This window comes from Algoriphagus resistens, assembly GCF_001442615.1.
GTDB lineage: Bacteria > Bacteroidota > Bacteroidia > Cytophagales > Cyclobacteriaceae > Algoriphagus > Algoriphagus resistens.
In genome coordinates, this window is the sequence record NZ_LMXN01000009.1 from 173,014 (window position 1) to 228,153 (window position 55,140).

General features: G+C 40.9%; 54 protein-coding genes and 1 pseudogene (1 of these 55 only partly in view). 40 read left to right on the forward strand and 15 right to left on the reverse strand.

Annotated elements, in window-relative coordinates:
* From AS141_RS16415 to AS141_RS16430, 4 genes are all read left to right on the forward strand, one after another.
* Positions 1–784: the 3' portion of an aldose epimerase family protein gene (locus AS141_RS16415; protein WP_157243505.1), read on the forward strand. Its footprint begins 278 nt before the window's first position; only the last 784 of its 1,062 coding nucleotides appear in the window; the start codon falls outside the window, past its left edge; the stop codon is at positions 782–784.
* A 227-nt stretch (positions 785–1,011) separates the two neighbouring features.
* On the forward strand, positions 1,012–1,290 hold the full coding sequence (locus tag AS141_RS16420; RefSeq protein WP_057938769.1) for a hypothetical protein: 279 nt from the start codon (positions 1,012–1,014) through the stop codon (positions 1,288–1,290).
* Positions 1,287–1,511, forward strand: a complete 225-nt coding sequence (locus AS141_RS16425) for a hypothetical protein (protein ID WP_057938770.1) — start codon at positions 1,287–1,289, stop codon at positions 1,509–1,511. The genes AS141_RS16420 and AS141_RS16425 overlap by 4 nt, the downstream gene beginning before the upstream one ends.
* 355 nt (positions 1,512–1,866) lie before the next feature.
* Complete coding sequence (locus tag AS141_RS16430) at positions 1,867–2,451, forward strand: DUF4142 domain-containing protein (protein ID WP_198293563.1); 585 nt, start codon at positions 1,867–1,869, stop codon at positions 2,449–2,451.
* 176 nt (positions 2,452–2,627) lie between these two features.
* Here AS141_RS16430 and AS141_RS16435 read toward each other — a convergent pair whose 3' ends face one another.
* From AS141_RS16435 to AS141_RS16455, 5 genes are all read right to left on the reverse strand, one after another.
* Complete coding sequence (locus AS141_RS16435; RefSeq protein ID WP_057938772.1) at positions 2,628–4,139, reverse strand: glycoside hydrolase family 3 protein; 1,512 nt, start codon at positions 4,137–4,139, stop codon at positions 2,628–2,630.
* 124 nt (positions 4,140–4,263) lie between these two features.
* Complete coding sequence (locus tag AS141_RS16440; RefSeq protein WP_057938773.1) at positions 4,264–5,529, reverse strand: MFS transporter; 1,266 nt, start codon at positions 5,527–5,529, stop codon at positions 4,264–4,266.
* A complete protein-coding gene (locus tag AS141_RS16445; RefSeq protein ID WP_057938774.1) occupies positions 5,526–6,005 on the reverse strand; it encodes a GNAT family N-acetyltransferase in 480 nt (159 codons plus the stop codon). Before AS141_RS16445 ends, AS141_RS16440 begins: the two co-directional genes overlap by 4 nt.
* A 111-nt stretch (positions 6,006–6,116) precedes the next feature.
* Positions 6,117–7,748 carry a glycoside hydrolase family 10 protein gene (locus AS141_RS16450; RefSeq protein WP_057938775.1) on the reverse strand — a complete coding sequence of 544 codons (1,632 nt, stop codon included), beginning with the start codon at positions 7,746–7,748 and terminating at the stop codon, positions 6,117–6,119.
* A gap of 10 nt (positions 7,749–7,758) precedes the next feature.
* On the reverse strand, positions 7,759–8,442 hold the full coding sequence (locus AS141_RS16455) for an N-acetylmuramoyl-L-alanine amidase (protein WP_057938776.1): 684 nt from the start codon (positions 8,440–8,442) through the stop codon (positions 7,759–7,761).
* Positions 8,443–8,627: 185 nt separating this feature from the next.
* On the opposite strand from AS141_RS16455, the gene AS141_RS16460 reads away from it, so the two are divergent.
* Entirely contained in the window at positions 8,628–9,377 is a 750-nt protein-coding gene (locus AS141_RS16460; protein ID WP_057938777.1) for a DeoR/GlpR family DNA-binding transcription regulator, read from the forward strand.
* Between the two features lie 148 nt (positions 9,378–9,525).
* Here AS141_RS16460 and AS141_RS16465 read toward each other — a convergent pair whose 3' ends face one another.
* The 5 genes from AS141_RS16465 to AS141_RS16490 form a co-directional block, all read right to left on the reverse strand.
* Positions 9,526–11,928 carry an ABC transporter permease gene (locus AS141_RS16465; RefSeq protein WP_057938830.1) on the reverse strand — a complete coding sequence of 801 codons (2,403 nt, stop codon included), beginning with the start codon at positions 11,926–11,928 and terminating at the stop codon, positions 9,526–9,528.
* 548 nt (positions 11,929–12,476) lie between these two features.
* Positions 12,477–12,833: a heavy-metal-associated domain-containing protein gene (locus AS141_RS16475; RefSeq protein ID WP_082632335.1), complete on the reverse strand. Its 357-nt coding sequence runs from the start codon at positions 12,831–12,833 to the stop codon at positions 12,477–12,479.
* Positions 12,834–12,841: 8 nt separating this feature from the next.
* Positions 12,842–15,055 carry a TonB-dependent receptor plug domain-containing protein gene (locus tag AS141_RS16480; protein WP_057938779.1) on the reverse strand — a complete coding sequence of 738 codons (2,214 nt, stop codon included), beginning with the start codon at positions 15,053–15,055 and terminating at the stop codon, positions 12,842–12,844.
* Between the two features lie 64 nt (positions 15,056–15,119).
* Entirely contained in the window at positions 15,120–15,503 is a 384-nt protein-coding gene (locus AS141_RS16485) for an HYC_CC_PP family protein (RefSeq protein WP_198293564.1), read from the reverse strand.
* A gap of 106 nt (positions 15,504–15,609) precedes the next feature.
* Entirely contained in the window at positions 15,610–16,593 is a 984-nt protein-coding gene (locus AS141_RS16490; protein WP_057938781.1) for a c-type cytochrome, read from the reverse strand.
* A gap of 316 nt (positions 16,594–16,909) precedes the next feature.
* Between AS141_RS16490 and AS141_RS16495 the strand changes: the two genes are divergently transcribed.
* A complete protein-coding gene (locus AS141_RS16495; RefSeq protein ID WP_057938832.1) occupies positions 16,910–19,258 on the forward strand; it encodes a patatin-like phospholipase family protein in 2,349 nt (782 codons plus the stop codon).
* 366 nt (positions 19,259–19,624) lie between these two features.
* Here AS141_RS16495 and AS141_RS16500 read toward each other — a convergent pair whose 3' ends face one another.
* Positions 19,625–20,734: a glycoside hydrolase family 43 protein gene (locus AS141_RS16500; protein ID WP_057938782.1), complete on the reverse strand. Its 1,110-nt coding sequence runs from the start codon at positions 20,732–20,734 to the stop codon at positions 19,625–19,627.
* Between the two features lie 202 nt (positions 20,735–20,936).
* Between AS141_RS16500 and AS141_RS16505 the strand changes: the two genes are divergently transcribed.
* The 9 genes from AS141_RS16505 to AS141_RS16545 all read left to right on the forward strand — a co-directional run bounded on the left by AS141_RS16505 (position 20,937) and on the right by AS141_RS16545 (position 28,770).
* The gene (locus AS141_RS16505) at positions 20,937–21,494 is read left to right on the forward strand and encodes a gluconate 2-dehydrogenase subunit 3 family protein (RefSeq protein ID WP_057938783.1); all 558 of its coding nucleotides are present in this window, start codon (positions 20,937–20,939) and stop codon (positions 21,492–21,494) included.
* A 6-nt stretch (positions 21,495–21,500) separates the two neighbouring features.
* Positions 21,501–23,195, forward strand: coding sequence for a GMC oxidoreductase (locus AS141_RS16510; protein ID WP_057938784.1), 1,695 nt, complete (start codon positions 21,501–21,503; stop codon positions 23,193–23,195).
* A 75-nt stretch (positions 23,196–23,270) separates the two neighbouring features.
* On the forward strand, positions 23,271–24,134 hold the full coding sequence (locus AS141_RS16515; protein WP_057938785.1) for a sugar phosphate isomerase/epimerase family protein: 864 nt from the start codon (positions 23,271–23,273) through the stop codon (positions 24,132–24,134).
* 282 nt (positions 24,135–24,416) lie between these two features.
* On the forward strand, positions 24,417–25,367 hold the full coding sequence (locus tag AS141_RS16520; RefSeq protein ID WP_057938786.1) for an NAD(P)-dependent alcohol dehydrogenase: 951 nt from the start codon (positions 24,417–24,419) through the stop codon (positions 25,365–25,367).
* Between the two features lie 104 nt (positions 25,368–25,471).
* Positions 25,472–25,876 (forward strand): phage integrase SAM-like domain-containing protein, encoded by a 405-nt coding sequence (locus AS141_RS27430; RefSeq protein WP_057938787.1) that lies wholly within the window; start codon positions 25,472–25,474, stop codon positions 25,874–25,876.
* Positions 25,801–26,160, forward strand: a complete 360-nt coding sequence (locus AS141_RS26885; RefSeq protein ID WP_198293566.1) for a site-specific integrase — start codon at positions 25,801–25,803, stop codon at positions 26,158–26,160. Before AS141_RS27430 ends, AS141_RS26885 begins: the two co-directional genes overlap by 76 nt.
* Positions 26,161–26,249: 89 nt before the next feature.
* Positions 26,250–27,773 (forward strand): IS66 family transposase, encoded by a 1,524-nt coding sequence (tnpC, locus tag AS141_RS26055; protein ID WP_082632336.1) that lies wholly within the window; start codon positions 26,250–26,252, stop codon positions 27,771–27,773.
* 19 nt (positions 27,774–27,792) lie between these two features.
* Positions 27,793–28,017 (forward strand): hypothetical protein, encoded by a 225-nt coding sequence (locus AS141_RS16540; RefSeq protein WP_057938789.1) that lies wholly within the window; start codon positions 27,793–27,795, stop codon positions 28,015–28,017.
* A gap of 246 nt (positions 28,018–28,263) precedes the next feature.
* Positions 28,264–28,770, forward strand: coding sequence for a tetratricopeptide repeat protein (locus AS141_RS16545; RefSeq protein ID WP_057938790.1), 507 nt, complete (start codon positions 28,264–28,266; stop codon positions 28,768–28,770).
* A 63-nt stretch (positions 28,771–28,833) separates the two neighbouring features.
* On the opposite strand, the gene AS141_RS26635 is transcribed toward AS141_RS16545, so the two are convergent.
* Complete coding sequence (locus AS141_RS26635; RefSeq protein ID WP_157243506.1) at positions 28,834–28,986, reverse strand: hypothetical protein; 153 nt, start codon at positions 28,984–28,986, stop codon at positions 28,834–28,836.
* Between the two features lie 270 nt (positions 28,987–29,256).
* Here AS141_RS26635 and AS141_RS16550 point away from each other — a divergent pair, with 270 nt between their 5' ends.
* The 4 genes from AS141_RS16550 to AS141_RS16565 all read left to right on the forward strand — a co-directional run bounded on the left by AS141_RS16550 (position 29,257) and on the right by AS141_RS16565 (position 33,131).
* Positions 29,257–29,652: a hypothetical protein gene (locus tag AS141_RS16550; RefSeq protein ID WP_057938791.1), complete on the forward strand. Its 396-nt coding sequence runs from the start codon at positions 29,257–29,259 to the stop codon at positions 29,650–29,652.
* Positions 29,653–29,784: 132 nt separating this feature from the next.
* Positions 29,785–31,353 (forward strand): IS21 family transposase, encoded by a 1,569-nt coding sequence (istA, locus tag AS141_RS16555; protein ID WP_057938792.1) that lies wholly within the window; start codon positions 29,785–29,787, stop codon positions 31,351–31,353.
* A gap of 55 nt (positions 31,354–31,408) precedes the next feature.
* On the forward strand, positions 31,409–32,164 hold the full coding sequence (gene istB, locus AS141_RS16560) for an IS21-like element helper ATPase IstB (RefSeq protein ID WP_057938793.1): 756 nt from the start codon (positions 31,409–31,411) through the stop codon (positions 32,162–32,164).
* 430 nt (positions 32,165–32,594) lie between these two features.
* On the forward strand, positions 32,595–33,131 hold the full coding sequence (locus AS141_RS16565) for a hypothetical protein (protein WP_057938794.1): 537 nt from the start codon (positions 32,595–32,597) through the stop codon (positions 33,129–33,131).
* Here the strand turns inward: AS141_RS16565 and AS141_RS27435 are convergent.
* The gene (locus AS141_RS27435; RefSeq protein WP_082632337.1) at positions 33,128–33,310 is read right to left on the reverse strand and encodes an AAA family ATPase; all 183 of its coding nucleotides are present in this window, start codon (positions 33,308–33,310) and stop codon (positions 33,128–33,130) included. The two genes, AS141_RS16565 and AS141_RS27435, sit on opposite strands and share 4 nt — an antisense overlap.
* 106 nt (positions 33,311–33,416) lie before the next feature.
* On the opposite strand from AS141_RS27435, the gene AS141_RS16570 reads away from it, so the two are divergent.
* From AS141_RS16570 to AS141_RS16610, 9 genes are all read left to right on the forward strand, one after another.
* Entirely contained in the window at positions 33,417–33,632 is a 216-nt protein-coding gene (locus tag AS141_RS16570) for a hypothetical protein (protein WP_057938795.1), read from the forward strand.
* Between the two features lie 190 nt (positions 33,633–33,822).
* Entirely contained in the window at positions 33,823–34,209 is a 387-nt protein-coding gene (locus tag AS141_RS16575) for a plasmid mobilization protein (protein WP_057938796.1), read from the forward strand.
* The gene (locus AS141_RS16580) at positions 34,210–35,439 is read left to right on the forward strand and encodes a relaxase/mobilization nuclease domain-containing protein (protein WP_057938797.1); all 1,230 of its coding nucleotides are present in this window, start codon (positions 34,210–34,212) and stop codon (positions 35,437–35,439) included.
* Between the two features lie 9 nt (positions 35,440–35,448).
* Positions 35,449–37,428: a conjugal transfer protein MobC gene (gene mobC / locus AS141_RS16585; RefSeq protein WP_057938798.1), complete on the forward strand. Its 1,980-nt coding sequence runs from the start codon at positions 35,449–35,451 to the stop codon at positions 37,426–37,428.
* Positions 37,429–37,526: 98 nt separating this feature from the next.
* The gene (locus AS141_RS16590; RefSeq protein WP_057938799.1) at positions 37,527–37,853 is read left to right on the forward strand and encodes a hypothetical protein; all 327 of its coding nucleotides are present in this window, start codon (positions 37,527–37,529) and stop codon (positions 37,851–37,853) included.
* Positions 37,828–38,799: an MvdC/MvdD family ATP grasp protein gene (locus AS141_RS16595; RefSeq protein WP_057938800.1), complete on the forward strand. Its 972-nt coding sequence runs from the start codon at positions 37,828–37,830 to the stop codon at positions 38,797–38,799. Before AS141_RS16590 ends, AS141_RS16595 begins: the two co-directional genes overlap by 26 nt.
* Positions 38,783–39,520, forward strand: coding sequence for a hypothetical protein (locus AS141_RS16600; protein WP_057938801.1), 738 nt, complete (start codon positions 38,783–38,785; stop codon positions 39,518–39,520). Before AS141_RS16595 ends, AS141_RS16600 begins: the two co-directional genes overlap by 17 nt.
* Before the next feature lie 415 nt (positions 39,521–39,935).
* Entirely contained in the window at positions 39,936–40,562 is a 627-nt protein-coding gene (locus tag AS141_RS16605; protein WP_262481003.1) for an SOS response-associated peptidase, read from the forward strand.
* A gap of 160 nt (positions 40,563–40,722) precedes the next feature.
* Positions 40,723–41,061: a JAB domain-containing protein gene (locus AS141_RS16610; protein ID WP_057938803.1), complete on the forward strand. Its 339-nt coding sequence runs from the start codon at positions 40,723–40,725 to the stop codon at positions 41,059–41,061.
* 59 nt (positions 41,062–41,120) lie between these two features.
* Here the strand turns inward: AS141_RS16610 and AS141_RS26640 are convergent, their stop codons facing one another.
* Positions 41,121–41,288, reverse strand: a complete 168-nt coding sequence (locus AS141_RS26640) for a hypothetical protein (RefSeq protein WP_157243509.1) — start codon at positions 41,286–41,288, stop codon at positions 41,121–41,123.
* A 153-nt stretch (positions 41,289–41,441) separates the two neighbouring features.
* Between AS141_RS26640 and AS141_RS26065 the strand changes: the two are divergent.
* The 6 genes and pseudogenes from AS141_RS26065 to AS141_RS16635 all read left to right on the forward strand — a co-directional run.
* Positions 41,442–41,603 (forward strand): annotated as a pseudogene (locus AS141_RS26065) (JAB domain-containing protein); the annotation flags it as partial.
* Positions 41,604–41,775: 172 nt separating this feature from the next.
* Positions 41,776–44,502 carry a TonB-dependent receptor gene (locus AS141_RS16615; protein ID WP_057938804.1) on the forward strand — a complete coding sequence of 909 codons (2,727 nt, stop codon included), beginning with the start codon at positions 41,776–41,778 and terminating at the stop codon, positions 44,500–44,502.
* A 1-nt stretch (position 44,503) separates the two neighbouring features.
* Positions 44,504–45,829: a DUF4876 domain-containing protein gene (locus tag AS141_RS16620; protein WP_057938805.1), complete on the forward strand. Its 1,326-nt coding sequence runs from the start codon at positions 44,504–44,506 to the stop codon at positions 45,827–45,829.
* A 14-nt stretch (positions 45,830–45,843) separates the two neighbouring features.
* Entirely contained in the window at positions 45,844–47,352 is a 1,509-nt protein-coding gene (locus AS141_RS16625; RefSeq protein WP_157243510.1) for a DUF6850 family outer membrane beta-barrel protein, read from the forward strand.
* 15 nt (positions 47,353–47,367) lie between these two features.
* Positions 47,368–48,501 carry a cytochrome-c peroxidase gene (locus AS141_RS16630; RefSeq protein ID WP_057938807.1) on the forward strand — a complete coding sequence of 378 codons (1,134 nt, stop codon included), beginning with the start codon at positions 47,368–47,370 and terminating at the stop codon, positions 48,499–48,501.
* Between the two features lie 282 nt (positions 48,502–48,783).
* The gene (locus tag AS141_RS16635) at positions 48,784–49,026 is read left to right on the forward strand and encodes a hypothetical protein (protein ID WP_057938808.1); all 243 of its coding nucleotides are present in this window, start codon (positions 48,784–48,786) and stop codon (positions 49,024–49,026) included.
* A gap of 549 nt (positions 49,027–49,575) precedes the next feature.
* Here the strand turns inward: AS141_RS16635 and AS141_RS16640 are convergent.
* On the reverse strand, positions 49,576–49,824 hold the full coding sequence (locus AS141_RS16640) for a hypothetical protein (RefSeq protein ID WP_057938809.1): 249 nt from the start codon (positions 49,822–49,824) through the stop codon (positions 49,576–49,578).
* Between AS141_RS16640 and AS141_RS16645 the strand changes: the two genes are divergently transcribed.
* The 6 genes from AS141_RS16645 to AS141_RS16680 all read left to right on the forward strand — a co-directional run bounded on the left by AS141_RS16645 (position 49,823) and on the right by AS141_RS16680 (position 54,938).
* Positions 49,823–50,056: a hypothetical protein gene (locus tag AS141_RS16645; protein WP_057938810.1), complete on the forward strand. Its 234-nt coding sequence runs from the start codon at positions 49,823–49,825 to the stop codon at positions 50,054–50,056. The genes AS141_RS16640 and AS141_RS16645 overlap by 2 nt on opposite strands.
* Before the next feature lie 291 nt (positions 50,057–50,347).
* Positions 50,348–50,740 carry a hypothetical protein gene (locus AS141_RS16655; RefSeq protein WP_157243511.1) on the forward strand — a complete coding sequence of 131 codons (393 nt, stop codon included), beginning with the start codon at positions 50,348–50,350 and terminating at the stop codon, positions 50,738–50,740.
* A gap of 8 nt (positions 50,741–50,748) precedes the next feature.
* Positions 50,749–51,792 carry a hypothetical protein gene (locus tag AS141_RS16660; RefSeq protein WP_057938813.1) on the forward strand — a complete coding sequence of 348 codons (1,044 nt, stop codon included), beginning with the start codon at positions 50,749–50,751 and terminating at the stop codon, positions 51,790–51,792.
* 603 nt (positions 51,793–52,395) lie between these two features.
* Positions 52,396–52,941 carry a hypothetical protein gene (locus AS141_RS16670; protein WP_057938815.1) on the forward strand — a complete coding sequence of 182 codons (546 nt, stop codon included), beginning with the start codon at positions 52,396–52,398 and terminating at the stop codon, positions 52,939–52,941.
* Between the two features lie 90 nt (positions 52,942–53,031).
* Positions 53,032–53,475 carry a hypothetical protein gene (locus AS141_RS16675; protein ID WP_057938816.1) on the forward strand — a complete coding sequence of 148 codons (444 nt, stop codon included), beginning with the start codon at positions 53,032–53,034 and terminating at the stop codon, positions 53,473–53,475.
* 710 nt (positions 53,476–54,185) lie between these two features.
* Positions 54,186–54,938 (forward strand): hypothetical protein, encoded by a 753-nt coding sequence (locus tag AS141_RS16680; protein WP_057938817.1) that lies wholly within the window; start codon positions 54,186–54,188, stop codon positions 54,936–54,938.
* Positions 54,939–55,140 lie beyond the last annotated feature (202 nt).

Below are 55,140 nucleotides of genomic sequence, written 5' to 3' on the forward strand. Positions count from 1 at the left end.
ATTTACGCTAGATGGAGAGACTTTTCATACCACTAAAAACAATGGAGAAAATACGCTACACGGAGGAGCTAAAGGATTTGGGGCGAAAGTTTGGAAACCCGAAATCTATAAAAATGAAAATGCCGTCGGAGTCAAGATGACGTACCTAAGTGTGGATGGTGAAGAAGGCTTTCCAGGGAATCTGGAGACCACACTTTGGATGGAGCTGACTGCCGATAATAAACTAAAACTCCGCTTTGAATCCACTACAGATAAACCTACAGTGGTGAATCTGACGAATCATTCCTATTTCAATCTGAGCGGAATCTCCGGAGATGTGCGGGATCACCAGCTGCAGATTTTTGCAGATGCGATCACTCCGACTGGTCCAGGCCAGATTCCTACCGGTGAAGTGAAGCGTGTTGCGGGAACGCCTTTTGATTTTCAGACTCCAAAAAACTTAGGAGCTCAATTGGATGCGTTAGGAGAAGGGTTTGACCATAATTATGTTACAAAGAGAGCAAACTCTTCAGAGCTAATAAAGATCGCCATCGTAAAGCATCCTGAAAGTGGTCGCGTGATGGAAGTTTTTTCTACAGCCCCCGGAGTGCAGTTATATACATCAAACCATATGAGGGATTTTGAGGGAGCTGAAGGGAAAGTTTATCATCCACATTGGGCACTTTGTTTGGAGCCAGAAGCTTGGCCAGACAGCCCAAATAAGCCAAATTTCCCTTCGACTAATCTTTTTCCAGGAGAGAAATATGACCACGAGATTGTGTATGAGTTTGGTGTAGAGAAATAGAAGTAGGATCAGGTATTAGTTTTGAGATGATTTTAGATATTTGTTTTTTTAATTGATAGACCCATGAGAAACAAACCAGCTGAAACTTTACTGGCGTTAAGTACTACTTTTTTTATCCTTCACTCTTTCTGCTAAAGGAATATAGGTTCAAAAAAGTAAGCGAATTCCATATTGAAAGTCTTGCAGAAGTAGCAATTAGGGATTATGACCTGAAAAGAAATGTTTTTTTGGGCTTTATCGATAAACGGTCTGAAGGCATAGAGCTAGCAGTTTTTGATGCAGAGGGCAAGATAGTCAGCAGTCAAAAAAGACAGGGAGAGGGGCCGGAAGATTACCAGTCATCTGCATTGGCTATGGGGTTTTCTCCAGCGGGTGATGTGTTTGTTCAGACCTCATTAGAGCTTGTGAAATACGACCTTAAATTCAATAGGATAAGTAAGTCAAGTTTGGGCCGAAGACAACTACGGTTGTTTAATCTGGGCCATGGTCTAAGTTTGTTCCTTTGACAAGAGGGCATGATGTTTCATTTATAGTAAATGGATCCAATATTACTACTATTGTTTTTAGCGATGTTCCTCCAAACAAAATGGAAATGATTGATTACTATGATGCTGATAGGCAGATAATCCAATCGGTAATTCCATTATCTAGTAGAAAAGTATTTGAAGGAATAGAAGATAAGGTATTTCCTGTGAGCTACATTAGAACTGTTGAAAAGTCAAGTTAAGCCCTACCGGATGTTTAATCCCGAATTTCAGCGAATAATTCTTTTTAAGAATGGAGTTCAATTGCCTGGAGAGTTGACAATACTTCAGGACTGATTGAAATGATCTTGACAAATAATAAGATACTAGTTAAAGTAGTAAATCAGGAAGAAGAACTGGATTATATTCCATTTGAGATTTGGGAATTGGTGGAAAACTAAGAAAAATCACATCAGAAAGGAGAATTTTTTTCTGCATACTGAGTAAGTATTACCCAGGGAGAAATCAGAAATATAGCTTTAAAATGCTATCTAGGGCATAGGTATGGCCTTTGTAAGAATAAGATGGAATACTAAACCAACTTAATTTCTTATGAAAATGATTGATCAACCCAAAATCGCAAAAGCATCTAAGTTTAGAAAGATCCGCACCTCCGCGGCAGTGATGCTTTCGGCGCTTTGTCTTGTGGGAATGACTTCCTGTGAAGATGAAGATGATGACCCGATTGTAGATAGCTACAATCAGCAAGACAGAAATTTCGCAGTTTCTTCGTCTGAGAATATTAATGCACAGATCAGTTTCGGCCAACTTGCACTAGACAATGGCGAGGATGATTCTGTTATAGAATATGCGACTATGCTGGTGTCGGAAAATACAGACAGTAAAACTGAACTGGAAGGAATTGTAGATGGCACAGATGTAGAAATTTCCGATGGAATCACTGAAGCCATGCAGGCAAAATATGATGAATTAGCACTACTTAGCGGTGAGGATTTTGATATGGCTTTTATCGATTTTCAGATCGAAGCACTGGATAACTCCATGTCTATCTATGAAAACGAGGAGGATAACGGTGAAAACTTTACGTTGAAGGGATTTGCCGAAAAAACCTTGGGTAAAGTAAAGGATCAGAAAAAAGAAGCAGTATTAGTAAAGGCTGAAATCGAATTAGAGGGAGTTTAATACAAGAAGTCAGAATGTAATTGTAGCTGATTAACCCAGCGGCAAATGCGTAATGATTTCTTTGGAGCCGGTTTTCCGAAAGGATGCCGGCTTTTTTTATGGTGATTTTTTAACCGCATAGGAGGACACTGAGAGATACGCAGGGGCCAGGTATTGAGAAGGAAGAATGAAATGTTTTAGAGTAAAGTGAGAGCCACTTCCTGAGCTTCCTCAAAACTCTGGTAGCCGCAGATCACAGCTTCAAAATCTCCCAAATTCCCAAGATGCTTTAAAGCTAAGGGATTTCCGAAATGAACCAAAATACAAGATTTAGATAGAACTAGCTCATTGATTTCTTTCAGCACTTTCTCATCCATTCCAAATTGATTAAGCGGTTTGTGTGATGGGACAAAAACCGAAACAATTACTTTTTCAGCTTGTTCAATTGAAATTGCTCTTAAATCTGAAGCGAATAATTCATTAAGTTTTTTCGAGAAGGTTGTCTCATTTTTGAAAAAGCTTCTAAGTGCAAGTTTCTCTTCCTTAGCCAATCTCTTCAATTCTAAAGAATCAATCTTCCCGGAAGTCACGGACACATATTCCATGGCAAGCAGACTTTGAAACTTTGAATGGTTTTCCCAATCGAATTGCGGAAATTCCAATTGGTTGAAATCAAAAACTCCAAGCTTTTCTTTCAGTTTCCAGATTTTTTCAAAGACCGTATCAACGTCCTCATCTGAGGCATTTTCAGAAATTTTTTCAATTCCTTCCTTTACATAATCTGAAAAGCACAAAATATCGTTCCCTGCATGGAAAGCTTCCCATTCGAGTTGGCCAGGAATGGGGAATTGGTTTGCCACAGCCTTCATATTGAGCGCATCAGAAATCACGATTCCCTCAAATCCCATCTCAGTTTTCAATAGATCAGTAATAATCTCCCGTGAGATGCTGGCAGCGATTTCCTTTCCTCCAGTCAGAGCGGGAGCGGCCAGATGACCCACCATAATTATTTCTACACCTTTATCAATTCCAATTCGGAAAGGTAAAAGCTCTTCGTTTTCCAATTCCTTTTTAGTCTTTTGAATCACTGGTAGTCCCAAATGAGAATCCGTCTGCGTGTCTCCGTGTCCGGGAAAATGCTTTAGGCAAGCGCTGATTCCTGCTTTTTTCATTCCTTGATACATTGCTAAAGAATTCTTGGCTACTTTTTCAGGGTCAGTTCCAAAAGATCTGTAGCCAATTACCGGATTGTTTGGATTGGTGTTTACATCTGAGCATGGGGCAAGGTTCAGATGGATTCCAGCCTGCTTCATATCCAGCCCCATTCTATAGCCTACCTCTTCGATCAATTCCGGTGCGTTTTTCTTAATAGCCCCAAGCGTGATCGCAAATGGGTATTGAGGTGTTTTTTCGATCCGCATTGCCAAGCCATATTCCCCGTCGATGCTGATCAGCAAAGGAGTTTTTGAAATAGCCTGATAGCGATTGATTAATGTGACCATTTTCTCCAAGGTTCCGCTTACTTCCAGTACTTCAGCGCGTTTTTCGAAGTTGGCGGCAGCAGAATGACGGCTATGGAAAAATGTTAATCCGCCGATTTCCTCCTCTTGGATCAGTTTCTCCATGGCTTGATAATTTTCCTCCGAGTCATGAATGAATGCTGCCGGAGAAAAGCATTGGGCTATTTTTTGGATTTTGGATAAACTCATAGGGAAATTGAAAGATTGTAAAATCGTAATATTTCTTGTGAATTGAAATTTGGTAAGGATGGAATTAGAAGATGAAGTTCGAGGTACAACAAAAATCCAAAGATCGTAATTCTGACTTCCTAAATCATTCCATTTTCTTCCCAAACTCCTTCGGGTACTTCACACTTGCGGCTATTGCCAGTGCAGGAATCATCGCGATCCCTACCCAGATAAAGAATCCGGTGTATCCGAGCCATTCTTGGATATAGCCCGAAATCATTCCTGGAAACATCATGCCCATAGCCATAAAGCCTGTTGCCAAAGCGTAGTGTGAGGTTTTGAAAAGCCCTTCGGCCAAATAAATAAGAAAGATCATGTAAGCTGCAAAGCCGAATCCATAGCCGAATTGCTCGATAACAACTACAGTGCCCGCGAAGAAGATATTTTCCGGCTGGAAGTGTGCTAGCCCTATGTAAAGCAAATTTGGAAGGTTGAGCGAGAGTGCCATAGGGATCATCCACTTGCCCAGTCCATGGCGAGAAATTGCAATCCCTCCGAGAATCCCTCCGAGCAGCAAGGCAATTACACCTATGGTTCCATACAGGAAACCAACTTCAGAGGTACTTAGTCCCAATCCGCCTGTTTGTCTTCCTTCCAGTAAAAAAGGGGATGCCATTTTTACCAACTGAGATTCTCCTAATCGGTAGAGAAGGACAAAAGCAAGTGAAATCCCAATGTTTTTCTTGGTAAAGAAGGTAGTGAAAATTTTACCGAAATTTGCTTCCCTGGATTTAACTCCGGCTGTTCCCTCTTCGATTTTCGGTGTGGCCAAAGAATTGATCAATGTCAATAAAAGCATCAAAAGAGCGACAATAGTCATTGTGTATGACCATGCTTTGGTATTGTCTCCCAAAGTAGTTTCCAGATAACCAGCCACCATCACAATAAGTCCTTGCCCGGTGATCATTCCGATTCGATAGAAGGTTCCGCGCAAACCTACGAAAAAGGATTGCTGCTCCGGCTTCAGTGCGATCAGATACATGCCATCAGAAGCAATGTCATTGGTAGCAGAAGCAAAAGCTCCCATCCAGAAAAATGCGAGAGTTATAAAGAAAAAGTTATTCCCCGCAGTGGTCAGCCCCACTGCTAAAAAAACTAGAGATAGAATGAACTGCATTGTCAAAAACCATTTTCTCTTTGTTCCAAAAAGATCTACAACCGGGCTCCATATGGGTTTGATGACCCAAGGCAAGTATAACAAACTCGTGTATAAACCAATATCAGAATTAGAAACACCGAGCTTTTTGTACATGATTACTGACACTACGATGATGACGATGTAAGGAATCCCTTCGGTCAGGTAAAGCGAAGGGATCCAGAGCCATGGGTTTCTTTGGGGAGTTTTGCTCATGATTCGCGGATCAGATTTTCGTAAATATTCTGTTCTGAACCTTCGATTGTTTTGGCATTTACAGCTTTTTCATAAAATCCTACCGGACCCACACCACCGATGATCGCATAGGCGTAACCCATTTCCCGCATGGATTCCAGTGCTTTGATAAGCAATACCTTGCCTATTCCTTTTCCCCGTTCTGATTCAATTGTACCTGTCGGACCAAAGAAGTTTCTCGCTGTACTTTCATAGCAGGCAAAGCCAAGAATGTCATTTTCCCTTTGTGCTAGCCAGCAAGACACCGGTTGCCTGCTAAAAGCAACTTCAGTTTCCGATTTCCAATATTTCCCAAAATGCTCCAACACCCAATTACTTACTAAGTGTTTCTCAGGAGCTATAGCTCTCCGAAAGACAATTTTCTCCTTTTTCATCAGACGCGCCTCTTCTATAGATACATCCGGTAAACCTATTAATCGGACAAGCATGTCTTTCATGTGTTTATAATTTGTTTTTTAAGGCCACATGGAATCTTTGACGATTAAAATATTCATTGCCCTGTGTGGTTTAATGATGATTTTAATCGTGTCGATTTCATAAGCGGAAATTTAGGGAATTTGGTAAACTTGAGTTTGCACGATTCGGCCATAATGGTCAATCCAACGTATAGCAAGATATTCGGTATTCAAACTTTTTACTTCCAAAGTTCTTGCTCTCAATCCACCAACCCAGACAGGGTGGATTTCAGAATCAGCCAGTTGGTTTAGTTCATTTGCGCCCTGTATCAAAGCGTATCGAATAGCCGGGTCAAGCGGATTTGCCATGCGGATGGAAGTCAGTTCGGAGTTGGCTTCTACGCTGAATACCACTGGTGTATCTATGATCGAAGGGCTTTTGGGCTGAAATGACGGTGGCAATGTCGGTTCATTATACAGCTCACGCTTAAGCAACTGAGCAACATCCTGATTTTTGATTTTCATGGATTTTGCCGAGAAAAAGGCATTTCCCTGGATAGTAGGCAATGTACGTGTGTAGGAAATCTGCGTGTTTATTTCGCGTGGATTGTCCCAGGCAGCGTCCGAATCATCACGGATTTTGTACGGGCCATTTCCTATGTAGATGTTGGTGTTAAAATGGTTTTTTGCCCACCAATCGTTCAGAATCCGATGCGAAGCCAGCTGATGATCCATGCTCCAGTAAAGTTGGGGAATCATATAGTCCACCCAACCGTTTTTCATCCAAAGCAACACATCAGCATAGAGATCATCATAATTTGTTTGCCCAGCACGGGTAGGAGAGCCTTTTGGATCCTTGTCCTGATTTCTCCATACACCAAAAGGAGAAATCCCAAATTGTACCCATGGCTTACTTTGCTTGATCGTCTGGTTTAGCGCAAGGATCAACTCGTTTACATTGTCTCTTCTCCAATCGTCATGGGATTGTCCAGGCTTTTTATACTTGTCGTAAGTTGCCTTGTCAGGAAATGCTAATTTTGGGACTTTATAAGGATAAAAGTAGTCGTCGAAGTGAATTGCATCGATGTCGTAGTTATCGACTATTTCCTTGATCACTGCCAATAAATGAGCCTTCACTTCCGGCAGCCCTGGATTGTAATAATATTTGGTGTCGTATTTCAGCATCCAGTCCCGATGCAAATTATAATCGTGGTCAGGGCTGAGTTCGGAGGTATTCAGATTCATGGTAGCCCGATACGGATTCAGCCAGGCATGAAATTCCAACCCTCTGGCATGGGATTCATTGATCATCCAGGTAAGTGGATTCTCGGTTGTATTTGGAGCTTTGCCTTGTTTTCCGGTCAGGTATTTTGACCATGGGGCGAGGTTACTTGGATAAAATGCATCTCCGGCAGTTCTAACCTGAACAATAACTGCGTTGAAATTGAGGGCTTTGTAGTAATCCAGAAGATTAAGGAAGTCACGTTTTTGTTTTTCATACGGATCATCTGGAGAAATAGGCCAATCGATATTAGCTACTGTCGCTATCCAGACTCCACGGAATTCTCTGGGCATCTCTGGCATTTGATAAGTAAGTGGCCGCAAAGCAACGGAAGCCATCGGCAGCTTTTTTGCCGGGAGGTTAGCCCCTGGACTTTGGGTTGGTGGAGTGGCAATTGTACCAGAAGGTCTGCTTCCCGGTGAAGCATTTTTTTGAGATTTACAGGCAGTGAATAGGAGGGCAAAAGCCAGAATAATAAAGAGATGCCTAGAATGGAATTTCATAAATGGGTAATCAGAGCGTAGGTACAGGTTTTAGATTTAGGTCTGACAGATTTTTTCGGAGTTTCTTCATAAAGGTATCTCCTGGGTCGGTTTTTACCGTACGGTAGTCTGGATCAGCTTCTTTCCAAAGGTCAGTTGTTTGGAAGTTTTGATATTCATGATGACCAATTACATAGTCGATTGCATATTTTCTCTCCAAGTATCTAATCAGTTCTTCATTAGCTTTCAGTTGCTCTTTGGTCAATGGCATATCATCGCTGCCGATATTTTCGACCCCAATAGCCAAATAATTTAATCCGATTGTATGTCTTGCAAACGTAGTATCCGGCAATAGTCTAAAAATCGTGCCGTCCCGGTCGATCAAAAACTGACTTGAAACATTTAGATTACTAGCTCCCGTCAAATCATCTCTACCAGTCAAAGTAGCAGGGTCAAAAACATCAAAAGTCACTTCTATGTTTTCAATTGCTGTCCAGTGAACAACAACCATTTTGGGGTCAATAGTTGCAGTTCTCTGCTCTAGGTCATGATGGTCTTTGAGATATTTCACTGAAAGTTCCTCCCTCTCCTGATTCCAGGTGATGGGTTTCTCGATTATTCTAAAAGTAGATTTAGAACTACAGGAACTAATAAAAAGTGAAAAAACACAGATTCCGAATAGAAAGAGGATACAATTTGAGAAATAAAGCTTCATGGTTTTTTGCTAAAAAGGGTCTTTTAATTCGATGAGAATAATTGCTTTTCACAGCTAAACTACCCAGAAAATTGCAGGATAGGCAATGATGGCCCGCAATTTTTTGCCAGAAATTCCAATCAAGAAATATTTTTGCAAGTTTTTGCTGTTTTTGTTAGCTTCCCAAACTCAACCATTCTTATCCCATGCTGAAAGAAGAAAGACAGAAGTATATTTTGGACCAGGTTCATTTGCACCATCGGGTGCTGCTGAATGATTTGTCAGATTCATTGAACGTGTCCATCGATACCGTGAGACGGGATGTAAAAGAGTTGGACAAGGAAAAGAAGCTCAAAAAGGTACACGGTGGAGCGACTTCCTTCGGTTTTATGACTTTCACTAAAGATGATGGGAATATTTATCTGAAGTCAAAGAAAATTTCCATTGCTGAAAAGACAGTTTCGCTGCTTACAGATGGCCAGGTCATTTTGATGAGCGGAGGCACTACCAACATGGAAGTGGCAAAACTTATTCCTGAGAAATTGGTTTTAACAGTATTCACTCCAAGTCTTCATGTGGCGATGGCCTTACTGGATCATGAAAATGTAGAAGTGATTTTTCTAGGGGGAAAACTCCTTCATGATGCGAAGTTTGCAGTGGGTGGAACTGTTGTGAATGCGCTTTCGCAGTTACGTGTGGATTTGTGTATTCTTGGAACGGGCTATTTGGATGCAGAATTTGGCCTTACCGAATTTGATTGGGAAGTTATTCAGGTAAAGCAGGCGATGATCAGAGCTGCAAAAAAGACAATTATTTTGACCGTTTCAGATAAGCTTCATTCAGTCCAAAAATACAAGACCTGTGATATGACCGCAGTCCACACACTCGTCACTGAACTTGATCCAGCCGATCCAATGCTGGATGCTTTTCGGTCGTTTGAGTTGGTGTTGGTTTAAAATGATAATAGGGTGGTGTGGTAGTGTTATATTAATTACATTGGCCAGTGTCTTTTTTATTTAGTATGTCATCGCCGTTTTACTTTTTTGAATCTTCGAAAATCCTTTTTATGGACAAATGAGAATAGTCTTAATTCTGGTATTTGGCTCATTCATAGGTCAGTGATTTGACCGGATTGATCATTGCAACCTTGATAGTATGGACACTGACAGTTACCAAAGTGATGATCACAACAGCAAAACTCGGAAGGGCAAAAATCCACCACGATAAGGGAATCCGGGTGGCAAAATCCTGAAGCCAGGAATTCATAATCCAAATGGAAAGTGGAACTGAAAACAGAATAGCTATGAAGATCAGAATGATAAAATCTTTGGTGATCAATCGCAACAAACCAACTAATGAGGCGCCCATTACCTTACGGATTCCAATTTCTTTCGTACGCTGTATGGCTGTAAGCGAAGACAGGCCAAATAAGCCTAAGCTGGCAATAAAAATGGCTAGTGCTGTGAAAATACTGAAGATAGTTCCAAATTGTTGATCTGACTTATATTGCTGATCAAAGTGCTCATCCAAAAAGAAGTATTGAAAAGGGTTGCCTGGAAAAACTTCTTGCCAATCTGCTTCAAGAGTTGACATCAATTCTTGGATTTCCCCGGTATTTACTTTGACTGAGTAAAACCCATTTGGTGCTTCATTGTAGCGAAAGACCAAGGCATCAAATGATTTCTTGAGAGATTCCTGATGATAATCTTTCATAACGCCAACAATGTTGAATGTGTCTCCCCAAAAGAAAATCTGGTCATTGATAGCTTCTTCGGGTAAGGAAAAACCCATTAATCGGGTGGCAGTTTCGTTTAGTATAACATTCTTGTGTTCATTGGCGATGTCATCCGAAAATTCACGCCCGAAAAGCATCTTCAGACCAAAACTTTTATTGAAGGAGCCATCGGTCATGATGACCCGATATTGGTTTTGTTCATCCTCTCCCTGACTCAATCTTCGGATCCCTCCGGCATTCCAGCCAGGTTGGCTTCCTGGAACTGAAGTAGAGGCTGTCACAGAAATCACACCTGTGTTACTTGAGATATTCTGCTTGAAAACCTGATACTTTTGCCTATAAGTCGAGTCAGTTACACTTGGGGCATGAAGAACCACTGTTTGATCAATAGTAACACCTAAATCTTGATTCTGCATAAAACCAAGTTGCTGATAGACTGTAAAAGTCCCCACCATTAGGGTAATGGATGCAATGAATTGAGTGACCACCATGCCTTTTCTCAATAAAACACCTGAGTCCGAATTTTTGAATTTTCCTTTCAAAACTTCTACCGGCCGAAAAGAAGAAAGGACAAATGCCGGATATAAACCTGACATCACTGCGCCCAAAACAATCAAACCAAACAAAATCAACCAAAAAGCGGGTTGCAAAAATAACTGATATCCTAGCTCCCTTCCGGTGAGGCTGCTAAACCAAGGTGTCAGTAAAATCGCTAAGCCTGCAGCAAGAATCACTGCCATGAAATTCAAAAACAATGATTCTGTTAAAAACTGCTGAATAAGTTGGGCTCGATATCCTCCCATTACCTTGCGAATGCCCACTTCGCGCGCGCGCTCAATAGATTTTGCCGTAGAAAGATTGATGTAATTGATCCAGGCAATAATCATAATCAAAAGAGCCACGACAGACAAAAAATTAACCGACTGCCTGTTCCCATTTGGTTTAAATTCCATAATGTAATCTGAATCCAAATGAATGTCAGCTACTGGTTGAAGGTGAAATTCAATCCCGGCATTATATTTTTTCAATTCGTCACCATGGGTAGCCTGCACAAAATCCGGGAATTTGGCTTCCAGTGATTTTGCATCAGTGTTTTCCTCCAGAAGAATATAAGTCAAAAAGCCATCCCAATTCCAAGTCAAAAAAGGGTCATTCGACATTTTCTCCAACGTGATAAATGAACCCAAAGCATCAATTTTCATATGGGTATTTACTGGGAGGTCTTCAAAAACTCCAGAAATTTCAAATTCCAAGTTTCCGTTTGCCTTCAATGTTTTGCCTATAGGAATCTCATTTCCAAAATACTTTTTGGCCATAGATTGAGATAAAACCATCTTATTAGGTTCATTTAAAACTAGGGAATCAATTCCTTCGACAAGTTTTATTGAAAAAATAGTAAAGAAATCTTCTGACGCATAATATAGATTCTCTTCTTTGAAGAAAGTATCGCCAGTAGAAAGCGTAGCAGCCCTGTTGGTCAGGCGGGTATAAGCTTTAACCTCTGGGAAATGTGCTTTTAGGTCAGGTCCGATACCTGCAGCTCCTGCTGCCCATTGAGTAGAAAGTTCTCCTTTGTCATATCGGTCTTGCTGTATCCTGAAAATCCTGTCCTTTTTATCGAGGAAATTATCGTAGCTCAGCTCATGCAATACAAATTGTGAAATTAGAAGGCAAGCTAACATCCCAATAGCAAGCCCTGAGATATTGATAAAAGTAAAAGCCCTATTTTTGGAAACATGTCTCCAGAGGGAGGTGAGGTAGTTTTGAAACATAGGTATCAAAGAGTTTTCGGAATAAGAACCAAACGTTTTTATACCCCCAGATCTATACCGAAAAGAAAAATAACACCAGTTTGCTGGAAAGGGGAGTTTATAAAATTTAAGGCTGGGGTTTTCGGACAGTATTGACCGAAGACGGTCAAAAAAAATCATTTCAAGTATAATAATTTTTTGTCTAAAGCCACATGGGTGTGTCCCAAACTCATTTCGGAAGAATCTCATATGCATTATAATCATCCCTGTGTGTGATCCCGTATGCATGTGACACGCTCGATTCTAAGTGTTTAAATCCGCTCCGTCCATTCATTTTTGTCTTTACAGAAAAGAACAGAGCAAACGCTAGGAAGTTAAATTTTCATATCCATATTAGTGGCAATTCACCTTTGCGTGAAATAGAGCGAGAGAGAAAGTTTCCTTTTAGCGCCTTGGATAAAACTGGTGTTCAAGTACATTTAGGAATAAAGCAGTTTATAATGGATTGGGAAGGGGAGGCAGGCAGCATAGCTAAAAAAAAGCTTCCCGGTTCCGAGAAGCTTTTGGTCTTAATTGTCTTTTTTCTTTGGTAATTCATCATCATGAGCACCGTCCTTACAGCATTCGTCCAGCTTTGAATAGGCTTTTGGATCACGCTTCAGTGAATCTGCATTGTAGCCTACCATGGTCACACGCTTTCTGAGCTTGTCTGGATCGGTTTTAGAATCCAAATAGGCAATGTTCAACACTTTGGTATCCAAATCAAGATTCACGGATTTCACACCTTTTTCGAAGGTAAGATCCTTTTCCAATGTAGCCTTGCACATCTCACAGATGGCTGATGTTTTGATGCCGATTGTTTTCACCTGCGCCTGGGCAGCAAATGCAAAAATCGCAATAAACAAGGTTAAGATTAGCTTTTTCATAGTCTTTATTAGTTGATTTTATATCTGACTCCAGTGTAAATGACTCTTCCGGCTATTGGTCCCCACGTCATGGAAGCATCGAAATTTTGTCCGAAAGGATTTTCCGGATCAATGATTGGATTTGATTGCTTGAAATTTAAGATGTTTTCTCCACCTAAGTAGATGCTACCCCAGCGAAATCCACGGCTAATCTGGGCATTTAACATGAAGAAATCAGGAGATTTACTTGGCTGATGGAATTCTACAGGACTTCCACTTGTATCAGGAATTCTCATTGGCCCATTCCAGTTTACAGTCATGTCTGCTTTCCACTTATCATATTTGGTAGCGTAGGCCAAATTCATGAAAAAGCGGTCCTGACTTTGATAGGGGACTTGCTGTAGGATACCATTAGTGGTCATGAGGTTTTCATAGTGTTTATAGGCTGTTTTAATAGCCAACTTTTCAGTCACTGGATAACTCGCTTCCACCTGAAAGCTGCGGGCAAATGAGCCATTTTGCAGATTATTGATCACCAGTAAACTGGAACTTATGTCTTGATCGTACACTAGTTGGTTTTCGAAAGTAGTGTAGAAATAATCCGTCACAAGGCTTAATGGTTTATCCTTAATACTGAAAATTCCAGCGAGACTGATTCCTGTGTTCCAACTGACTTCAGGTTGCAGTGCAGCATTGAAAATAATATCCCTGGAAGAAACCCATACCATGCTGTTTTCCATCAAGGCATTGGGGGTTCTATATCCTTTTCCTACAGATCCTCTTACTGTCCATTTTGGGATAAATTCCCATCTGGCATGTATTCTAGGTGTAAAATAAGTGCCAAATAGATTATGAAAATCCGTTCGCGCTCCAGCTACAAGAGTGATTTTATCAGTTGGAATAAAATTATATTCGAAGAAAAGCCCTGGTACTTTTTCTGTTCGATACATTGTCGTATCCAGGCCCGTTGGCGTATTAGAATCAAAGCTTTCTTCAATATCATCGTAAAGAATGCTAGCTCCGGTCTTGTATTGGTGAAAGCTTGAACCGATGATATTCTGGTAAATGAAATTCCCGTAAGCAGTCTTCTCAATGCCTTGATATAATCTTCTTCCTGCGCCGCCATTGAAATTCTGATAGGATAGGGAATATTGAAAACCCCAGCTCTGGGTGGGGTTCTCTGGGTAGATCATTCCAAGTTTGCCAAAAATCTCAGCTTTTCGGGTGTCCATTTCGTAGCCATACATGGTACTTGTGGATAGGTCACTGTTGACACCGAAACCTTTTTGCCCACCGGCATTATCTGACATAAATAGATTTACACCAATCTGCGCCATCAGCCGATCACCTTCATACTTATATCGATTTAGGAAATTTAGCTGCCTTGCTTTTGGCAAATCCATAAAACCATCGTCATTCCCATCTACTTCCGTGTTCAGTTGACTTGCATGAAACAATACTCCCGAGCTCCATTTATCACTGATTGGAATCTGATGATTTGCATTGATTTCCATCCTTCCAAAGGAATTAAGATAGCCATTGAGGTACCAGGTATCCATGGATTCGGGTTTGAAAAGATCCACGTTGATCTGGCCGGTCATAGATTCGTAGCCGTTGATTACAGTTCCGGCTCCCTTGCCTACATCAATGGATTGGATCCATGTTCCGGGTACAAAGGTGAGGCCCAATCTGGAATTCAATCCACGGATATTCGGAATTCCTTCCCTACTGATCAGCACATAACGACCGTCAAGGCCCATCATCTGGATCATCTTGGTGCCAGTGACAGCGTCTGCATAGGAGACATCCACTGACGCATTTGTCTCAAAACTCTCAGAGAGATTGCAGCAAGCGGCTTTCTGGAGTTCGTTTTCGGTGATAAGAATATTGAGGAAAGGGGCTTCGTCTACCACTGATTCAGATCTTGCCTTGACGGTCACCTGATCCAGTGCTTTGCCACTTTCTTCCAACGTAATGAGCATTTCACTATCAAATATAGGGGCTAAAGTGTCCTGTTCGTACCCAAGATAGGATACGACCAATCGGTCAGATTGCCGAACATTTTCCAACTCAAAGTGACCGTCTATATTAGTGATGGCTCCCTGTTCTTTGTCCAAAAGTTTGATGCTTGCCCCGATCAGAGACTCTTTGGAGGCCGATTGTACTTTACCTTTGACTATGTTTTGTGCCAAAAGAAGAGAAGAAACAATCATGCATCCTATAAATAGAATTATTGATTTCATATAGAATTGCTTGTGTATAACTAGATTACATTTCGCTTAGGGCGAATAAAAAATCAAGCAGTTCTTAAATCAGAAAGGATTGGTAAAGGATATTCAGATCAGGTATCGGCCGATCTGGGAAGAGGTATTCGGGGTTTGGAATATGAACAGCTTCAAGCTGAATGCCGGGAAAAGTAAGCACGTATGCCAACACAAATTCCGGAGAAAGCTGGATATGAAACTGTGCCTTGCCGAAATAGTCATCGGAATCAGATGAAGTATACTCATCAGAACAGCAATCCGGATCAGGGATTTTCTCTAAAGCCCCTCCACAACAATCGATTTGCCCGGGAGCTACAGTGACTTCGGTGCTTTTCAATTCATCTCCACAGTAATGCGCCGCCAAGGTCAAGTTAACCTGACCTGTCAGGAAAAATAGGAGCATTATAGATGAGATGATTGATTTCATACAGTAGGCAAAGGTCGGGATTTCATTTTAAATAGAAAAACCTACCATTTTTACGTGAAGTAAGAAGGTAGGTTTAATAATTACTGGGTTTGATAATTTCTATCTATTAGAAAGGAGGGGAGAATCTTACTACCTGATTTGGTATTGGGTCAACGGTTTTTAAGTATATGTAAATCGCCTCCAGGTCGTCTTCCTCCATTCCTGCGTACATTACCCAAGGCATTATCGAGTTGAATTCTCCAGGGGCAACTTCTGGCAAATGATAATTTGAATCCAAGTATTGTTTGAATTTGCCTACAAACATTTCTTTAGACCAATTGCCAATACCTGTCTGGCTGTCTTGTGTAATATTGGAAGAACGGACAATTGATCCGTCCGGAAAGGAAAATTCACGGCCGCCAGAAAATTCCTTTCCTGGAACGATCACACCTTTGCCATCTACGGGTGTATGACATTCTTTACAGGCGGCCGCATTGATAAGGTATTTCCCATATGCAATTTGATTAGATTTTTCTGGCTTTTCTTCAGGTGTCCCATCTGTTGGAATAGTCTTTAGAATAAAATTCACAGGGAAATCTGCTTTAGAATCCGGTACTTCATTCTCCACTGGATCCAACGAGCGTATGTAAGCAATAATGTCGTAAATATCCTCTTGATCCATCCTTCCATAATAGGAGTATGGCATTAGTGGAAACATTGGTCTGCCTTCATTGGTAACTCCCGTAGTGATTAGTCGATAAAGCTCCCCATCAGAATAATCTGAAATACCTGTTGGAGTGATATTTTTTGCATAAAACACCCCTGGAAAACCCATGTTTTGGTCAAATCTATCACCGCCTGCTCCCAGCGTTCCTGGTTTGATGGGGCCTGAAAAAAGGGAGAAATCCCGAGTAGAATGACAGTCCACACATACGGTCACATGATTTGCTAGGTAAGCTCCCCGACCTACCCTGTCTGGAGTTTTTTCAATTGTCAATTCAGGGGCCGATTTGACTTTTGGAAATGTAAAATTGACAAAGGCGACTCCAATAAGGATAAGTAAAATCAGCGTGCCTAAGGTGTAGGTAAGAATTGTAATTGCCTTTTTCATAATTAAAAATGTTTTTTGTGTATGAAAATTTACATCTTAAAATAATCATTTGTTAGAGCGCAAGTTGAAAAATTATTTTCATCTTGGAAGTATTCAAATAAACATTAGAATACTTCCAGATTTGCTGGGTTTAAAGGTCATGGTTTGTTATTTCTTCTTTAATTTATGGAGTTTCTTATGAGTGATTTGCGAAAAATCAAAAAATTATAAAGAATGGCGCGATTTGGAATTTTGGAAAAGCTGTTTATATTTTCTGATCCATCGGAGCTACTTTGAAAAATATACACCACTTTTAGTAGCAAACATTTTTATCCAAATGCTCAGAAACTTCATCCTTCTAATTTTTATTTTAATCTGTCTGGCTTTTCGACAGGTATTCGCCCAAACAAGTAAAACTGCTCCTGCGGGAAGCAATTCTGCTAAAATAGGTTTGGTGCTTTCCGGTGGGGGGGCAAAGGGGATCGCACATGTAGGAATCCTCAAATCTCTGGAGAAAGCTGGGATAAAGCCTGACTATATAGTAGGCACAAGTATGGGGGCCGTGGTGGGAGGACTCTATTCTTTAGGATATAGTGCAGACCAACTTGAGGAAATCATCAAAAATATTGATTGGGGATTGGTGATCAGTAACCGGGTGAGCTTTAAGGAAATTGCTTTTGAAGAGAAGGAATATTATAACAGGTACTTACTCGAGTTTCCTGTAGTTGATGGAAAGATTGCATTTCCCTCTGGGCTGATAGAAGGACAGGTGCTTTCTGATGTATTGCATTATTTTACCTGGCCGGCAAATTCTTATGAGAGCTTTGACGATTTTCCTATTCCTTTCCGATGTGTAGCTACCGATATCCGAACTGGTAAAGCAGTTGTGTTTGACAGAGGGTATCTTCAGGATGCGATCCGCGCATCAATTGCTATTCCTACAGCTTTTACCGCTTTCGAATTGGACAGTACTTCCGTAATAGATGGTGGGGTGGTGAATAATTTCCCAGTGGACATTGTGCGGGAAATGGGAGCAGATATTGTGATCGGGGTGAATGTGAGTTTTGAAGATTTTCAGGAAATCGACCAGCTCGGTGGTTTTGGTGGAATTTTGATGCAGATTGCCATGGCCCCTTCGCTGAGTGTAACACAAGCACATATTGACGCTACAGATATTTATATTAAACCTGATTTGAAAGACTTTTCTACCGGTAGCTTTTCTGCATTCCGGGAAATATTGGACTTAGGGATCAAAACCGGGGAAGAATTCTACCCACAGTTTCAACATTTGGCAGATAGTCTGGGAAGAAAAGATTTGGCAGAAGGACTGAGGGAAGTGAAAGAATCCGTAAGATTAGGTGAGCTTTCAATTGTCGGAAACAGGCTTTTTTCCAAAGACCTGATCAGATCAAAACTCAACATGAAAAAAGGAGGTCTTGTGAGCCGCGAGGAATTGGAAGCCGGGGTACGAAGGGTATTTGGGATGAATGGCTTTTATAAAGTAGACTATACCCTTGCCAAAGGATTAGATGATGAGTATGATATGAAAATCCGGATCAAAGAGAAGCCCAGCATACTCCTTAGTACGGCGATACATTACGATAATCAGTTTTCCGCTGGAGTGCTATTGAATCTTACGGCTAGAGATGCGCTGGGTCACAATTCTCGTACAGTTTTGCTAGCCGATGTATCTGAAAACCCAAAGCTTAGGCTAGATTATTACAAATACACCGGTGTAAATAAGAAATTTGCATTTAATCTGCGGGCAAATTATATCCGACAGCAATTGCCGATTTATGAAAATGGAGAGGTAGAGCAAATCGAAAGAGGCAGAAACACGCGCATAGAAGCACAGATGATTTCCACATCTTCGTTAAAGCAAGCGTTTTATGTAGGTGGAGTATTTGATTTGTATAAATCAAAGTACAGGTTTTCGATTTCGGATATAGAGGACTTGAAAAGTGCCTATCAGAATTATTTTGGTGGGCGAGTGAAATATTACAGAAATTCCCAGAATGACCGGAATTTCCCTACAAAGGGAGCAGAAAGCCTTCTTCAGGCTACGCTCCATTTCAAAGACTGGTTGGGAGTCAATCTTCATCCAGGTGTGGATTCGGTGCAGATCAATACCGGTTCAGGATCAATGCGAGTACCAAGAAGCTATCTGGAAGAATTTATCGATGACATTACACCAAATCCCTATCTGACCATTCTAGGTAGATATTCAAAGCTTTTTCCCATCGGTGTAAAGTGGCAGTTTGTTCCGGAAGTTGCCGGTGCTATGGTCATTTCAAATGAGGATGAAGATAAGATTTTTAGCCAAAATTTTGTTGGTGGATATCAAAACATTCGATTTACCGATACAAGGTTTTGGGGCTTGAATTATGCAGAGGTTCAGACCAGCAATTACTTAAAACTTGGTGCAGATTTTCAATTTATCCCCTTCAATAAGATTTATCTTAGAGCTGGAGCGAATGTGCTGGGCTTCAGTGAACATCTGCCATTGAATGATCCTGATTTTTTTAACCAGTTATTGCAGGAAGATCATTACTTCGGCTATGGGGCGGATATTTCCTATCAGTCTTTTTTAGGACCTATCAGTGCGGGGCTCAGTTCCAACTCCAAAGACCATAAACTCAGGGCATATTTTTCGTTGGGATTTTCATTTAATTATACAGATAGGTAGTTTACGGTTCCAATATGCTAAAGAGGATTTTTGTCAGGCTTTAGGGGAACACGCTACTTCATTTTTTATTCTTTCCACTGAAAAGTGTAGTGGTTTTTCTCATGTAAGTACGTATTGGTTTACATAGACTAACGTAAAAATAAAAAGGAGTCATTTTGGGTGAAGGCACTAAAAAAAACTACTTCTAAAAAAATGGCTTATGAAGATATGAATTCATAAGTCATTCTGCTTTAGCTAGTTGGGGATTTCTGTTCACCAGTTCGCAAATAAACGATTCTCAGAGGGCTAATTTATATTTTCACACCTATTTGATGGACTTTTTTAATGCCCCCTTTGGTTACTCTTATTTTATAAATGAAGTTTGTTTTACTTTCCTTGCCTGACTGGTTCTATTTTCTGAATGCTTCCATTTTCCAAATGGCTCAATGGGGCCACTTTGATATTTCTAAGATGTGTTTTTCCAGAAAGTTGGGTGTCATGATAGAAAATAAACCAGTTCCCGTCCACTTCTACAATCGAATGGTGGTTAGTCCATCCTTCCACAGGATTCAATACTACACCTTGGTAAGTAAACGGGCCATAGGGATTGTCTCCTGTGGCATAAGCGATGAAGTGAGTGTCTCCTGTGGAATAGGATAAATAATAAGTTTCGTTGAATTTATGAACCCAGGCAGCTTCGAAGAATCGTCTATTATTGTCCCCGTTCAGAAGCTCATTTCCATTTTTGTCCAGAATCTTGATTTCCTTTGGTGTCTCAGCAAACTGCAACATATCTCCACTCATTTTGGCAATGATAGGTCCTAAAGCAGGCTCATCGTCCGCTGGAAGTCCGTCTGTAGGAGCATTCCCTTTATCTTCAAATTTATTGTTTCTATACTTCTGCAATTGTCCACCCCAAATGCCGCCGAAATACATGTAGTACTCACCATCACTATCCTGAAAAACGGCTGGGTCTATGCTGTAACTTCCTTTGATCGGCTCTGGCTGTGCTGTGAATGGACCTTTTGGTGAGTCACCTACCGCTACACCTATTTTGAAGATATCATTTTTATCTTTCGCGGGAAAATACAGGTAATATTTACCATCTTTTTCAGCTGCGTCCGGTGCCCAAAGTTGTCTTTTTGCCCAAGGAATATCCTCCACCCCCAGTACTTTTCCATGAGCTATAATTGCTCCGTTAGGTGAATCCATTGAATAAACATGGTAATCCATCATATTGAAATGTGCTCCCAGATCATCCTCAGGCACATCGGACTCCACATCATGTGATGGATAGATGTAGATCTTCCCATCAAATACATGTGCCGATGGATCTGCAGTGTAATGATCTGAAATCAAAGGCTGTGAAAGATACTTGGATGTGGTATCTGCTACTTCAGTTTCGGTGACCGTTTCGGTAGTTTCCGTAGGTTTGGAGCAGGATGCAAGTAACGTTACCGCCGCTAAAGCAGGCAGGGATCTAAATAGGTTTTTCATAAATAGGTTTGTTTGTTAATCAGTGTTCAAGATAATTTGAATTTTAGATTATTCTACCATTTTTGGTGGAAAGACTAAGTCTTTAAAAAATCTCATCGTGCTGAAAACCACTGATCCAGCTGTTCTGCCTTTGGAGGATTTGATGTTTTGTATAGTAATGAATTCTGTATATTGGAATCAATAAAACCCAATCTAACCTATTATGAACCGAAGAAGGTCCCTCAAAATACTGGGTGGAACTGCCGTTGGAATTGCCGGACTCGTGCTGGCAGACTGGAAGTGGCAGCTGCTCGACGGAATGAATCACAGCGGGTTTTTCACCGTAAAAGAAGAAAAGCTCATTTCTGCGATTGCAGACACCATCATTCCGGAAGGTTTACCTCCCAACACCCCATCACCAGATGCCAAACCAATTGGAGCACTCAGCACAGGTACTGATGTTTATCTGATGAAACTTTTTGAGCACTGTTACTCAAAGGAAGATCAGGATCAAATCAAAGTTCAATTGGCTGCATTGGACTCTCATGCAGGGAGTAAATTAGCTAAAAGCTTTTATAAACTTCCTCAAGAAAATAGAGAATCACTTTTACTTTCATTGGCCTCTTCTGAAAATGAAGGCGACCGTGAGTTTTTTGATTTAATGAAATCTGAAACGATTACAGGATTTACCACCGTCAAAGAAGTCATGGTGGGCTATAGAAATTACAAAGTCGCGCCGGGATATTATCACGGCTGCGTTGATCTACCTGCCCAAACCTAATCAGATATGCTACAAGATTCAAAAGAGAAAAGAACCTATGACGCAATCGTAATAGGTTCCGGTGCCAGTGGAGGTTGGGCTGCCAAAGAACTTACAGAAAAAGGTCTAAAAACTCTTGTGTTAGAGCGGGGCAGAATGGTCAAACATATTGAGGATTACCCGACCGCATCGAAAGCTCCTTGGGAGTTTGAGTTTCGAGGTGCTGTACCATTGGAGAAGAGGGCAGGAGTTGGCGGAAGCCGCTGGCTACGCGAAGAAACAGCGCATTGGGCCTTAGCTGAAGATGAGCAACCGATCATTCAGGAGAAGCCATTTCGTTGGTTTCGGGGTTACCATGTAGGAGGGAAGTCGCTGCTATGGGCAAGAGCTACCCAGCGGTGGAGTGATTTTGATTACGAAGGCCCGGCACGCGATGGATTTGCCGTTGATTGGCCTATCCGCTACAAAGACATGGAGCCTTGGTATGCTTATGTGGAAAGATTTGCAGGAATCGCCGGGAATAAGGATGGACTTGCCGAATTGCCGGATTCTGAGGTGATGCCTGGATTTGAGTTAAGTTGTATAGAACGCTATTACAAAGAGCAATTGGCTTCCAATTTTGAAAACAGGTATTTGATCCAAGGCCGATGTGCGCATCTTACAGATCCACAGGAAATCCATCGTAAACAAGGAAGAAATAAGTGTCAACATCAGGGGATGTGCAATCGTGGCTGTATTTACGGAGGCTACTTTTCTGCAAATGCTTCCACATTGCCTTGGGCAGAAAAGACAGGAAATCTGACTGTTCGTCCAGATGCTGTGGTGGAGTCGATTATTTATGATGACGCCAAAGGCAAAGCTACTGGCGTCAGAATTATCGATAGAAATAGGAAAGAAGCAGTCGAGTTTTATGCCAAAATAATCTTCGTGAATGCTTCTACGATAGCCTCAAACGCCATTTTGCTTAATTCAAAATCTTCTACTTTTTCTGCAGGAATAGGAAATGAAAATGGGTTAATGGGTAAATTCCTGGCCTGTCATAACTATCGGGGAAAAGGAAATGCAAGCTATGAAGGCTTCGTGGATAAATTCAATGATGGAAGAAATCCCGGCCATGCCTACGTACCTAGATTCAGAAATGTATTCAAGCAAGACACAGATTTCCTAAGAGGATATTCGATAGGCATGTCCGGCGGTCGTGGTTTGGGATCAGATACCACAATGATCGGCGATCAGCTACGTGATAACCTGCTCAATCAAAAATATGGAATTTGGCATATGGCTGCCTGGATGCAGGGTGAAACAGTTCCTGTGGAGGATAATCATGTTCGACTTAGCACAGATCAAGTAGACAACTATGGTATCCCGCAAATCATCCTTTCGGTAGAGTGGAAAGAAAATGACGATAAAATGGTGGCGGACTTCGTGGAGCAGCAGACGCTGATGTACGAAAAAGCAGGTTTCACCAATATCAAAGTGGAAGATTCCCATTCAGACCCAGGTTCGGATATTCATGAGATGGGCGGGGTGAGAATGGGGCATGATCCCAAAACTTCCCTGCTGAACAAATACAATCAATTGCATCATTGCAAAAATGTTTTTGTCACTGATGGCGCCTGTATGACAAGTACCAGCACCCAAAACCCTACACTGACCTTCATGGCTTTGACGGCTCGCGCTGCTAATTATGCGGTAGATGAATTAAATCGCCAGAATCTTTAATGGATAAAGAAACAGTTCGCAGACTGTGGTTATGAATCTTTCCCGCTTAAAAACTTACACTTTTACAACCTTGAAATGAAAAAAACAAACCTACTACTGCTAGCCGTTTTAGTGCTCGGCTTGCTTCCCATGCTAGTATTTGGGCAGAAGAAAGGAGATCCACTTCTGCAAACGCCACTTGGCGTGCAATCCTATTCTTTTCGAAATCATTGGGCAAATGGAGTAGAGTCTACCTTGGACATAATTCAGAAAATGGGTTTTACCGAGTTGGAAGGTGGTGCACCTAAAGGAATCGCTACAGAAGAGTTTCTTAAGCTTTGCAAAGAAAGAGGGATTAATATTCCGTCCACAGGAACTGGATTTGAACAATTGGAGTCCGATCCTCAGATGGTGGCTGATCGGGTAAAAGAGCTTGGGGCAAAATATGTGATGGTTGCTTGGCTACCTCATGATGGTGACTTCACCAAGGAGAATGCAGACCGCGCAATCAAGGCCTTTAATGAGGGAGGGAAAGTGCTGGCTGAAAATGGAATCACATTTATGTACCATGTGCATGGCTATGAATTCCAGCCATATGGTAAGGGTACCTTATTCGACTACATCGTCAGGAACACTGATCCGGCATATGTTTCCTTCCAAATGGATGTAATGTGGACTCATTTTGGTGGGGGAGATCCTGTGAATTTACTTAAAAAATATGGGAAGAGGTGGGTTTCCCTACACCTGAAAGATTTTCGTAAAGGAGCGGCAAAAGACATGACCGGTCTAACGGGGCCTGAAAATGATGTGGTGCTGGGCACAGGTGAACTGGATATTCCAGGTATTCTTCGCGAATCTAACAAGCTTGGTATCAAGCATATGTTCATCGAAGATGAAAGCGATGAGGAATTGGTGAATCTTCCAAAAAGCATTGCTTATCTGCGAAGCTTAACTTATTAAAATACAGGAATTGCCCATACAGAACTCAGCTTGTGCCATTTGTGGTCATAAAATCACTTTTCCCGGTAAAAGCTTTAAATTAACCCTGAAAAGCGCTCTTCTCCTTGTTTAAAAGACAACAGTCAGTGCCAGCTTTTGCGACAAATACTTAATTCGGCTTCTTTTCATGAAATCTAGTTGTTCCAAATGCAAAGAATTAAGAATAAGCCCCAACTTCTTAAGTGAAGAGAAGTGCAATACGAGGATAAAAGTTAATTCGATCTTGGAAATTGCCTGAAACGGATGAAAGCAATTACGAAAACAAAATATGGAGGGCCAGAGGTACTTCAATTGGAAGAAGTTGAAAAGCCATATCTGAAAGATGGTCATATTCTGGTTAAAGTTATAGCTAATTCAGCCAATCCCGCTGACTGGCATAGTCTTCGAGGAGAACCTTTTTTTGCGCGATTTTCTTTTGGGTTGTTTAAGCCCAAAGATAAAATTTTGGGAGCTGATTTTTCTGGGATTGTAGAAGCCGTAGGAAAGAATGTTGAACAGTTTAAGGTTGGAGATCGGGTATTTGGGGAGTCTTTGCAAGGTGGTGCTTTCGCTGAATACACTTGTGCAGCGGCTAATGTTTGTGCCCTGATGCCAGCTGCGGCAAGTTTTCCTGAAATGGCTGCTGTGCCCATCGCGGGATTAACTGCTTTGCAGTCGCTCATCACTCATGGGAAACTCAAAAGAGGTGAATCGGTTTTAATCAATGGTTCCTCGGGAGGGGTCGGTCATTTTACAGTGCAAATTGCAAAGGCCTATGGGGCAAAAGTAACAGCTGTCTGTTCGAGTAAAAACATTGAATTCGTAAAGATATTAGGTGCCGATCAGGTTATTGCCTATGACAAAGAAAACATTTCTCAACATGATGGGAAATATGACTTGATTATTGATACGCATGGCAATCTATCCCATCAAGACTACAAGCGTATGGGGAAGCGAGGTGTTATGGTAGGTTTCACAACAATGGGGAATATGCTTTCGGTACTTATAAATACTGCTTTCAGCAAATTTCCTTTGGCTCAATTTACGGCAGAGGCAAACACTAAAGATTTGGAAACGCTGGCAACTTTAATCCAGGACAAGAAAATCAAAGCTCACCTGGAAAAGACCTATTCTTATCATGAAATACCCGAAGCCATACGTTACATCGAAGCCATGCATACTAAAGGTAAAGTGGCAATGGTCTGGGGAAACTAAAATACAAGCCAATAATAACCAGATTCTAGTTGGATGAATAGTTTCAATCAACTACTGCTGTGCCGGGCCCACCGGAAAGTAACTGATCCAATTTGACCCTTAAAATGGAGGATTTAAAATTTCAACAAAAATTGGGAAGCATATCATGTTATAAGTCTAGTTATAATTCCCTGAAATTGTTTTTGTCTGATACAAGATCCCGAGTTCCAAAGCAATTACATTTTTCAGAAATAACCCCTAAATTCCTTCAACGCTATGAAAAATGGATGATTGACAAAGGAAAGTCAAGGTCGACAGTAGGGATTTATTTGAGGCCTTTAAGGCATCTTTTTAATGTTGCCAAACCTTCAAACTATCCTTTTGGGAAAGATGGTTATGTCATCCCGAAAGGGAGAAATAAAAAAAAGCAATTAATAAGGATGGACTCAAACTTTTGTTTGAAACCCAACCAGAAAATGAATTTCAAGAGAAAGCCAAAGATTTTTGGTTCTTTTCATACCTCTGCATAGGGATGAACATGAAAGACATTCTCTATTTGAAATGGGAACAGGTTAAACCGAACCATCTTGAGTTTGTAAGGGAAAAAACTAAGAACACTACAGATGAGGTCATTGTCATTTGTGTACCTCTAACAGATTTTTCCAAAGGGGTAATTGAAAAATACTCCAATAATCAGAGGGCTAAGAATGACTATATATTTCCTGTCCTTAACCATTCTATGAACGAGGAAGAAAAATTCAAAGCCAAGCAAAATTTTACAAGGTTAGTTAATCAGCACATGAAGACACGCTGATATCCGCACAACAAAATCCTATATCGATAGCATCATGGATGAAGAAAGTGAGCAGAAATTGATTGACTTTTTTGGCGTATATTTAGGCCATGGAAAACAAGGAGACGGACTACAAAAAACTGTATGAAGAGACCTTGTTGGTGCTGTCCGAAAAAGAAGGGATCCTTGCTGAAAAAGACCATGTGATCGCCGATCTGGGCTTCGAGCTGGATAAACTGCGTAGGTATATTTTTGGGTTTAAGAGCGAGAAACGCAACGGCAGTGCCGGTGACAACCAGATGGGGCTGTTTGAGCTTGGTGTCACCCAATCAATACAGGAAGAGCTGTCCTGCACCGTGGAGCAGCAGAAACCCGCACCGAAGAAACGGGCCAAAGGGACCGGTCGTATGAGCCTTCCTGAAGAACTGACCAGGGAAGAGATCATCATAGAACCGTCTGAGTCCACCGAAGGCTGCACAAAGATCGGGGAAGAAGTGACCGAGGTATTGGAAATCGAGCCTGCTTTTTTCTATGTGAAACGCTATGTACGCCCAAAGTATGCCAGACCAAATGGCGAAGGCATTCTGATCGGCATGCTTCCTGACCGGGTAATCGAAAAGGGCATCCCTTCCGAATCGGTCGTCGCCCAGCTCACTGTTGACAAATACGTTTATGGGATGCCGCTGCACCGGCAGATCGACAAATACAGTAAAATGGGAGTCCGGATCCCCGCTTCCAGCGCCTCTGACTGGTTGATGCGGGGATGGGAACAGCTCAAGCCGCTCTGGGAGCTTCTCCGCCTGGTCGTCTTCTCCCATAAATATCTCCAGGCAGATGAAAGCCCCCTAAAGGTGCTGGACAGGGACCATAAAAACGGAATCCATAAAGGGTACATGTGGTTGTACCATGCCCCTGTGGACAGGCTTGTTCTGTTTGACTACCGAAAAGGGCGGGACAGTTCCGGTCCCGAAGAAATGCTTGCCGGATTTAAGGGGATTCTCCAGACGGATGGGTATAAGGTGTATGCTTCCCTGTATGCGGACCATCCGGATATCCTGTTGACATTTTGTATGGCTCACGCGAGACGCTATTTTGTCAATGCGGTCAAAGATGATGAGAAGCAGGCCAACTATGTCCTGGATGAAATGCAGTTGCTGTATGCCTTGGAGAAGCGGATGAGGGAGCAGGAACTGAACTGGGAGCAACGGACAGAGGAAAGAAAGAAACACGCACGTCCTGTCCTGGACAGGCTGGAGAAATGGCTCAAGGAGAACCAATACAAGTATAGACCCAAGAGTCCGATGGGAGAAGCCATTGACTATACACTGCCCAGATGGGCGGGACTGAGTGCGTACGAGCTCCATGGCCAGATGGAGATAGATAATAATTTAGTTGAGAATGCAGTGAGACCGTTTGCAATCGGCAGGAAATCGTTTTTGTTCGCTGGATCCCATCAGGCAGCAGAGATGGCTGCAGGGATGTACTCCTTTATGGCCAGCTGCAAAAAGAACAACATCAATGAATTTGAATGGCTGAAGGATGTGTTTGAAAGAATCCAGAGTATTAAACAAAAAGACCTGCACCAACTTCTTCCCTCAAACTGGAAACAGCATAGGCCTAAACCGATTCTTTGAATTTCCTAGCCCATATACTATGGGTTCCTCGGATGGATACAATGAAACAAGGCAAATTGTGACAAAAGCTTGGATTGGGAAAGACGGACAAGATGAATATGAAATGACGATTCGATTTGGTCAATATGCCTTGGGTCGATATGCGAAAGGAACTGAAATGATTGACTGCATTCCAAGCTCGGACTCGATGGATTGGATTGACATTGAACCAGAAAACAAGAGAATTGAAATAAGATTAAAATAAAAAAAGCCGACACCACAATGAGTAGACGGCCGTGAGCCATAAGCCCACGGTGCGCCTCTGTCAAATATGCTTTGTCCCTGCAGCTGGGCTTTTGATTTCTAATAAAAATATTCAAAGCCCGCTTGATGGGATCGACTAAATTCTTAATTTGGTCGCAGCAGAATCCCCGAAAACTTGCGGACTATGGTGATATAGACGCAACGGTAGTTGGATTGCTGAGACCACATGTGTTAACCGAAACTTACATTGATAAAAGTCATTCAGAATATCAAGTCAGCATCTAAAGCAAGAGAACTTCTCGAGGAGCAAAAATTCTATGACTGCATAGAACTGTGTAATACTCAAATTGAATCCTCACCCAATGATTATTATAGTTTCTATTATAGAGGACAATGCAAGACACATTTAAAGTTGTATGATGAGGCCATTGAGGATTTCGAGAAAGCCTTGGTCAATGCAGATAAAAATGTATTTCAAAAACTAATGTTAGAAGAAAAACAGAAAATTGAAGTTCTAATAGCAAACATTTATAGAAGACAGAGGAAAACAGACAAGGCGCTCGAAAGGCTAGAGAAGCTCATAAATGATCACCCACAATTTTCAGGCGGATATGCTGAAAAGGCAGGAATTTTATCTGACCAAGGACATTTTCAATTAGCACTTGACTACATTAACATGTCCATTAAACATTCTCCTAAGGATAAGAAATTGATCGTTTTCAGAGCAGAATTAATCAAATTCATCACTAGTTGAATAAATCGACAGATGCGGCTTACAAAACCTATTATCAAACATGGCAGTAGGAATCCTAAGAGATTAAATTTTCACATCCTCGGTCTCAAACTCCTTGCTTGATACTGTTTCTTTTTGCGGAAGTTCGGGTTCTGAGTTGATCAGCATTCCCAAGCCTCTTTGTTTTGCCCCTAGGTTTTTATTGCCCTTGCTCGGGTCGTTTAGCTTCTTAGCCATTTTGTGCTCAGCTTAGTTTTGTGATATTTTCCTCGACTAGCGTTTCATAGTACTTCGCTCCGTTTGATTCAGGCTCATACTCAAATATGCTTTGATTCTGCGGCTGGACTTTAGATTCCAAATAAAACTATTCAAAGACCGCTTGATGGGATCGACGAAATACTTAATTTGGTTGCAGAATAGACCCAAAGACCTTTGGACAATGGTGATATAGGTGCAATAGGGCAATGGGAGTTTGATATATAAGTTGTTGTGCTTCATGCGGAAAAAATGAAATCTGAGATTAAAATAAAAGTCCTCGATATTGACCAAGGAGATGATACCATCCATTTCCAAGGCTTCTTTAGCAATGAACTCTGTTCAACTACTTTGGAATTTTATGGCTACTCTGACGAATTTCAAGATTTCGCGAATAATCTGACTGAATTTCCCAGAACAACTAAGGATAAAGTAACTTGTAAACTTGGAGAAAAAGGAGACAGATGGGCATACTATCTCTTGATTGAAGCTTACTGCGTTGAAACAAATGGACGTTCTGCTTTGAAAATTGAAGCAATTAACAGCGGGACGGGACCTTCACATCACGAATCAAAATTTGAAATCGAATCAGAACCAGCTTCGTTGAACAGACTTGGAAATAGGCTAAAGACTTGGTGTGATCGGTAAATAACAATGCACCACTTTCGGTAAATAAGAATACACCACTAATGGCAACAAGAGTGCACCAAAAGTAATCCCTGAGGGGCATGCCCCTCAGGGATTCGGACTATTTTGCTAGTCTACCAAAACTAGCATTTTATGAATGTGTACTTGAACAAATTTATGGTTTATTTTGAAATTCACCGCCTGAGCAGGGAAGGGTATTCCATGCGCCAGATCAGCGAAGAGCTGGTCATCAACCGTCGTACCGTCAGCAAGTACCTGTCTCTCACTGAGCAGGGATATGAGCTGTTGCTGGAGCAACAATCCCAGCGTAACAAGGTACTCCTTCCCTATGAGGACTTTGTTAAAAACCGTCTGGAGCTGTTCCGGGACACGCCTTCGGCCCAGATGCATGACTGGCTGAAGGAGCATTTTGAAGACCTGCCCAAAGTCTCTCCCAAAACTGTTTTCAATTTTGTTTCCTGGATCAGGCGTAAGCACAACCTTCCGCTTGTCAAAGTGCCCCGTCAATACCAGATGGTAGAAGAACTCCCTTACGGAAAACAGGCACAGGTGGATTTTGGAGAGTACACCATGCGTTCCTCACTGGGTAACCGGGTCAAGGTGTTTTTCTTCATCATGGTCCTTTCCCGTTCACGCTACAAATATGTCTGGTTTATTGACCGGTATTTTACCTCACTTACAGCGGTTGAGGGCCATGAAAGAGCCTTTGCTTACTTCAGGGGAATTCCCTCAGAAATCGTCTATGATCAGGACAAGGTGTTTATGGTAAGTGAAAACAGGGGGGATTTCATTCTCACCGACACCTTTAGATCCTACATGAGGGAGCAGTCCTTCAGTCTGTTTTTCTGCAGAAAGGCCGACCCTGAAACCAAAGGCAAAGTAGAAAATGTGGTAGGCTATGTGAAAAGGAATTTTCTCTATAACCGGACCTACCACAACATCGACACCCTCAACGATGAAGTCCTGGGCTGGATGGGACGTACGGCAAATCTCCTGCCCCATGCGGTAACCAAAAAAGAACCTTTCTCCGAGTACCTTATCGAACAGGATTATCTGACTCCCTATACGCCCTGTACTTCGCAGGCTATGGCCCCGGATCTCTATGCGGTCAGGAAAGACAATTCTGTTTCCTACAAAGGAAACTTCTATTCATTGCCTCTGGGCACCTATCAGGGAAAAGGGAGCCAGGTGGCGCTCAGAACAGAAGGGGCCGACCTGGTAATCAGCCAACCTGAGAAGCCGACAGAAATCTGCCGGCACCGGATCCCAGTGGGGTTAACGGGCCAGAAAATCCAGAATACAGACCACAAAAGGGATAAGGAAGCATCTGTTGCACAACGGGCTTCCAATCTGGCCGCTCTGTTTGCCGATCCGCAAAAAGCACTCCTCTGGATTGGGTTGATCAAAAAGGAAAAACCACGCTATGTCAGGGACCAGCTGGAGATGGTTGAAAAAGCTATCCAGGGAATCGATCCAGACTCAGTAGACCTGACACTTACCTATTGCCTTGAGAACGCAATCGCAACTGCATCGGATTTTAAGGCCATCCTGGATCTGCAGCACATCAAGCCCCGGGAAGAATCCAATATCAGGCTCCTGAACCCGCTCAGCGGTAAAATGCCTGTCAGCGCCCACATACAGCCCCAGACCAGTAAAATCAGCGACTATGAGGAACTGATAAACAAGGAAAGCAACAACTGATTATTAACCGCCCCGGGCAGTCAATGAAACACGTCCGGGGCATAACCAATCCGACATGGAAAAAAACGAACAGATCAATGCCTTATGCAGGCAATTCAAAATCACCGCAATGGCTTCCTGCCTTCCCCTGGTCATTGCCGACTCGGAGAAACAAAACTCCGGCTACCGTGACTTTTTTCTGGCCCTGTTAAAACAGGAAGCTGAACTGAGGTTGAAAAATGAAACCGCCAGACGCAGAAAAGCAGCCCGGCTGCCACTCAAAAATGACCTGGGGACTTATGATAAAAAGGCTGAAAACGGATTGACGCCCACCCGGGTTAACCAGCTAAGGGAGCTGAACTGGCTCGATCAGGGCTTTAACCTGATGTTGCTTGGGCCTTCAGGAACAGGGAAGACATTCCTGGCAGCAGGGCTGGCAGCTGATGCGGTAGACAAGGGGTACAAGGCCTACTTTAAAACCATGGAAGACCTGACAGGTATTCTCAAACTCAAAGACCTGACCCGGACTGCAGCAGCTGAATACAAAAGAATGTTGAAAGCCGATCTGATCATTTTGGATGACATTATGCTCTTTCCGGTTGAAAAAAGCGTCGCCGTCTCTCTGTTCAACTTTGTAAACCAGGTTTACGAACAGACTTCCTTTATCATCACCACCAATAAAATGCCTACTGAATGGGCTAAAATGCTCGATGATGAGGTATTGGCAACTGCGCTTTTGGACAGGCTTCTCTTCCGTTGTGATATTATAAATTTATCTGGGAAAAGTTATAGAATGAAAAACAGACAAACTTTCTTTGAACATCAGAAATAGCTAAACTATATTTACTAACTGGTGCACCCATGTTGCCAATAGTGGCGCATTCCTGTTTTCCATTTTTGGTGCATTGTCAGTTACCGACTACACTTGGAATCCAATGGGAGAAAAGGTGTTCGAATGGAGACCAAATGAATGAAAAATAAAAAAGCACGAAAGCAACATCGGCTATAGCAAATGTGATCTGATTGCTTAAAAATGAATATTTTGCTACTAAATAATATTTGGTCTGGCAGAAAGAGATTCGGTTTCAAAATCCCGTACTTGCCATAGCTAGGGTCGTTAGGTCTCATATTCGGAAACTCACAGTAACACTGACCCTTCTTTCGTTTGGTGCAGTTGGATAACAATTTCCAACTGTTATTGACACTATTGGATATTCCGCTCTATAGTACGCCACGATTCCGCTACAATCAAAAAAATATGAATGGGAACTATAAGACAAGATAGAATTGCTCAATTACGTTGGGAAATGGAACGAAAAGAAAAACGTTCGTTGCTTGAACCTAAACTTATGGCAATAATTGAGATTGATTCTTTCGCTTTCTTAACAGATAAAGAATCTGATGAATTTCAGTTAAAATCAGATGACTGGCCACAAAATAAGTGGGATGATAAATTGTTTGTTCAAGCAGAAATTTTGGATACTAAACCAATAGAAGGAATTATAATTGAAATGATGAATGTGATTGAGGAAGAACATCTCTACATTTTCATGATGAACTTCAACTTTGGGCTAATTCGAATTTCAAAAACTGAATTAATAAAATACTGGAGGGAATTAATTGAAATTGACGGGGATGAAATTTATTGCTACAATCCATCTTCATCAGGTTTTATATGTATTGAAAAGACTGAGGAATTTATCTCAGGAATAGAGGGTGAGAGTAGCTGGATTTATGAATTAACATTTTCAAACAAGGAATTAAAAGATGAATTATATACGGCACAAAATAATATTTAAGAAAGCATAGCCGCACAAGGCCAGCTAAAGTGCAGAGAATACGAAGAAATTATGGCTTTCTGGAAAATGGTGTCACTCGTTACCATGGCATTTACAGTCAATACTCCTACAGATGGAGGGCAATCTATGATCACATAATCATAATTTGGGCGAACTGTTTTTAGCAATTTATTGATGATTTGCTCCCGGTGTCCTTAAGATTTATTACTCCCCCTTCTGATTTCAGTGTGACCTTTTCAACCCTCCCTGCTACACTTTTGAGCTTCATCAAAAACGATAATCGTTATGAATCTCGAAGCTCAGCAACTCAACTTTTTCAGGAATGTTCCTCCTACACTGGAACAGGTACAGGCCTACTTTAACTCCCTTCAAGTTCCGTCTTCCGAAGCCGAAGTCTTCTATTTCTATTTCCAGGGAATGGACTGGCGTAATGAAATGGGTTCCGCTATCCGTGACTGGGTGATGGCCGCTGATGACTGGGTCTGGAATCTGGAAAACTGATATTATCCCAATTGTAAACAATCCTTCTCCCTTCCGGTAAATAAACCTCTACCGGGTTGGAAATCCCATTGCGTTTTGTCAATGAGAAAGATGTAGGATTGTGGCACAATCCGATTTTGCCCACCGCTGCCGGAGTTGCGGGTGGGGATAAAATTTCTCCAAAGTCGAATTCTATAATACTGTTCCCTTTATGAAAAAATCAGCCAAGGAAAAACCCATATTGCTCTCGGTAAGACTGACTGCCCTTGAAAAGCAAAAGCTCAATTCCTTACTCCAAAAAGCCGCCTATTGTCAGACGGTAAGTGAGCTCGTTAGAGACATGCTTTTCAAAAGAAAGTTAACCCTCAACACCCGAAACGAATCCTTGGAGAACACGCTGGTAGAATTAGGACTGCTCAGAAATGAGCTCAACACAATCGGGGTGAATCTCAACCAGATTACGCACTATTTTCATATGCAGGCTGATCCAAAAGAGCGTCTGTTTTTTGTGAAGGAAATGCTCCCCTACTTTGAGCGGACAAATGCAAAAATAGAGGCGCTCCATAGCTTGATTGAAGGATTGAAAACCCTAACCTAGTTGGTTGCTAAAATCATTTCAGGAAAGAGTATCGGAGGAGTGATCCGATACAATGAACAGAAGGTGAAAAACGGACAGGCAAAACTGGTACAGATGGGAGGGTTTGCGGTTAAAAATCTTACGGTGAGGGATAAGATCCAATCATTTGAAAAGGTGCAGAAGTTGAATTCACGAACGAAAACAAACACCGTCCATATTTCGCTCAATTTCTCCCCAAAGGATAAAGTAGATGGGTTTATGCTTCAAAAGATTGCAGCTGATTATTTGAAAGGGATTGGATTTGAAAATCAACCTTACCTGCTGTATCAACACTTTGATGCTGCCCATCCACATGTGCATATAGTGACAACCAATATTTCAAGTTCAGGAAAGCGGATTGAAACGCATAACCTGGGCAAGGTGCTGTCAGAACAGACCCGAAAGGAAATTGAGGGGCGATACCATCTTGTAAAAGCAGAAGAGCAGCGGAAGCAAAAAGTTAATTTGCCCCAGCCGTTGGAGAAAGCTATGTATGGCAAACGGGAAACGAAAGCCTCCATATCCAATATTGTCCAGGAGGTAATACGTTCGTATCAGTTTGCTTCGCTTCCTGAGCTGAATGCAGTGTTGGGACAGTTTAATGTATGTGCATACCGAGGTGAAAAGGAAAGTGCAATGTTTAAAAATAAAGGACTGGTATACTCAATTTTGGATACGGCAGGGAACCGGGTAGGAGTTCCTGTGAAGGCCAGTTCATTTTATTGCAGACCTACTTTGGCCAGATTGGAAAGGCTGTTCTTACGGAACAAAGAAGCTAAAAAGCAGCACCGGGAAACTCTTCGGGGCCTAATTCACAGTACGTTGCAAAATTGCAGTTCCCTGGAAGAATTTACTTCCAGACTCAGAACTAAAGGAATCAAGCCGCTGCTTAGGATCAATGAAGAAGGAAGGCTATACGGGGTGACCTATATAGATAACGTGAGCCGATGCGTATTTAACGGTCCGGCCTTGGGCAGGGAATTATCCTCTAATGCGCTTTCTGTTAGATTTTCAAAGGACCATATGCTTCCCGATCCATCGGAAAGAGAGCAGGAGGAAAAGCAGGTAATAAAAATAACTGGGCATGCAATTAACCCGGATACAAGAATTCCCAGTCTGGAGATTTCCTTAAAATCTTGGCAACCGGAAGATTCAACCCCTTATGAGCTAAGGCAAAAGGAAAAGAAAAGGAGCAACAGACGTATTCAATAAACTGAGCCTATGCAAACCGGAGAAAACACCGAGGGGTTAAGAAAGATTATTGATCTGACCAGAAAGGCCAGTATTGGAATGCTGTGTCTGCATAGCTATTACTATTGTTATCATTCCTTCAAGCAATGGGGGCTTACGCATCCTATTTCAGAAAGGCTTCTGGTCAATATTCGCGATACAGGTCTGTTTAATGAATTCTATGTTTCCAAAGTATTTGCCTTGGTTCTTTTGCTGATTTCCTTAATCGGTGCGAAAGGCAGGAAGGATGATAAACTCAGAATGGCTCAGATAGGCTGGCCGCTGATCATTGGATTGGTAAGCTATGCGGGCAGCTTTTTTGTCTTTTACCTTCCATTTAATGAGGATACGGTAAGTATTATATACATATCAGTAACCAGTTTTGGGTTCATTCTCATTCTAAGGGGAGGAGCACTTCTGAGCCGGTTGCTGAAGAACCGGTTTGACCAGGGAGTGTTTAATCATTTGAACGAGACATTTCCCCAGGAAGAACGCTACCTGGAAAATGAATATTCGGTTAATCTTCCTGCACAATACCGGCTTAAGGATACGATCAGAAAATCATGGATCAACATCATCAATCCCTTCCGTGCGTTATTGGTGGCCGGTACACCGGGTTCCGGGAAAAGTTACTTTGTGATCCGGCATGTGATCACCCAACACATCAGCAAAGGGTTTTCCATGTTTGTTTATGACTTCAAGTACGATGACCTCTCCCGCATTGCTTACAATACATTGCAAAACAACCTGTCTGGGTATAAGGTGAAACCGGAATTCTACACGATCAATTTTGACAGACTTTCCCATACCCATCGATGTAATCCGTTGGAGCCGGAAAACATGCTGGACATTACCGATGCCTCAGAAGCTGCCCGTACTATTATGCTTGGACTGAACAGGGAGTGGATTAAAAAGCAGGGAGACTTCTTCGTGGAAAGCTCCATTAATTTCCTTACTGCAATCATCTGGTTTCTCAAAAAATACAGGCGTGGCAAATACTGTACACTACCCCATGTCATCGAACTGATGCAGGTAGAGTATGAGAAGCTATTTACTGTGCTCCGTACAGAGCCGGAAATTGAAGTTTTGGTGAATCCTTTTGTTTCTGCTTTGGTCAAAAAGGCATTTGATCAACTGGAAGGTCAGGTGGCAAGTGCCAAAATTACAATCGCACGGCTTTCTTCCCCGCAGCTTTATTATGTGCTTTCAGAGAGTGAATTCACGCTTGATCTGAACAATCCCGATGCACCTAAAATCATCTGCATGGGGAATAATCCCCAGAAGCAGCAGGTCTATGGAGCAGTGCTTTCCCTCTATATTTCAAGGATTGTCAAGCAGGTAAACAAAAAAGGCAAACTGAAATCCAGTCTGGTGTTTGATGAGTTTCCTACGATTTATTTCAACGGGATTGATAACCTGATTGCCACAGCACGATCCAACAAGGTGGCCTGCTGTCTGGGAGTACAGGATTACAGCCAGCTTCGGAAAGATTATGGGAGGGAGCAGGCCGATGTGATTATGAATACGGTAGGGAACTTCATCAGTGGGCAGGTATTGGGAGATACGGCCAAGCAACTTTCTGAAAGATTTGGAAGGATTATCCAAAATCGTGAAAGTATATCAATCAACAGTTCAGGAACTTCCCTGAGCAAATCAACCCAGCTGGATCAGGCGGTACCTTCTTCCACTATAGCTTCACTTTCCTCCGGTGAATTTGTGGGGATGGTTGCCGATACCCCTGAACAGAAGATCGCATTGAAAGCTTTTCATGCAGAGATCATCAATGACCATTCAGCGCTGAAGCGGGAGGAGGAAAGCTATCAACCAATCCCTAAAGTACGGGAAATCACCCAAGAGGAGGTGGAGGAGAATTATAGGAGTATCAAGCGCGATGTGGAGGAGATTATTAGAATGGAAATGGAACGGGTATTTGATACACCTGAGTTAGGGCATTTGATTATCAGAAGTTAGAGAAAGGTTTTGCAAATTGACATTATTTTATAAAATTCTAAGTTTGATTTATGGCTTGATTTTTTTACTTTTAGCTATATCCAAACCAAAAACTTCTGATGAAACCCCTTTTACTAGATTTTGCCGAAACAAGAAAAGAAGGTCCTCAGCCCCACTATTTTTATGATGCAGATAAATCCCTCAACGTAGTAGAAGTTAATGGGGAAAGAATACCCTTTATCGAAGCCTCAACCGATGAGATAATTTTACTTACAAAAACAAAGGTGAGATCAGAAGCTGATGATGATCAGATGAATTTAATTGAACTTGAAACCAAAACCAGAGTAAAACAAGAAGCCGATGATGAATCTCCTGCATTTCTTGAGCTTCAGACAAAAACATTAGTGAAGCAGGAATCCGATGACGAAAATATTATTAATTACTAATAAGTCTGATATCACATCTGACTTTGTAGTTAGGGAGCTGGTTCGCAATGAATTGGATTTTTACAGATTTAACACAGAAGAAATTTGTAATGGCATAGATCTAATCCTTGATTTTTCAAGAAATCAATTCCAAATAAAGGATAGCCGAATTAAGAAAAACGTTGATTTAAAGAATATTAAATCAGTTTATTATAGAAGACCTGAATTACCATTTTTTGATTGGGCTGAATTAGATTCTAATGAAAGGGCTTTTGCAAAGAATGAATTTATCTACACCCTAGAAGGGATTTACAAGTTGTTGAGGGATGCTTATTGGATTAGTCCATTATTTGCAATTCGTGAAGCTGAAAATAAAATTTATCAATTAGATATAGCTAACCAAATAGGATTTAAAATACCCGATAGTCTAATAACAAATTCGTTCGAAGATTTTAAAAATTTCTTTGATAAACATAATTCATACAATATTATTAAACCGATTAAATCTGGACTAGTTGGTGAAAATAATGATTCGAGAGTGGTATTTACCACTAGTTTAGCTTCGTTACCAAATGAAGAATCCAGAATTTCCGAATTTCCTAATTATTTACAATCCAAAATTGATAAGAAAGGAGATGTTAGAGTTATTGTAGTTGGTAATAAATATTTTGCTACATTCATTGATTCCCAGAAATATGAGTGTACGAAAATTGATTGGAGAAGAGGGGAAAGAAAATTAGAACATAGTCAAATTGAAATTCCGTCAAGTATAAAAGAGAAATGTAAAAAATTGTTGAAGACCTTAAATCTAAAGTATGCTGCTATTGATTTTATACTTGACAGAAAAGGAAATTATATTTTTTTAGAAATTAATCCAAATGGCCAGTGGGCATGGATAGAAAACCTTACTGGTCAAAATATTTCAGGCGAAATTGTAAATCTTTTGAAAAATGGGTGTAATAGGTGATATAAGGGAAATGATCTGGCCTCTACTGGAAAAGAGAGATTTAGCCAAACCAAAAATATTGAAAGCAAACGATATCAAAGTTAGTGAAGACAACCTTAAAGATGTTTTAAGAGTGATCATAGATGATTATCGTTCGGAGAATGAAAGAAGTAAGTCAATAGAGTCGAAATCTTCTCTGTTTATAGGTATGATCAGTGTTGCTATTTCTATTATACTTGGAGCTACTACAATTATCATTAAGGAGCTTTATTTTAGCTGGTCTGCATTAGTTCTTATAATTTGGCTTTTTATCCTTACGGTTTATTTAACGAGAGCAATATGGTTTTCACTAAAAGCATTGGAAAGGAAAAACTATTTTATTGTTTCAGTATCTGATTATCTCTCTCCATCTAGTGGCGGTGATTATTATCGCCAACTAATTGTAAATATTTATGAGAAAATTTCCAGAAATTCTGTCATAGTGAATACTAAGGTAGATAACATGACTATGGCACAAGAATACTTTAAAAGAGCTATAATTGTTATTCTAGTTTATTTTGGATTTGCTATTACTTATTATATGATTAACATGGTGTTTAAAGTAAAATATTTAATTCCTGTAAATCTTGGTTCTGATTATTTGCATAAATTTTTGGTAAATGCATGGAGTATAGGTGGTCTTTGGATTGTTGGGCTTATCGGTTTAGCCCTAAGCATTAAAGCAAACTTTGCAAAGAAATAATCAGTAAATTCTTCAAGGGATAGATAAGATTTCTGAAATTTTCATTTTTGCAGGGATCTTTATTGGTTAGGCTCTCCTTAATCAGAAATGTCCGTAAATCTATCTTATACTGACCGTGAATTGCTACAACTCCTATGAAAGTGGGAACGAAGTGGCATTTGTGGAATTTTATAAGCTTACCGTATCACTTCGATTTTTTTTGGAGGAGTTTCTTAGGTCACCTGAATTATCAAGACTTGAGTCGGGGAATTTTTAAAAGAGATGGGTGATAAAGGGTGAAATGGAATATTTCCAATCTCTTCGGTCCTTGCTTTATGCTACACTACCGTTATGATGTAGGCGATGGCATCTCGAACTGAAATAGTCAATTTCTCACCGATTCCATTCAGGATTTGCCCATCCCGACCTGCTGGTACTGGCAACTGACAGTCCGGACGAGCTACAGGAAATGGAATGGGGGCTGGTTCCCTTTTGGGTGAAATCTGCAGAACAGGCAGGGGATATTGCCAATAAAACACTCAATGCCAAGGCAGAAACCATTTTTCAGCTGCCTTCTTTCAGGGCGGCTATACTAAAGCGCCGCTGTATCATTCCGGTGAACGGGTTTTACGAATGGAGGCACTTTGGCAAAAAAACGTATCCTTACTTTATCTACCCCAAAGACCGGTCTTATTTCTGCCTGGCGGGAATCTGGGAGGAGTGGACGGACAGGGAAACCGGGGAAATCAAAAAGACCTGTTCCATCATTACCACCGCAGCCAATCCACTCATGGAGCAGATTCATAATACCAAAATGCGGATGTCGCTTATCCTGAATGTTACCGATGCCAAGAGGTGGATTTCTCCGGATTTGAAGAAACCGGACATTGAAATCCTGATGAAGCCTTTTGGGCAAGTGGCATGGATTCCCATACAGTCAGCCGCCTGCTTACCTCCCGGACTGAGGACTCAAATGTTCCTGAAGTCATTCTTAGGGAAGAATATGAGGAACTTCCTGTTATGGTACTGGATCATTAGATTTCAATTGATTTTTTTACCCTGAATTCCTCACAAAGATAGTCCTATGGGCTCTGGGCGACCGTAAGCTTCCGGCATAAAGCCGCTTGCTGCGCTGCGCTTTTTATTCCTTTGCCTTCCGGTCTTTGTCGCCCAAGGCCTGGGGATGCTTCATAATTCATTGTTCCACAAAAACTAAAAAGATTATGGAGACCTCCGAAAGAAAAATTGATTTGTATGAAGTAGCTGAGATTACCCTGAGCTATAGTGCGAAAGTGAAAGCTTCGCTGCTTCCAAGGGTAGCCAGTTCAAGACAGGTGTATGAGGTATTTGTTCAGGTCTGGGATCAAGACAGGATTGGGTTTGTCGAAGATTTCAAGGTGATGTTGCTTTCCAGAGCCAACAGGGTGCTAGGAATCGTAACCATCAGCTCAGGCGGTACAGGAGGAACTGTAGTCGATGTAAAGCTTGTTTATGCAGCCGCTATTAAAGCAAATGCCTGTTCTGTGATTCTGGCCCATTATGCAAAGTGTTTATTTATGTAAAGTAACATGCGATTACCATGCTTAGAATGACGTAGACCAACAAATACCCACATGCCACTTTACATAATACTATATTGCCGATAGCCTTTTGAATCCATAAAGTAGCGAATCAGTCGCCAGATCTTCTGGTATTGTTCAATAGCAGGAGGTAAAAAATACTGCTGTGAATCAAGATAGCCAGCCACCTTGCCGGTCAGGATGTTGAGATCCCTAAATTGTTCTTTCATATTGGAATGAGTTTAAGTGAATATTGCAATACTATCCAAGAATATTATGTAAAGTAAATAGTAAGCAGTATTCTGAAAATGAGGCAATTATCTATATCGCTTTACATAAGTATTTACTTTGCATAATGTGAATTATGTAAAGCTTTACATAATTCACACTGCCATCCGAGTGGGAATCTGATGCCTTCTGAGCAGGATAAGCGGTTGACCAAACGGATTAAGGAAGCCGGAAAGATCCTGGATATCCCGGTACTGGACCATCTGATCATTACTGAGGAAGGGTATTATTCCTTTGCAGATGATTGGGAGCTTTAGGGCTCTTTTTTTTAGTACATCACAGTTTCTGAGCTCATATTTTGGACCCGGACATTTCATTTAGATTGAGAATCTTTTTTTTCTTTCATAATCAGGGGGTTAAAGAAGTAGAAAAGGAAAATTTTATTTTCATTAATTAGATTTAATCTAAATAAAATACATTTGCACCGCCATGCGAAGTTTTTCCATACTCTTTGTTATTCTTTTCTCTACGTTTTGCACCTATGCCCAGGACATCAAACTGCGGGGACGCGTAATAGATCGTGTATCACAGGAGCCTTTGCCTTATGTGACAATCAAACTGGGTGAAAACGCATTTGCTATTTCTGATGAAGCAGGGAGGTTTGTCTTTACCTTGTCTTCAACGGATAGCGAAGGAGTATTGCTGACAGCTTCTTTTGTTGGGAAAAGTCCTGTAAAAATCAAGTTGACAAAGAAGGATTTTACATTCGGTAAAGAGCTGCTTGTAGAAATGGAAGACAATGACCTCTATATGGATGAGGTTACTGTATCGGCGGTTCGGGATGAGGACAATGTATCCGCTTCAGCCTTTAAATTGGACAGAACGACCATTGAGCAATCACAAGCCAATAGTTTGGGAGAATTGCTAAAGTTGATTCCTGGCCAAACAATTACCAATCCCCAGCTTCAAGGAGCTCAGTCAATTAACTTTAGATCTTCACTTTCCTCTCAGCAGTCCTTGAATAATGCATTTGGAATCGGGTTGGTAGTGAATGGAAATGCAATTGACAATAACAGCAATATGCAAGGCCTAAGCCCCACAACAGCTGGTACATTTCGTTCATTCGGTTCTACAAGCTTTGGCTCAAATTCTTATGGGTCAGGAGATAATGCAGGAGGGGGATTTGACTTACGACAGATTCCGGTGGGAAATATTGAGAAAGTCGAAGTAATTCAAGGGGTGGCTTCAGCACAATACGGTGATATTTCTGACGGTGCAATTATTATTGAGACTGCTGCTGGTCAGTCTCCCATCAATTTGAATGTAAGACAGGGAGGAGGTAATACAAACCTGAGCCTTTCAAAGGGATTTCAGCTTAACGATAGACAATCTATATTCTTTAATATAGATTATCTGAAAAGCAATCCGGACAGGCGGGATAGAATCAAGTCCTACAACAGGATCTCAACATCCGTACTTTGGGATCAATATTTTGGAGAAAATAAACAAGTCAAAAACTCTCTCAATTTGAGTTTCAATACCAATTTGGATGATTTTAAGATCGATCCTGATTTTGGTACAGAAAAGAAGGTATACTACCAAAATACCAGTTTAGCCCTTTCCAATCGAACCTCTTTTTATCTCAAATCCAAATTGGCAGATGATATGCGTGTTTCCTTTGGAGCCAATGTGGGAAAAAGCCTTTCTTATCTCGACCAGTTTGTCAATCCAGGTGTACTTCCTGTCACTGCCGCTACCGAGGCGGGAATCAATATCGGAACTTTCCACCCGAGCTCGTATCGATCAGAAAGAAGGATCAAGGGATTGCCGGTCAATTTTTCCTTGAATACCAACTTTCATAAAGCCTACAAGTCTTCTGGGCTCAGCCATGCTGTAGCCTATGGGTTTAATCTGAAGTACAACGGCAATTTTGGAGATGGGAGAGTATTCGACCCGATGAGACCGATGCGATTTGCTGGTGCCAGTACCAACGAAAGACCCATTAGCTACAAAGAGATCAGCTCCGAACTTTGGCAATATGGAGCTTTTGTGGAGGATCGGATGATTGGAAAAATTTGGGATAGTGACTTCAGTCTCAGCCTGGGCGTCAGAGGCGATGTGCAGTTGTCCAGACTCAACCTTTCACCTAGAATCAACGGAAGGCTGGCTCTCAAAGAAAATCTCAATCTTACCATGGCCTATGGACTGGCGTACAAGGCGCCTGGTTTGATGCATTTGTACCCAGGGCCTCAGTATGAGGATTTTACTTTGCTCAATTACTTCAATGGCCTGGAAAGCGAAAGTCTTTACTTAGTCTATACCCATTTGGTGCCCAATTCTGCCACAGATCTCAAATCTATGCGCTCAGATACAAAAGAATTAGGGGTGAATACCAATTTTGGGCAGTTTAACCTAAGTCTTACAGCTTTTCAGAAAAGTGTCAGAGATGGCTTTTCCATCAATAGCAACATGACTAGGATCGAACTACCGGACTATGAAATTGTGGATGAAAGGGAAGGGCAAAAACCCATATTTGGAAGAACAGGGACCAATAGTCCAGTATTGATGACCGAGCGAGAAGTAAGCAATTCTGCATTCAATGACAATTTCGGGTTGGAAATGATCTTTTCTGTCAAAACCATTCAATCCATCCGCACCTCATTCCAGCTCAATCTTTCTTGGTACCAATCCGAATCTTATATGAATCGGGAAACCTTGACCAAAAAGCCAAACTGGCAAGAAACTGATGAGATCTGGTATGGTGTGTATGACCAGAACAAAAGCAGATCGGGAAATTCCACGGGCTTGCTGACGATCAATCACCACTTGTCAAGATTGGGATTGCTGTTTACCATTCGCTCTCAGGCTTACATCACTTCTTATTCCAGAAGTTTTGATGCTTCCAATCAGGCAATTGCCTACCTGGACTCCAACCTGATCCGCCATGAAATACCCGAATCAGAACGGGACTCGCCACAGTATGCTGTGATCAATCGTGAGCCCTCTGAAGGAGAATTTTATAGAAAACCTGATTTCGTGTACTTCAACTTCCATATGAACCTCAGCAAAAATCTGGGGAAAGATGTACGGTTTAGCTTTTTCGCAAACAACTTCCTCAACATCAGGCCGGAGGTGGTCAATACCGAAGGATTAGTGGAGCAGCTGCTTAATCAAGAACCTTATTTTGGACTAGAACTTAATTATAAACTAAAGTAAAATGACAAAAAATAACTACCTAAAAACGCTAGTTTGCATAGCCCTCGCTGTTGTTGGCTTTTCCTGTGAAGAAAAGGAGGAAGGACCCCGTGTACAACCTGTTGATCTTTCACTTCATGTGGTATACGGAACAGATTTTAACGGCCAGTCAGCCGACGGGGTCAATGTGACTTTGACCAATGTGACTTCTCAGCAGGTCTATGATGGAGTTACCGATGCTTCAGGACAGTTGATTTTGGAAGGTGTTCCTTCCGGCACCTATGACATCATCGCCAGAAAATCCTATACAGCCAGCGAGTTTGAAGCTTTTGCAGGTGTATCAACTGATCAGGAAGAGGTCGTATTCAATGCTTCCCAGTCTGGATTTACGATTTCTACTGCCACTTCTGCAATGGCATTGACATTGGAATCAGGAAGAGTGGGGGACTTGGTCATCAAACAGGTTTATAATTCCGGATCTGACCGGGTAGAAGGAGCACTTTTCAGAGATCAATTTGTAGAAATCTATAATAACTCCAATGATACCATCTATGTAGACGGTCTCTATGTAATGGGAGCTCTGGGTAAAACCAGTGAGGGAACCGGAGCAGGCTATTTGGGTAATGGCCAATATGACTGGTCTCAGTCTATCGGTATGGCAGCTACGGATGATGCCAATGAAAACTACCTCTATGCAAAATGGATCTATCAATTTCCCGGTACAGGTGAAGAACACCCTGTATATCCTGGAAAAAGTATCATTGTGGCACAAACTGCTGTCAATCATAAAGCACCGTTTACAGGAAACAAAGGGGAAGCTGTCACTGTCATCAATCCTGATCTGACAGTTGATCTGAACGGAGCTGATTTTGAGGTTTATCTAGCTGAGGACGGTGGGTCTCCTTTGGAGTCGGATATCAACAATCCTGACGTGCCAAACATGAACAATATTTTTGCTTTTGGCAGAGATTTCATTTTGGACAATCCAGGTCGTGAAGCAGTGGCGATTTTCAGAAGCCAGACAGATGTATTGTCTCTGCCTGCCTATGCAACCCCGAATGTGACTGAGATCAAATCTACCACCAAACTTTACTATCAGATCCCAGCAGATTTGATCTTGGATGCGGTGGAGATCCAACCTTCTCCTACCAATCAAGTTCCCAGAAAATTGTCTACTTCACTGGACGCCACATACACCTATGTACCGGGGGGATCTTATTCTTCCCAATCTGTGATCCGTAAAACTTCCAAGACTTTCGGTGACCGGGTCGTGCTGATGGATACCAATAATTCCGAAGCTGATTTTGGCTATTCCGAAATAGCTAATCCAAGAGGTTTTCTTCAGTAATTTAAAAAAAAATCATGCGATTTATCGCCCTTATTACCTTATTATGTTTGTTGAATTTGACTGGGCTGATGGCCCAGTCAAATTTTGATTCCAGTTTGGTATCTATTCAGGCCAAAAATGAGCTGTTTCATTTTTCCCATACTCCTGTAAGCGGCTACTTTCAGCGGTATGATTTTGGGTTTAGCGGAGCCAATTACACCTCAGGAAAATACGGAGAAGTCAAAAGCCCACAGCTTCCCCAGAAGCAGCAAGAATATCAGTTTTTCAGTCAGGGTAAAAGAACTTGGAATGACTGGATTTTGTCCGGGGCATTTTCTTACACCAAGCAACTCCAGGATAGCATCGGGTGGAAGCAAGTGCGTGAGATTACCAGCAATCCTTATTATTTTGGAAACATCAAGCCGGGCAACTGGAACAATGACCTTTTTGATGCTCAGTTAGCTATCACCAGGCCGGTTTGGTCCAAACGCATTTTGGTCAGTGCCGGAGCAGACTATCAATTGGAAAATCTGGTGCGTACCAATGACCCCAGACCGACCATAGATTATTACAATCTGGAACTGAAAGGACAGATTTCTTTTCAGGTGTTGCCTGAGATTTTTGTCTATGGTCTGATCACCCGAGCCAATAGCTCCGAAAAAGGAGGAGTCAAAAACTACAACGCCTCCAATGACAGTTATGGCCAGGTCGAGTATAACCTCTTCACGCTGATGGGATTTGGGAGTTATAATCTTCAGCAAAAAAGAAACTACAATCTGAATGGACAAGCTAACGGATTTGGTGGAGGTGTCATCGGGAAAAAGGGCGCTTTTCGTTTTTCCAACGAATTTCAACTGACCAATTCCACAGAAAACTTCATCCGTAAAAACAGTGACGGAGATGAGCAGATTGGAGAGTACTACCTTAGGGCTATCCGCAATGATTTATTTATACACTATTCTTCCACTGATTATATGGTCCAGTTGATTTCAGGGATCAAACTGGATCAGGGGGATGATTACAATTTCCTGTTTCGGGGATTAAACTACGACTACCACCATAGCGCGATATCCACAGACTTGGTCTTTTCCAAGGAGTCCTTAGGGACCTGGGAATGGGGTGTGGGTGTAGACTATTCCTCTTTGAGCAAACAGGATTACAATGCGTCGCACTACATCTCTTATGCGACGATCAAAGCGAGCGTGTATTCTCAAGTTGCTTGGAGGCTGAAGTCTGGTTGGCAACTCAGTCCGCAGCTAGAGCTTGGATTTCAAAAAGCGATGGACGAAGAAGTGAGCATTGGGGCCAATCAGGAAAATGATTTTACCCGCATGGTTCTTTATCCAGACTATTATACCCAGCTGATTTCCAGTGCTGAGATTGATGCAAGGGTAGACTTCAGCAAAAAGTTTTCAAAATTCCGGATCAATCCATTTTTGGGTATAAATCAAACCTTGGCAGTAGGGGAATTACCGACTTTCTGGGAAAGTGGGTCCAAAGATTTGTTTTCAAGTTTTCAATTAGGGGTTAATTTTGTCCATTAAGAAGATAGTGATAAAATGAAAAATGCAATTGTTTGGGGGCTTTCCAGTGGTTTGGTACTCTTCTGTGTCTCATGGGCCTATATAGGAAATGGGGATCCCAAGACCATGCATGAGCTACGGAAGGTCTATGAGGGGCCCATAGAAAATTGGCCGAAACCACAATTGGACAGCGGGATAGCATTTCATGAACTGGGTCTTTTGCCTGAAAATCCCTATAGAAGTGCAGACTCACTAAAGCCTGTGATTGAGTTGGGAAAAATGTTGTTTTTTGACCCGAAACTTTCTTCTTCCAACCAGATAAGTTGCGCTTCCTGTCATGATCCGGAGTTCAACTGGAGCAATGGCAGGTCTGTGGCAATCGGCCATGACCAGCAACAGGGAAAAAGGAATGCCATGTCACTGGAGAATTCATGGATGCACAAGGAATTGTTTTGGGATGGACGTGCAGCTTCATTGGAGGAGCAGGCTTCCATGCCAATCAGCGATCCTATAGAAATGCATAGTAACATCCAGGATGTAGTTAATAAAATTGCTTCCATAAAGTCCTATCATCCTCTATTTGAAAATGCATTTCCGGGGCAGCCTATTGATCATAAACATATTACTTCTGCTATAGCCTTTTTTCAACGATCACTTGTCAGTAGAAAAAGCGATTTTGACTATTTTTTAGAGGGAAAGCATGAGCGGATGAGTGATCAGCAAATCCGTGGGCTTCATCTTTTCCGTACTAAGGCTCGCTGTATGAATTGCCATAATGGTCCCAATTTCACAGATGAGGAATTTCATAACCTGGGACTGCACTATTATGGAAGAAAGCTGGAAGATCTCGGAAGGTATAACATCACACATGCCCCGGAAGATATAGGGAAGTTTCGTACACCATCTCTGAGAAATGTAATGGAAACAGCACCGTGGATGCATAATGGTATATTCGACAATATGGATGGCATCCTGAATATGTATGACGCAGGTATGGCGCGTCCTAAGCCCAGACCGGGATTGGAGAATGATCCCAATTTCCCGGTGACTTCCGACCTACTCATCAAACTTGATTTGTCCCAGGCTGAGAAAGAAGATATCATTGCTTTCTTGGAATCCATATCTGCAAAATCCTTTAGAATGTCCAGGCCGGAAGTGCCCAGAGATTAGACTATCAAACTATATTTTCAAATCACCGTAAATTAATTAGTAAAATAATTTTAAAGTCAAAACCACATGAAATCCTAAGGGCCTCCGACAGGCATGATCCCGTACTTACGGGAACACACTGAAATGGTTATTCCTCGTGCGAGGTTCCATGTGGCCTTTAAAAGATAAATTATAATCATATGAAAAAAACTCCTATTTTCCTTCGCAATTATACTAGGCTTAAGTTCCTTTATTACCTTTTCCAACACTGAAGATCAATTAAAGGTAATCCATGCAGATGAATTGAAATATGACTCCCACGATAAATTGGATGTCTTTACAGGAAATGTACATCTGAGAACTGAGCGACTTGAAGTAATAAATGCTGAGAAAGCTATTTATAATCGAGAATCAAGGGAATTGATAATAACGGGAATAGACAAACTCAGCTTTAAGGGGGGACTTAAAAAAATCCCTGGTGCCGATAATAGAATCATACGGTACAAGTTGGGAGAAAGTATGGCTTACTTAGACAGTATTAGGTAATAAGGTCTGGCATTTGGATCAGCCACTTTATGATTGCTTCTATCTGACTCGTGCCGAGCATCGGAATTGACCCCTTTAGGATAGATTTTCGGTGACAATCCAGAAAAATTGACCCCTCTGATCGACGGTTTTGGTTTTTTAGCGGACATCTTCGGTAACCACTAACCATAATCCCATGGCTGAAAATCCTGATCCCATAATTCCGATATAGCAAACGACACTACTTCATAGATAGTGAAAGCAGTCAATCCAATCACCCCCATCACAGATATGGAACAGGATCATGTGTCTCCCTTTTTATTTTCATCTGCAAAATGTCACGGAAGGATGCAGATAATTCTGTTGAATAACCAAAAAACACCGCTATTCCTTCACATTTCCTCTCATTTTCCCAAAAAATACCCTAGGACCGAGCGTTAGAAAACAGTCCGGTGGACTGTTTTAGTGAGGGGCCAGGCTGCGGGCTGGGATGGTATCATTTTTTTACTTTTATTGCGTAAGCCTTTTAGTTACTGAAAGCTATCATTTACCGCTGACTAACGCCTTCTCCTAAAGAGCCTGTCCCGAGAACGGAGAGAATCGGGAAGGAGGTTGGGATGAGGTAGAATAGCCAACTTTTATCACCCATCCGGGCTTTAATCCGGAAACCTTCAAACTCCTTTTGACACTGATATCGGGAGATGGGATGAGGTAGTTTATTAACTTGCTCTCAGCATAACCTCGTAGACCTGTGGACAAGACGATATAGACATAATAGGCTTGAAGGAATGCTAAATCATAAGTGAGGGGCGCAAACATGGAGTGGAAACATTTAACGACGGTGGTTGACGGAAATGGGTTTAGTATTGATGGACTAAACATATGGGATTATGATTGGAAAGCGACAGGAGAAAAAATAAATGTCAAAGATCCACTATACGGGCAAGAATACACAATGGACATATATGAGATTGCAAATGAAAATGTAATAGTAAGATTTGCTGCAGGTGAGTTTTCTAATTGCATTTGGGGAATTTACGTGAAGGATTAAAATTTTAGATTGTTATGACTAATATTGATAACAATTTTATAGCTGAAATTCTCAAGAATCTTAGGAAAAGGCTTGGGAGAAAATTACTTCCATCAGAAATTGAAGTTTTTAGCTGCCGAAGATCTTACGTAGCATATGAAATGATTCTTGATTATCTAAATGATGAATCCAAGCCGAAGACTGAAATATTGGATTATGTTGAAAGTATTATAACTGAATACAAAACCGCCAACAAAATCTAAATTTCACTAAAACGCAGTTTAAACAGAATGTTTGGCTTGATTAAAAAAAATGAAATACAAAATACTGATTATTAGCTTACTCTCATTTACAAGCTGTATGAATGCTGACAAATATGTTTTATCAGCAACGGATCAGGCAAACAATTTTATTCAGAAAATAGATAGCGGTGATTTTTCATTAATTACTGAGGAAATTGACTCAACTGGAATAGTAAAATCTGCTTTTATCCAAATGAAAAATATAAACTACGCCAAATCTGAACTACTTGGTCACAAGGTCACACATTACGTCAAAAAATATAGTGAAATCAAAATAGTCTATGAGAAGGATTTGAAATGCAAGAAGGTGTTGATTTTGTTTTATTTTGACGTAACTACGAATCTTCAGCCAAAATTAATTGAGATTCAAGATTTTGAGAAGAGAGACGATTTAATAAATTAAATGAACACATGAAACCAAAAATCACATTTATTGCTACCTGTTTAATATTTATAGGGTATTCTTCATTCGCTCAAACACACTTTTTTACACTGAAGGACGAGCAGATTGATCTCTCAGGAAAAACTTTCAACGTAACAAAAGTGATTGATAAAAGGGAGGATAAAACCACCATAGGATGGACTCAAAAAGGAATGGCAAATATCAAGGTTAATGCAAATTTCTCTGAACCACTTGAACAGGAGCTGATTAGCTTTCTTAATTCTAATCCGAGCTCAGGTGACATCAATGTCCAACTGATTATAAAGTCTTTAAATATCTCGGAAAAGACAGGGTTTACAAAGGAAACAGGGTTTTGTAATCTTTCGATTGATTTTTTGATCGAAAAAGAATCCCAATTATACAGAATTTTACAGACCGATTTGACAACGGAAATTACCGGCGGTGACGTCACTAAGAAACAAACATCAAATATTGCTAATGCATTTAAAATGAGCTTTGAAAAGCTCGCAACGCTTGATCTGTCTAATACAGGTAATTTAGTAGCGATATCATCTGATTTATGGACAGAAAAAGTCCAGGATTCCTCCAGATATAATTTTCCGATTTTCATCGAAGAGATCAAAACGGGTATTTACGATGACTATGATGCGTTAAAAAACAATTCTCCATCGAATACGGAAGATTTCTATTTAGAGCAGAAAGAAAGAACTGGCGATCCGTGGAAAGGGTCATTTGAAATAATTCCAAAATTCCATGGCTCAGATCAAAAAGTTAAAAAAGTATGGGCAATTGCCATAGATGGCAAGGCGTATGTTTATCACCAAAGAGAGTTTTTTCCCTTGACCATTGAGAATTACAAGCTTTATTTCCATGGATATGGAATTCCCAGTGGGCATAGCGCATCCACAGGTGCAATTATCGGTGGGTTGATTGGAACCGGAATTGCCGCAGGTATCGAAAGCTCTAACTCTAAAAAACAGAAAGTCAAATATCATCTTGATCCAAATACAGGTGAGATCATAGAAACAACGCTAGAAAGTGTAGCAAATTAAAATGCTAGCTAAAATAGCGTGAAAAAAGAGAGGTTAGAGTCACAGAGAGGTTTAGAATGATCTGCTGTTTCTGACCCAAAAGAAAGTGGAGACGTAGCATGGACTATATAGAATAATCGATACTGCTTCATAGCTAGAAGGGAAGCCAAATCAATCACCCGAATTCCAGATCTTCAACAGGATCATTTTACTCCCTTTCTGTTTTTATCTGCAAAATGGCACAGAGCGATGCAGATAATTCCGCTGACAGACTGAAAAACACCGCAATTCCCTCACATTTCCTCCCATTTCCCCAAAAAATACCCTGTACAGGGTATGTGCTGGTATCATTTTATTCCTTTTATTGCATAAGTCTTTTAGTTATTGAAAACAACCAACCTACTTTTTACTCTTTAGCCCATTTGGAGCAGAGCCATGCCCCCTCTCCTAAAGGAGAGGGGGGGTGAGGTAGAACAGCCAACTTTTAGCGCCAATCCGGGCTTAAATCTGGAACCCATTTAATTCTGAATCTGATAGTAAAATGATAGCTGAGCCGCATAAAAAGTATTCGTGCTCATATCTTCATATTATAAATATTTATGTAAAATTTAAAACATACCATATATGAACGAATTTGAATTAATGACAAAACTTTTAAGTCTTGAACAGGCACATCATACTCTTTCACTTCATATAGATGTTTGGAAAGGGGAAAAGGAAGTTGAAGATTTAGACCTAAAATTAATAGAGGTTGAAGAGGAAATGAAAATTATAGAAAAAGAGCTCATTGAAATTGAGAGCAAAACATACAGTAAAAAGGCAAAACAGGGAATGATTAATCAACTGAATGCATATATTTCTGGTATAACAAAGGGTAAGCCTCATTTGAAACTTTCTAGAAATCAAGGGCTTATTATCGAGAATTACTTGTTCTCAATAATTTTAAATGATTTAAAATATCAAGTTTCAAGTGATTCAGCTGTCTTAAGAATTCCTGCCAATTTACATTTCACTTATTCTGTGTCAAACTCAGTGGAGATTAGTGACCTTACAGATTTCTTATTAAGAGAAATTGAAATTATTAAAAATATCCAAGATCCAAACTATATAAAACTGCGAGAATTTTGTGATGGATTTATGGATCGATTGCTAATTAGATTTATAGGCTAAAATCACTTTATTAAGAGAACTGAAAGTTTACTGATATATGCAAAAAGTATTACTCATAGGGAAAGTAAATAATAGTTAGTAATTTATAAGATGGACAAGCATGAAATAGAAATAGCTGAAAGGGTTTATCAAAAAATTAAATCAAGAGAAGGGTTGCCTGATGTAATGATAGCTCAAGAGATACTTACCAAAGAGGAAAAAAACGATTCCATTGTAATAAAAAAGGTAAAAAAAATAACTGATATATTAATAAATGCAGGGTTGCTCTCTCAAAGGGCAAATAGAACTGGCTACTTTATTTATCCTTCCACATATTCTGCAAACTTCGATTCCTTTAAGGATTTTTTGAATTACCAACTAGAATCGAAAGCTGAGAAAGAAAAGGAAAAAGCGCGGTTGGAGAAAAAACATGATTTGGAAATTGAAAATCTCGAGCTTCAAATTCTGCATCAGAAGCAATGGTTTTGGAAAGTGATAGTTACTGCCATTGTTGTAGAATTGATTCAATTCTATTTTTTATTTTTCAAAGATTAAAATATGATCAGCTGGAATGAACTTATTGACAGCCTAAAACAGTCTAGATTCACCTCACATTTAGGTTCATCTTGGTCCTTCTAGGATAGATTTTCGGCGATATTTCTGAGCATATTTCTCGCTCTAATAGATTGTTTGGTTTTTTAGCGGAAATGTTCGATAGTGCTAACTATAATCCCACGGCTGAAAATCCTAAACAGATAAGCCAGATAAAGTAAACGAAACCATTTCACAGTTAGAGAACGGAATCCAAGCCAATCACCTGCTCATAGATCTGAAGCAGGATCATGTGACTCACTTTCTATTTTCATCTGCAAAATGTCACAGAAGGACGCAGATAATTCTGTTGACCACCTGGAATACTCCGCAATTCCCTCACATTTCCTCCCATTTTCCCAAAAAATACCCAGTACAGGGTATGTGCTGGTATCATTTTTTTCCGTTTCTTGCTCGAGCCTTTTAATTATTGAAAACAACCAACCTACTTCTTACTCTTTAGTCCATTTGGAGCAGAGCCATGCGCCTCCTCTTTCAGGAGAGCCTGTCCCGATGCGAAGCGTATCGTGAAGGATGGGAGGAGGTAGGAAAACCAATTACAAATTGATTAGAATATTAGGGTGGAATTACAATTTCTACCCTGTAGAAACGAGGTACTGACTATGCCGAGAGCAGTTATTAGATAAAAACGAGTTTTGGCCAAAATTAATATAATGTCTGAAAAACCGGAAACAGAAAGGATTTTGTGCGTAGGGGCAAACTATACCAAAGTTTGTCCTATTTTGGCAACTCACGATACCTTCGAACAAGCTCATTATCATTTGCACCAGTGCATTTTAAACTATCATAATCCTTCCCAATTTCGATTTAATCTTAATTCATTTATTCAATCGTTAAGAAACATAACTTTTGCATTACAATCAGAAAAAAGAAAAATCCCTGATTTTGATGTTTGGTACAGCAAAAAACAAGAGCAGCTAAAAGAAAATGACCTACTTAAGAAATTTGTAGAGGGAAGAAATGTTGTTGTAAAGCAAGGAATGCTTGAAAGTAAAAGTAAAGTTTCTTCTGGATTATTTAAATTTAGAAAAGAAAAGGCATGTGTAATAATGGACATCCCTCCATTTACTGAAAGTAAAAACGTGCTCGAACTTGCAAAGAAAATTTGGATACCAGGTTTCGTTGCTCCTGAGCATATATTTATAGGAGAGGAAATAGGTATCAAAAGAGAATGGGTAATAGAATCTATCTCAGAAAAAGAAATAATTAGTGAATGCAACTCAGCTTGGATTGCATTAGGCAATTTAGTAGGTGAAGCTCATAATAAAATTTGCGTTGACTTCGAGTTTTCGGATTATTGCCATCATAAGTATGAAGAGTATCAAATAATGACAGAAACAGACTTAGACCCTAATCTTATTTATAAATGGGGCTGGGAGGAAAAGAAAAGAAAAAGGAAAAAATAACTTTGTCCAATAAAGTTTTTTGAGTCTGCACGTAAAACAGTGAAAATTGCAGTTACTCTGACTTGTGGGGTGCTCATGGGATTGAGTGCAGTCTTTAATATTATAACCAATTACAAATTGGCAATAATATCAGGGTGGAATTACAAATCCCACCCAGTCTTGACTACCGATTTGACTACACCTAGCGAGGGCTTATTGGTTT

What these genes read in the sequence shown, in the direction of transcription:
- AS141_RS16430 (WP_198293563.1), top strand. Translation starts at nt 1,867, where the DNA reads ATGATTGATCAACCCAAAATCGCAAAAGCATCTAAGTTTAGAAAGATC.
- AS141_RS16435 (WP_057938772.1), bottom strand. Translation starts at nt 4,139, where the DNA reads ATGAGTTTATCCAAAATCCAAAAAATAGCCCAATGCTTTTCTCCGGCA.
- AS141_RS16440 (WP_057938773.1), bottom strand. Translation starts at nt 5,529, where the DNA reads ATGAGCAAAACTCCCCAAAGAAACCCATGGCTCTGGATCCCTTCGCTT.
- AS141_RS16445 (WP_057938774.1), bottom strand. Translation starts at nt 6,005, where the DNA reads ATGAAAGACATGCTTGTCCGATTAATAGGTTTACCGGATGTATCTATA.
- AS141_RS16450 (WP_057938775.1), bottom strand. Translation starts at nt 7,748, where the DNA reads ATGAAATTCCATTCTAGGCATCTCTTTATTATTCTGGCTTTTGCCCTC.
- AS141_RS16455 (WP_057938776.1), bottom strand. Translation starts at nt 8,442, where the DNA reads ATGAAGCTTTATTTCTCAAATTGTATCCTCTTTCTATTCGGAATCTGT.
- AS141_RS16460 (WP_057938777.1), top strand. Translation starts at nt 8,628, where the DNA reads ATGCTGAAAGAAGAAAGACAGAAGTATATTTTGGACCAGGTTCATTTG.
- AS141_RS16465 (WP_057938830.1), bottom strand. Translation starts at nt 11,928, where the DNA reads ATGTTTCAAAACTACCTCACCTCCCTCTGGAGACATGTTTCCAAAAAT.
- AS141_RS16475 (WP_082632335.1), bottom strand. Translation starts at nt 12,833, where the DNA reads ATGAAAAAGCTAATCTTAACCTTGTTTATTGCGATTTTTGCATTTGCT.
- AS141_RS16480 (WP_057938779.1), bottom strand. Translation starts at nt 15,055, where the DNA reads ATGAAATCAATAATTCTATTTATAGGATGCATGATTGTTTCTTCTCTT.
- AS141_RS16485 (WP_198293564.1), bottom strand. Translation starts at nt 15,503, where the DNA reads ATGAAATCAATCATCTCATCTATAATGCTCCTATTTTTCCTGACAGGT.
- AS141_RS16490 (WP_057938781.1), bottom strand. Translation starts at nt 16,593, where the DNA reads ATGAAAAAGGCAATTACAATTCTTACCTACACCTTAGGCACGCTGATT.
- AS141_RS16495 (WP_057938832.1), top strand. Translation starts at nt 16,910, where the DNA reads ATGCTCAGAAACTTCATCCTTCTAATTTTTATTTTAATCTGTCTGGCT.
- AS141_RS16500 (WP_057938782.1), bottom strand. Translation starts at nt 20,734, where the DNA reads ATGAAAAACCTATTTAGATCCCTGCCTGCTTTAGCGGCGGTAACGTTA.
- AS141_RS16505 (WP_057938783.1), top strand. Translation starts at nt 20,937, where the DNA reads ATGAACCGAAGAAGGTCCCTCAAAATACTGGGTGGAACTGCCGTTGGA.
- AS141_RS16510 (WP_057938784.1), top strand. Translation starts at nt 21,501, where the DNA reads ATGCTACAAGATTCAAAAGAGAAAAGAACCTATGACGCAATCGTAATA.
- AS141_RS16515 (WP_057938785.1), top strand. Translation starts at nt 23,271, where the DNA reads ATGAAAAAAACAAACCTACTACTGCTAGCCGTTTTAGTGCTCGGCTTG.
- AS141_RS16520 (WP_057938786.1), top strand. Translation starts at nt 24,417, where the DNA reads ATGAAAGCAATTACGAAAACAAAATATGGAGGGCCAGAGGTACTTCAA.
- AS141_RS27430 (WP_057938787.1), top strand. Translation starts at nt 25,472, where the DNA reads ATGGAGGATTTAAAATTTCAACAAAAATTGGGAAGCATATCATGTTAT.
- tnpC (WP_082632336.1), top strand. Translation starts at nt 26,250, where the DNA reads ATGGAAAACAAGGAGACGGACTACAAAAAACTGTATGAAGAGACCTTG.
- AS141_RS16540 (WP_057938789.1), top strand. Translation starts at nt 27,793, where the DNA reads ATGGGTTCCTCGGATGGATACAATGAAACAAGGCAAATTGTGACAAAA.
- AS141_RS26635 (WP_157243506.1), bottom strand. Translation starts at nt 28,986, where the DNA reads ATGGCTAAGAAGCTAAACGACCCGAGCAAGGGCAATAAAAACCTAGGG.
- AS141_RS16550 (WP_057938791.1), top strand. Translation starts at nt 29,257, where the DNA reads ATGAAATCTGAGATTAAAATAAAAGTCCTCGATATTGACCAAGGAGAT.
- istA (WP_057938792.1), top strand. Translation starts at nt 29,785, where the DNA reads ATGAATGTGTACTTGAACAAATTTATGGTTTATTTTGAAATTCACCGC.
- istB (WP_057938793.1), top strand. Translation starts at nt 31,409, where the DNA reads ATGGAAAAAAACGAACAGATCAATGCCTTATGCAGGCAATTCAAAATC.
- AS141_RS16565 (WP_057938794.1), top strand. Translation starts at nt 32,595, where the DNA reads ATGGGAACTATAAGACAAGATAGAATTGCTCAATTACGTTGGGAAATG.
- AS141_RS16570 (WP_057938795.1), top strand. Translation starts at nt 33,417, where the DNA reads ATGAATCTCGAAGCTCAGCAACTCAACTTTTTCAGGAATGTTCCTCCT.
- AS141_RS16575 (WP_057938796.1), top strand. Translation starts at nt 33,823, where the DNA reads ATGAAAAAATCAGCCAAGGAAAAACCCATATTGCTCTCGGTAAGACTG.
- mobC (WP_057938798.1), top strand. Translation starts at nt 35,449, where the DNA reads ATGCAAACCGGAGAAAACACCGAGGGGTTAAGAAAGATTATTGATCTG.
- AS141_RS16590 (WP_057938799.1), top strand. Translation starts at nt 37,527, where the DNA reads ATGAAACCCCTTTTACTAGATTTTGCCGAAACAAGAAAAGAAGGTCCT.
- AS141_RS16595 (WP_057938800.1), top strand. Translation starts at nt 37,828, where the DNA reads ATGACGAAAATATTATTAATTACTAATAAGTCTGATATCACATCTGAC.
- AS141_RS16600 (WP_057938801.1), top strand. Translation starts at nt 38,783, where the DNA reads ATGGGTGTAATAGGTGATATAAGGGAAATGATCTGGCCTCTACTGGAA.
- AS141_RS16610 (WP_057938803.1), top strand. Translation starts at nt 40,723, where the DNA reads ATGGAGACCTCCGAAAGAAAAATTGATTTGTATGAAGTAGCTGAGATT.
- AS141_RS26640 (WP_157243509.1), bottom strand. Translation starts at nt 41,288, where the DNA reads ATGAAAGAACAATTTAGGGATCTCAACATCCTGACCGGCAAGGTGGCT.
- AS141_RS16615 (WP_057938804.1), top strand. Translation starts at nt 41,776, where the DNA reads ATGCGAAGTTTTTCCATACTCTTTGTTATTCTTTTCTCTACGTTTTGC.
- AS141_RS16620 (WP_057938805.1), top strand. Translation starts at nt 44,504, where the DNA reads ATGACAAAAAATAACTACCTAAAAACGCTAGTTTGCATAGCCCTCGCT.
- AS141_RS16625 (WP_157243510.1), top strand. Translation starts at nt 45,844, where the DNA reads ATGCGATTTATCGCCCTTATTACCTTATTATGTTTGTTGAATTTGACT.
- AS141_RS16630 (WP_057938807.1), top strand. Translation starts at nt 47,368, where the DNA reads ATGAAAAATGCAATTGTTTGGGGGCTTTCCAGTGGTTTGGTACTCTTC.
- AS141_RS16645 (WP_057938810.1), top strand. Translation starts at nt 49,823, where the DNA reads ATGGAGTGGAAACATTTAACGACGGTGGTTGACGGAAATGGGTTTAGT.
- AS141_RS16640 (WP_057938809.1), bottom strand. Translation starts at nt 49,824, where the DNA reads ATGTTTGCGCCCCTCACTTATGATTTAGCATTCCTTCAAGCCTATTAT.
- AS141_RS16655 (WP_157243511.1), top strand. Translation starts at nt 50,348, where the DNA reads ATGAAATACAAAATACTGATTATTAGCTTACTCTCATTTACAAGCTGT.
- AS141_RS16660 (WP_057938813.1), top strand. Translation starts at nt 50,749, where the DNA reads ATGAAACCAAAAATCACATTTATTGCTACCTGTTTAATATTTATAGGG.
- AS141_RS16670 (WP_057938815.1), top strand. Translation starts at nt 52,396, where the DNA reads ATGAACGAATTTGAATTAATGACAAAACTTTTAAGTCTTGAACAGGCA.
- AS141_RS16675 (WP_057938816.1), top strand. Translation starts at nt 53,032, where the DNA reads ATGGACAAGCATGAAATAGAAATAGCTGAAAGGGTTTATCAAAAAATT.
- AS141_RS16680 (WP_057938817.1), top strand. Translation starts at nt 54,186, where the DNA reads ATGTCTGAAAAACCGGAAACAGAAAGGATTTTGTGCGTAGGGGCAAAC.